Consider the following 46,134-nt stretch of genomic DNA (forward strand, 5'->3'; position numbering starts at 1 on the left):
CTAGACACCCAAACCGCCGGTATTCCAGCCATCAAGGTGCTAGACACCCAAACCGCCGGTATTCCAGCCATCAAGGTGCTAGACACCCAAACCGCCGGTATTCCAGCCATCAAGGTTCTAGACACGCAAACCGCCGGTATTCCAGCCATCAAGGTTCTAGACACGCAAACCGCCGGTATTCCAGCCATCAAAGTGCTTGACACTCAAACAGCTTAAGGAGAATCCTATGTTTACTTCTCTAAAAATTGCACTTGGTTTAGCAAAACCAGCTCGTAAGAAAGTAAAATTACCTGAAGGTTTAAACCACCTCGAAGTGATCCAAGCTAAAGCATGGTGGAAGTAGTCGGTATAGTACTGACGGATGGTTAACCATCAGCCACAAAAAAGGAGCATTAGCTCCTTTTTTGTTGAGTGTCTGACGCAGACTACACAGGCTTAGCCGTCTATTCTATACGCCATGTCGACATACTTTCACATCAGCCAAGCGTTAGTGCCTGCTAAACATAGGTGAGTGGCCCTAGAATACAGCCTATGCATCACCAATACTTTATTTATATTCCATATTGATAAGCAGCAAACTAAATAAAAAAACCACGACGAATACTCGATAAAACTAGTATGAATAACTAAACTACATTATCACTGAACCTAAATAACTCAGTTAATATAATCCCTGCCCATACACCATTACGGCGCTTATTTAACTTGTAAGTGATGATATTAACATCACATTACCCGTGCGATGACAGCTTAATGGCGGCGTCTGATCCCATAATCAAATAACGTTATCATACTTAAGAATGTGTACTATACCGAAAAGAAGTAACGTATCGATTAAAAAACAGGCAAAAGTATGCCTTTAACAAATAAAAAAGTGGCAATAACTTGCCGCTTTTTTATTACAATGCGATAACTAACAAGCTATCTATACAACAAAGAGTTTACTTTGTGTAGAACAGACTTCCATCCCTAGCCATTTTGACTAACGTATCACACGGTGAGAAACGCTCACCGTAGAGTGATTGATAACCTTGTAATGTCGCCACTAAGTTACTTGCACCTAATGTGTCAATGTAACGGAACGGGCCACCTAAGAATGGCGGAAAACCAATACCAAATATCGCACCGATATCACCGTCTCGAGCAGAAGCAATGATCCCTTCTTCAAGACAACGAACGGCCTCATTGAGCATTTGGATCGTACAACGCTCAGCCACATTTTTTGCTTCTTTATCTGAAGCAATTGAAATGTCGAGCACTTTGTAAACTGACTCATCAACTGATTTAGCTTTTTTCGCTTTAGGACCATATTGGTAGAAACCTTTGCCATTCTTGCGACCTTTACGATCGTCGGCGAGTAACTTCTCAAATGCAGCAGGTGCTTTAAAACGTGCGCCTAACTCTTTTTCTAAAATAGGCGAAATTTTGCCGCCAACGTCAATACCCACTTCATCCAGTAACGTCATTGGACCGACAGGAAAGCCAAACTTCACTAACGAGCTGTCTAAATGCTCTATTCGTTGCCCTTCGAGTAATAACTGCGCCGCTTCGTTCATATACAGGGCAAGAATACGGTTAACATAAAAACCAGCACCATCTTGTACCACAATAGGCGTTTTACCTTGCTTACGAGCAAAAGCCACGGTCGTTGCAATGGTTTCAGGTGACGTTGTTTTATGCGCAATAACTTCAACCAACGGCATTTTTTCTACTGGAGAGAAGTAATGTAGACCAATGACATTTTCAGGACGGCTTGCTGCTTCGGCAATTTGTCCAATCGGCAGAGATGAAGTGTTAGATGCGAAAATGGTGTTTTCACCGCACTCACGTTCAACATCTTTCACCATCTGATGTTTCAATGCGAGGTCTTCAAATACTGCTTCAACAACGATATCAGCATCTTTAATGCCTTTATACTCAGTCGTTGTGGTCATTAACGCCATTAACTTGTCGCGGGCCGCAGGCGTCATATGGCGACGCTTAACCCCTTTATCTAATAGCTTGTAAGCATAAGCTAAGGCATTACTCAAACCTTGTTCAGAGATATCTTTCACTCGAGCGGGGATTTTAGCCTTCGTGGTGGTCACAGACGCAATACCGCCGCCCATTAAGCCACCACCTAATACCATCACTTTTTTGACTTTACGAGGTACAGCACCTTCAGCGCCAGTCTCTTTTTTCATCTCAGTAGTAGCAAAAAAGAGTCCTCTCAGTGCGGCTGATTCTTTAGACATCACCAAATTAGCAAAATGAGTCGCTTCAACCTCAAGACCTTTCACCATGCCTTTACTCATACCTTGGCGAACACTGTCTATGATCTTAGTCGGAGCAGGATAATTACCTTGAGTCTTCTTTAACACTTGCTTACGCGCTTGATCAAAAATGAGGTCGCGCGTAAATGATGTTGATTCAAAAAACTGATTAATTTTAGATTGCACCACAGGCTTAATGGCTTTTTTGCCTTTTTTAGCCAGCTCGATTGCGGTTTCTAATAAAATTGAATTAGGTACGACATCATTCACTAAGCCCATTTTTAACGCTTGTTTAGGGCGAATTTGCTTACCGGTTAACATCATATCAAGTGCTGTAGTAATACCGACTAAACGAGGCAAACGCTGGGTGCCACCCGTGCCAGGCAGCAAACCCAGTTGTACTTCGGGCAAACCTAGCATGGTTTTTTTATCATCACTGCATACACGTAAATGACATGCTAGCGCTAACTCTAAGCCACCGCCTAAACAAGCACCATTTATCGCAGCAACAACCGGAATAGATAATCCTTCAAGTTCAGAAAATAGCACATGACCTTGTTGTGATAATGCCTTAGCATCTTGCTCACTCTTACATGCCGCGAGCATGCTAATGTCAGCACCAGCAACAAATGAATCCGCTTTACCAGAGATAATGACTAAACCTGTAATGCTTGGATCAGCTTTAACTTCAGCTAAAATCTCTGTAATTTCAGGCCCAAATTCCGCCCTTAAGGTGTTCATGGTTTCGCCAGGAACATCCATGGTTAAAATCGCAATACCATCATCACGACGAGCTAAATTAAATGTCTTTTCCATGCTCATTACTCCACCTCTAAAATCATTGCTACACCTAAACCACCCGCTGCACAAGCCGTTGTCAAACCAGTACCACCACCACGACGCTTAAGCTCACGACAGACTTGGGTGATCAATCGAGTACCGGTTGCCGCAAAAGGATGGCCATAAGCCAATGAACCACCTAATACGTTAAATTTACTCATGTCGATTTCACCAATGGCACGATCTCGACCTAATTTTTCTTGGGCAAACTTTTTAGAAGCAAACATTTGCATGTTCGCTAATGTCTGCGCTGCAAACGCTTCATGCATTTCAATCAGGGTTAAATCCTCTAATTCCATACCAGCACGTTTTAATGCTAATGGTGTGGCATACGATGGACCCATCAACATATCTTGCCAAACATCAATAGCAGTAAACGCGTAACTCTTAATGTAACCCATTGGCTGATAACCTAAGGCTTTGGCACGACCTTCGCTCATTAAAATAATCGCAGAGGCACCATCCGTTAACGGCGTACTGTTCGCCGCTGTTACCGTACCGTGTTGACGGTCAAAGGCTGGGCGCAATTTGGCATAAGACTCTAATACTGAGTCTTCACGAATATTATTATCGCGATCAATAAATTGTTTGTACGGAGGAATATGAGCGGTCATGACTTCATCGCGCAGATAACCTGAATTCCACGCTTCTGTCGCCAATGTATGCGAGCGGTGCGCTAATGCATCTTGATCAGCGCGGCTAATATGATAAGTTTTAGCCATTTGCTCTGCAGTTTGTCCCATCGATAAACCAGTTGAATACTCAGCAACAGCTGGCGGTACAGGTAAAAGATCTTTCAAACCTAAACGACGTGCAATCGCAAATTTTTCTTTAAACGAACGAGCTTTATTTAGATCGACTAAAGCATGTGCTAATTTTCTTGATACTCCGATCGGTAATACCGAAGACGAATCAGAACCACCGGCTAAACCGATTTCGATATTGCCCGTCATGATTGACTCAGCCACATTAACGGTAGATTGAAAACTAGTCGCACAAGCTCGGGTCACGGAATAGGCATCAGTTGACACATTCATTCCCGTACCGAGTACAATTTCACGAGCAATATTTGGCGCAGCTGTCATTTGCACCACTTTACCAAATACAAGTTGTTCAATTAATTGAGGGTCGATTTCAGAGCGAGACAGCAACTCATTTACCACCATTTTGCCCATATCCAGCGCAGATACGCCATGAAAAGCGGTTGCTTGTTTCGCAAATGGTGTTCTTAAACCGGCAACAATCGCAATGCGTTCACCCCGGGAATTCGTTACCTGTTGTCTATCACTCATGTGCCACCCTCTATTATTGTTAGCTCATCTCGGCTCGGCCGGTAAGTTTCTATTTTGTTAGATAGTCTGGTCAGACCATCAAAGCGTGATCTAAGTCTAACTTTTTATTGCATGGTTTTAAACAGGCGTTTATAACTATCTACTTCATTAATAGTTAAAATGTGTTAATCCTACTAGCCAAAAACCAATAGAATTCATAACATAGGTTGTAATAACCCCAATGCCAACTAAATAAATTGAGTACCGCTATGTCGTTAAGTCGTTTCCACTCACTACGAACCTATTTAGATACTGTAGTGTTAGGCCAACCCGTATTAACTGAAAACTTGCTGATCGCACTTATCGCCAACGGACATTTATTAGTTGAAGGACCGCCAGGTTTAGCTAAAACCCGTGCAGTAAAAGCATTATGCGATGGCGTAGAAGGCGAGTTTCACCGTATTCAGTTCACGCCAGATTTACTGCCAGCTGATTTAACCGGTACCGATATTTATCGTCAGCAAACGGGTACATTTGAATTTGAAGCGGGGCCAATCTTCCATAATCTTATTTTAGCGGATGAAATTAACCGTGCCCCAGCTAAAGTACAATCTGCTTTATTAGAAGCCATGGCCGAAGGTCAAGTTACCGTCGGTAAACACAGCTATCCTTTACCGCCGCTATTTTTAGTCATGGCGACACAAAACCCACTTGAAAACGAAGGCACTTACCCGCTACCAGAGGCACAATTAGATCGTTTTTTAATGCATCTTAATCTTGATTATCCTAGTGCTGAAACAGAATGCGAAATCTTACGCCAATCGCGTAAAGAGGCCAAAACACATCAATTGCCGACCATTGAGCCTGTCGCTCAAGCCGACGTATTTGCCGCCCGGGATCAGGCATTAGAGATTTATTTAGCGGAACCGTTAGAGAAATACATTGTTGAAATTATTATGGCCACTCGCCAACCTGCAAGGTACAGCACTGATTTAGCCAAATGGCTTGAATATGGTGTCAGCCCTCGAGCCACTATTTCATTAGAACGTTGTGCAAGAGCACGTGCTTGGTTGCATGAACGCGACTTTGTCTCGCCAGAAGATATTCAAGCGGTTGCACCCAATGTTTTACGTCATCGTTTATTGCTCAGTTATCAAGCACAAGCGGAAGGTGTCACTGCAGATCATGTGATTGATCACATTCTTAGCCAAGTTGCCGTACCGTAAATATTACAATACGGACACCAACGATTAAACATGATTAGATTATGATGAACCAAACTAATTCATTACCACTTTACAGTGATGGTATGAGCTTAAACGAGCAGGAACTTATTGCTTGTCAAAGCTTATCGCGCGCGATACCCGATCGCTCATCGCGGGCTAAAGCAACATTATCGGGTCACAGAAACAGCCAGATAAAAGGCCGCGGGATGGAGTTTGCCGAAGTACGTCATTACCAAAATGGTGATGATGTTCGTACTATCGACTGGCGAGTAACGGCTCGTACAGGCGTCGCGCACACCAAGCTTTTTGTTGAAGAACGTGAACGCCCTATTCTGTTGTTAATTGATTTGAGCCACAGTGCATATTTTGGCTCCCAGCTACTATTACAATCAGTTCAAGTGGCCCATTTAGCCACAACCTTAGGTTGGAATGCCATTAACCATGGCGATAGACTCGGGGCATTAATTGCTAGTGAAAGTACTCATTTAGAACTCAAACCGCGAAGCCGTCGCCAAGGGATTTTACAGTTAACCTCAGGACTTATTAATGTTCATCAACAGCAATTAAGCCAAATTAATCAATTGTCATCGGATCCAGGTCACATGTTTAAAGCCTGCCAACGGTTGCAACGTATTGCCAAACCGGGATCACTTATTTGGATCATCACCGACGGCCAAAATATTAACCAACAATGTTTAGCGCCCTTAACTGAATTATCGCGTCACTGTGATATCGGCGCGTTTGTGGTCACCGACCCATTAAGACAAGGGACCTTAGCGTTACCCAAACAATTTGCCTTACCTGTTCGTGATGGCCAACAACAACTGACCTTAACACGGCAAAGTTATGAGGCTTGGTTAGCGGATCAACAAGCACAGCAGCAACAATTTCTTGCCTTAATGAATTTGATCAAAGTACAAGCCAAATTTATTGATGCTGCCAAACCTCTCAGTGCACAATTGGATATTTTACGTTAAATGACCACTCAGAATTTACCAACACAACCAATGCCAATCGATACTAAAGCATCCGCTTTAGCGCAATTGCAAGATATTGTGTTACCCGATCCTATTAGCGCTATGCCTATTGCACTAGGATATTGGATAATCGCGGTAGTATTTGTCGCCTTAGCGAGTTGGCTGAGTTACCGTTTTTACAAGCAAAATCAATATCATGAACCGCGAAAAATAGCGCTGGCGCTGCTAGAAAATTATCATATTGACGATGATACCTTTGCTGCACAAGTCAATAGCTTACTCAAACGCACTGCACTAACCTATTTACCACGCGAGCACCTCGCCAAACTCAATGGTCAACCTTGGTTTGATTGGTTAGATACTCGTCTCGCGCCTGGGCAACAACATAAAATCGGTCCATTATTAGTTAAGCGTCATCAAGCGAGTGGCTTAGATCAAACCGAAAATGCACAATTACACCGTTTAGCAAAAGCCTGGCTAAGCAATAAACGTCCTTTTAGTGATGCGACCTTAACATCCAACCATACCCATCAGGAGGCCTAATGTTAGTATTTTACTGGCCATGGTTATTAATCTTACTGCCGTTGCCGTTGTTAATTAAGCGCATCAATTTAACCAATGTCGGCGGACATTTACAATTACCCGGCATCACCACTACGGTTACAAAAACAAACTCAATAAGCCATAAAGGCGGCCGTAAACGTTATTGGTTAATGTGGATATGTCTATTGTTAGCGGTAGCTAGGCCACAATGGCTAGGCGATCCAATTGAATTACCTTCAAAAGGTCGTGATTTAATGATAGCGGTCGATTTATCAGGCAGCATGCAAATTGAAGACATGGTAATAAACAATCAAACAGTGGACCGATTTACCCTGATACAACATGTCCTAAGTGACTTTATCGAACGCCGCAAAGGTGACCGACTCGGACTGATTTTATTTGCTGACCATGCTTATTTACAAGCACCACTGACCCTAGACCGTCGCTCTGTGGCCACATTTCTAGACGATGCACAAATAGGTTTAGTCGGTAAGCAAACCGCTATCGGTGAAGCTATCGCGCTGGCGGTTAAACGCTTTGATAAAGTAGATGAAAGTAACCGTGTACTGATTTTACTCACGGACGGTTCTAATAATGCCGGCAATATTGAACCCGATATTGCCGCCCAAATTGCCGCTAAACGTAATATCACCATTTACACTATTGGTGTTGGCGCAGAAATACTAGAACGGCGAACTATTTTTGGCAAAGAGCGCATTAACCCGTCAATGGACTTAGACGAAGTCCAACTCAAAAAATTAGCCAACATGACCAAAGGTCGTTACTTTAGAGCCCGAAACAGTGAAGAACTAGAAAGCATTTATCAAGAAATAGACAAGTTAGAACCTGTGAGTCGAGATCAATTGAGCTACCGCCCCAAAAGTGAATTATTTTATTGGCCGTTATTAATGTCATTATTAATCAGTTTTTTAATCAGCTTGCAACAGCAATGGCCTGCTCAGTTAGTGCCTAAAAAAAACGCTAACAAAGAGGCGAAAAAGTAATGGTTCATTTTATTCGCCCAGAGTGGCTAATCGGGTTTATTCCGGTGGTGATATTAAGTGCATTATTTTGGCGTAAACATAGCCAGCAATCTGCATGGAAGCAGTATATTGCTCCGCATTTAAGTCAGTTGCTGATCACTCAAACAGTCGATAAAACTCATCAACCTAAATGGCTATTAATTGCCTGTTGGATGATTACAGTGATCGCGCTTGCAGGACCGGCATTGAATAAACAAAGCCTGCCAGTATTTGCTACCGAGCAAGGACGAGTGCTCATTATGGATATGTCCCAGTCCATGTATGCCACTGACTTAAGCCCGAACCGCTTGTCCTATGCTAAATTTAGAGCGACCGATTTACTCAACGAATTAAAAGAGGGCGAAACCGGGCTGATTGCCTATGCAGGTGATGCTTACACTATTAGCCCGTTAACCCGAGACAGTGGCACCATTTTAAATTTACTGCCTACATTATCACCCGATATTATGCCGACCAAAGGCTCTAACTTGGCGGCTGCATTATCACTGGCTGAAAAACTGCTGGCTCAAGGGGGCCATGTTAGTGGTGATATTATTGTCATGACCGATGGCATTTCTGCACCACAATATAATCAAGCCACAAATGCACTCAACGGCCGTTATCGTTTATCGATCATGGCTTTTGGCAGTAAGCAAGGCGCCCCCATTCGTTTACCCGATGGCCAATTACTGCGTGATAATAGTAACAAAGTGGTTGTAGCTAAAACTGATTACGGTTTATTACAACAACTCACCCAACAACATCATGGGATCCTTGTGCCAGCCCAAACAGATGGCAGCGATGTCACAACCCTAACCCACTGGCTGGTGTCAGAAGGTGATGCAACCGAAACTGAACTTGCTGGTGAAACCTGGCAAGATCTGGGACCATATCTAGCATTGTTATTAATCATTCCTATGCTATTGAGCTTTCGCCAAGGATTGCTCACTCTAATATTGAATCCATTACTATTACTTGGCACCTTAATGAGCTTAAGTGCCGTCAATAGCCAACCTGCACAAGCCTCAATCTGGCAAGACTTATGGAAAACCCAAGATCAACAAGCACAATCAGCGTTTGAGCAAGGTGAATTTACCCAAGCCGCTGAAACATTCGAGAACCCACAATGGCAAGCCTCTGCGCAATACAAAGCCGGTAATTATCAACAAGCACTAGCAGGATTTGAGCAAGATAACAGTGCAAACGGATTGTATAATCAAGGTAATGCACTGATGCAGCTTAACAATTATCAAGAAGCGATTAACCGTTATCAGCAAGCCCTAGAGGTACGTTCTCCATTTGCTGAAGCACAGCAAAACCTTGAGCTGGCTAAAAAAAGACGAGAGCAACAAAAACAATCTGATCAGTCAAATCAAGACCCATCAGGCGATGGCCAACAGTCAGATGACTCAAATTCAGACAAATCTAAGCAAAACTCTAATTCGTCATCCTCTGAACAGTCACAATCAAATCAACAAAACGATGAGCAAAATAATCAACAAAGCGATGAGCAGAAACAGAACCCGTCACAAAACGAGACTGGAAGCGATCAAGCAGAACCATCGCAAGGCAAGTCAGAGGAAAGTACAGATCAACCGTCTGATCCTCAGCAGCAACAAAGTGATAAACAAGAAAACAGCGACAATAGCCAAGCAGCTGGTGAGCAAGCTAATTCAGAACCTTCACAGAGTAATAGCCAATCTCAGCAAAGTGATAAAAAACCGAGCGATGACAAATCACTGAGTAACGAAGCCAGCATGCAAGCAGAGTCAGGCCAGGCACAAAATCAGCCTACCGAAAAACAACCATTGAGTGCATCATCTACAGAGGAAAGTACAACAGATAAGCCAGCAAGTGATTCTGCTGAAGTGGTATCGGCTTCGCAAATGAACCAAGATGATTTACCTGCTGACATGCAGCGTGCATTACGTGCCATTAATGAAGACCCACAAGTGTTGATCCGCAACAAAATGCAACTTGAATACCAAAAACGTCGTCAAAATAGCCAACCTACCAAGGATAATGAACAGTGGTAATTAGAACCTTTTTTAGCCTATTGCTATTCATCATTGCAGCCCCCGTCTTTGCACTTAGCCAAGTGCAAGCAACCGTAGACCGTAACCCGGTTGTTGCTGGTGAATACCTAGTACTCGATGTTATTGCCGATGATGATCTCAATGCCGGCGCATTAGATACCTCGGTATTGCTCAATGACTTTATTGTCGGCAGAACCAGTGTTGGCCGTAGCACCAAAATGATTAATTTTGACACCAGCAAAGAAACCCGCTGGCAGATATTATTGTCACCTAAATCATTAGGTAATGTCACCATACCTGCTTTCAATATCACTGGCGTTAGCTCTCAACCCATCACTCTAAAAGTGATACCACAAGGTGCTCAGCCAAGTGAAGTACAAAATGTGTTTATTGATGTTGACACCCCTGCATCCGACGCCTATGTCGGGCAATTAATCACTTATAAAGTAAAATTATATCTTGCAGTAGAATTACAGCGCGGAGTGTTAAGTGCCCCCGTGATTGAAGGGGCGCAAGTCAAGCAAATCGGTGATGACAAAGACGGCAGCGAAATTGTCGAGGGTCGTCGCTTTAGAGTGATTGAGCGCACCTACGGTATTATTGCCGATCTCCCTGGCGAGTTGGTGATTAATGGCGCGAGTTTTTCAGGCGATGTGTTAGTGGAAGCAGCAAGACGTGATGGTATGTTTGGTTTTAACGAAAGTCGTCCAATACAAACTGAAGCACAAAGGCAAGTCATTCAAATCAACCCAACGCCACCAAGCTATCAAGGAAAATGGTTGGTCAGTGATATTGCGGTGTTAAAAGAAACCTGGCCAGATGATATCAGCGAATTTGAAGTGGGCAGCCCGATCACTCGCACTATCAGTTTAATCGCTTCTAATACCGATAACACCAGCTTACCTGATATCGACATTCCGCTTGCTGAGGGATTAAAGGCGTACCCAGAAAAGCCGTTACGACAAACTTTTGTACGTGATAATCAAGTGGTATCTCAATACAGTTTAACCACTGCCATTGTGCCAACAAAACCAGGCACCTATACCTTACCCGAGATACGTGTTCCTTGGTGGAATCCGCATCTTAAAAAACAACAATTTGCCACGCTTCCTGCTCGTACCATTAATGTGATTGGCAGCACTGTTACCCCGACAAATATTCCATCAACAGCTCGTTTTACCGAGAATGAATCCGCAGGTTATTGGCCTTATATAAGCGCAATATTGGCAGTACTTTGGATAATCACCCTCATATTATGGCGTAAAGCCGTGATAGCAAACGTTGCCATTAGTGATGAAACACCCAAACGTAAAAAAATACCTACAACAAATGCGACAACGGGATTAAATGCCATTATTCATGCCTGTGATCGTAATGACAGCAGTGGTGCAATAAAGGCCGTACAACAATATTTTAGTCAGTGCTTAGGTCAACCTATGAGTTTGACCCAAATAAGCAGACTATCAACACAGCTTGCGTTTGCCATTCATAAATTACAAGCTGATAGATACAGTAGCCAACCACAAGCAATGGACAAAAAAACGCTAATGGATGCGATTTTAGCGTATCAGCAACCATCCATTACCTATAAAAAATCGTTAATTGCAGAGCTTAACCCCTAGTATCAAAAGGCTAGGTAGCAGGTGAATTCTGCTATTTAGCTTGCTATTAAGCCATCCCCTTTTTAAGCTGTTACATATTATTAACTCAATAAAGTTAAAAAATGTTTGATTACCTGCGAAAGAAAAAGTCCGAACCCGCGGTCTTATCTGAGATGCTAACAAAACAACGACGATACGATAGCCTTGTCAGGGCCCTTCATACCGACATTTTTCGCTACGCCTTTTGGCTATGTGGTGATAAACATGTCGCCGAAGATATTACTCAAGAAACGTTCTTAAGAGCGTGGCGAGCGTTGGACTCTTTAAATGACGATAAAGCCGCTAAAGCATGGTTAATTACCATTTTAAGACGGGAAAATGCCAGACGTTTTGAGCGTAAACAATTTAACTACAGCGACGTGGAACAAGAATTACTTGAAGATGTTCGCTCAACAAGTCATGAAGAAGATACTGAACAGTATTGGTTACGTCGTCAAATAGGTAAACTCGATATCGAATACCGAGAACCTCTGTTATTGCAGCTGATCGGCGGGTTTAGCGGTGATGAAATTGCCACCATGCTCGAGCTCAATCGAAATACGGTAATGACACGTTTATTTAGAGCCAGAAACCAGTTAAAAGACGCTCTCGAAGCACCTGAGGTAAGAGGTCAATCAAATGGATGATCTACAGTTTCGTCGCCAAGCATATGGTGACCCCAATAATCAGTCCGATGAATTTTTAGCTCATTTAGCTGAAAATAAAGACGATGCTAAATTTGTCAAAGACCTAAAAGCTTTTGACCATAAACTCATCCAAGCACTCAATATTAGCGTGCCTGATGATTTGGCTGATAAATTGATTTTACGACAGCAATTGAGTCAACATCAAAAGAGTAAAAAACACGCTCGTTATATGATGGCAATGGCTGCATCGGTGGCATTTATTGTGGGTGTCAGCTTTAGTTTATTGCGCTTTACGCCCGTAAACTTAGGCGAAAACTCGTTGGCTCATGTTCACCATGAAACCAAAGCATTAATCATGGAACAAGATATTGGTTTTAATGACGTAAACTTTAAACTAGCCAGTTTAGATGGATTACGTGATTCGAAGTTTATCCAACAACCTGGGCGCGTTTTTTACACCTCATATTGTGACTTCCAAGGTGTCAAATCATTGCACTTGGTGATGGCCGACGAGCACGGAAACAAGGTCACCTTGTTCATTGTTCCCATAGAAAGCCGTATTGTGTTAGAAGAAGCTTTTGCTGATAACCAATATAAAGGTAAAAGTTTTCAAACAGCTGATGCCTATATGGTCTTGGTTGGAGAACCCGCTTCGGATCTTGATTTTATCAAAAAAGAAGTTGAAAACACCTTTATTTAAATCATATTGATGACAATCTAAAATCCGCTACTTCATTGAATAGCGGATTTTTTTACACTTGAATAATTCAAGGTGTGAACTATATTTAACTTCTACAAGCATGTTGGCCATAAAAATAATTCATTGGAAGCCATATGGAAATTCAAACACCGATCCTCATTACCTTTATCGGATACTTGGCTTTAATGATGGGCATTGGTTACTGGGCCTACCGTAAAACCGATACAGTCGATGATTACATTCTCGGTGGGCGAAAAATGGGCCCCGCGGTAACCGCTCTGAGTGTGGGTGCATCAGATATGTCAGGTTGGTTATTACTTGGTTTACCCGGTGCCGTATATTTAAGCGGATTAGGCGAAGCATGGATTGGTTTTGGATTAGTGTTTGGCGCTTGGCTTAATTGGCTATTTGTCGCCAAACGTTTGCGTATTTATACCCAAGTTGCCAATAATTCTTTAACGTTACCCGATTTTTTTGAAAACCGTTTTAATGACTCTAATGGGCTATTAAAATCGATCTCAGCGTTAACTATCATCATATTTTTCACCTTCTACGCATCTTCAGGCATGGTGGGCGGCGCGATATTATTTGAACAAGTATTTGGTCTCGATTATACCGTCGCCTTAATAATCGGCTCATTTATTATTGTTTCATATACCTTTGTGGGGGGATTCTTTGCCGTTAGTTGGACAGACTTCTTTCAAGGTTGCTTAATGTTAATAGCATTAATCATCGTGCCAATATCTATCTTTAGTCAACCAGATACACAAGCAGGTCTTGAAAAAATTGATCCAGCCATGTTGTCATTTATTAATGAAAACACCACGGTTATTGGACTTGTCTCTTTACTGGCCTGGGGATTAGGATATTCCGGTCAACCGCATATTTTGTCTCGTTTTATGGCTATCGGCAACCCGAATGATTTAGTGCTTTCCCGACGTATTGCGATGACTTGGATGATATTGTCGCTATTGGGTGCCTTAGCCACAGGTATTGCTGGCAGTCTTTACTTTGCTGCCGATCCACTTGAGAACTCAGAAACGGTATTTATTTATTTAGCACATGTGGCCTTTAATCCTTGGATTGGCGGTTTACTGATTGCGGCTATTTTATCAGCCATCATGAGCACGATTGATTCACAACTATTAGTCTGTTCCAGTGTGATCACAGAAGATTTTTATCTTAAATGGTTGCGTCCCCAGGCCAGCAGCAAAGAATTAATGCTCGTAGGGAGAATTGGCGTTATCGCTATCGCATTAGTGGCTGGAGTGGTTGCATTCAATCCTGAAAGCAGTGTTTTAGGGCTCGTCAGTTATGCATGGGCGGGGTTTGGAGCTGCATTTGGTCCCGTGGTGTTATTATCGCTTTTTTGGCAGAACTATAGTCGTAATGGTGCGATTTCAACCATTTTGGTGGGTGCGATAACGGTAGTGATATGGAAACAAATGACTGGCGGGATTTTTGATTTATATGAAATCGTACCTGGATTTATTTTTGCAATGTTAATTGGCGTCATCGTCAGTAAAGTATCACCACCAACACAAAAAACTATCGCCGACTTTACGGCTTTTCGTGAATCATTAAAATCATAGTACTTTTATGTAGTTCACTGATCTTGATAACTCAGCGTCTCTCCCTCAGAGGTTGAGTTATTCACTACCGTAATGGCGTTAAGTCACCAAACATCCAAAAAAAGATGACGTTACGTCATATTAAGCCGATTATGGTTAATCGTTATTTGTTTGATTCAACATCATTCAGTATAAATAAACGTTAATTGACATCTCCCCGCCTATTAATTGTCGTATTAAAACTGACGATAATTTACCTATACTGTCATGCTATCAAACACCTACTTCACCATTAAAAATAACAATTAACATAACATTAACAACAACTAACATCTGGTCGGAGTTGTCACATTGTTCACATTTACCTAAAATGCCCTAATTTTTAACCGTCAAATATCTGAAATGAATAAACTTTGTACCAAAACGGTAATAATAAATGGGAAATAATAATGAATAAGTTCCACAAAACCCTTATTGCTCTGGCTGTAGGCTTAATTAGTACCCAAGCATCCGCAGCCGGTTTCCAGTTAAATAGCCAATCAGCTACCGGTATCGGTCGTGCTATGGCTGGAGATGCAGTTATTGCTGACAATGCATCAGTCTTATCTCGTAACCCTGCAGCAATGGCTCTTTTTGATGAAACCGCGATATCTTTGGGCATTATTTATGCTGATATCGATGTCTCGGTATCGGATGCTGAAGGAAATTTTAACGGAAAAGATGTTGATTTTGGTAGTGAACATCATGCTGCAGAAGCAAAAGTCATCCCCAATTTTTACTATATCAACCCAATTAACGATAAAATGGCTTTCGGTGTTGCCGTATTCAGTAACTATGGCACCGGCACCGATTTAGGCGACTTGGCAAACAGAACCCCTACTATTAACGGCAATGCTGTACCGCTGCCCCCGCCGGTAGATTTATTGGGTAACACCGAAGTGGTTACCATTAACTTCAACACCAGTATGTCTTATCGTGTGAATGATGAATTTAGTTTTGGTTTTGGTATTGATGCGGTTTATGGCAGCGGAACCCTGACACGTACAAGCGAAAACCCACAGGTTGGTAACTTAGTTGATGTTGATGCTGATGGCTGGGCTTTGGGTGGGATTGTGGGCGTGGTTTATGAAGTTAACCCGGATAACCGCTTTGGTCTAAGCTATCGTATTAGCCCAAAACTGACCGCCAAAGGTGATGTAAACTACGTTTACTCTCAATACAATGAAATAGATATTCCTATCGCTGATATTGCTCAGTTTGCCGGTTTCCACCAGCTAACGGATAAATTTGCCGTGCATTATACTGCTCAATGGACTAATTGGAGTGCATTCGACAAAATCGTGGTTAAAGACGGTTCAAATGGTGTCGACCAAGCAGACTTAAAAGAATATCACTGGAAAGACTCGTGGTTCCTAAGTTTAGGTGCAACCTATAACCTCACTCAAGATTGGACTCTACGGGCTGGTATCGCAACAGATCAAGGCGTAGTTAATCAGCATTCATCTTTATCTATCCCTGATTCTGATCGTACTTGGTATACCGCGGGTGTCAGTTACGATTTAAATCAAAAATCGAGCGTTGATTTAGGCATTGCTTTTGTCCGAGGAGAAGATGTTACTGTATTAGAAAATAGCAATCTTCTTGCGCAAGTGCCTGGCTACAACAGTGAGATTTCAGCACAAACCCGATCTAATGCTGTTTATTACTCAGTACAATATAACTACAGTTTCTAATTAGCAGTACTCAATTATTACTATTTAATCATTTGTCTTTACTGTTTTTTTTCGTCCACTCACCACGGACTAAAGAACAGCAGCACCCTTTTCAACTAAGCCGCCTTCATCTTAAACTGGCGGTTTTTTTATAGCTGTTATATCACTGAGTTCTAATTTATAAAGTTTTATAATATATCGGTTGCGTAACAGGCGAAAGTCCATTAGAATTTTCTTATAGACTTCCGAATAGGCTATCAATATGTCTCGCTTATCCAATTATTTATTCCTTGGTGCCATACTCACCACAATAGTTTTACCCAGCGCAGCCCAAGCCTCTGATGTTGATACATTAAAGCTGGTGTATTCCGAACAATATCAACCGCGATTATACGATGCGAAAATTGAAGCCATTAAAGCTGCAACTGTGTCTGCGCAAACCTCGGGACGGATCATGAATATCCATTTTGATGTTAATGACCTGGTTCCACAAGGCGCGGCTTTATTGGAAATTACCAATAAAGAACAAGGGGCTGGATTAGCAGGGGCTGAAGCTGAACTCGCCAAAGCAGAAGCGTTAAACACTGAAGCTCAAGCACAGTATATTCGTTATAAAGCATTATTCCCCAAAGGGGCGATATCAAAAGGTGCCATGGATGAAGCCACTGCCAAAGCCAAATCCAGCAAACAAGCTATCAGCGCCGCTCAAGCACAATTAGTAAAAGCTAAAGAAGGTTTGAATTACACCGTAGTGAGCGCACCTTTCAGTGGTCGAATGACCCAACGCTTCGTTGAACAAGGTGAAACGATATCCTACGGCCAAGCCTTATTCTCCGGTTATGATAATCAACATCTTAGAGCGGTATTTCAAATTCCCCAACAAGATATTGCTCAGGTGCAACAACAAGATCAAGTTACTATTCAATTATTAAACGGCGATGAAATCACTTCGAATGATATCCAAGTGTATCAATTTTCCGATCCTTTGACACACCAACATCAAGTGAGAGTCAATCTTGATGTCAGTAATATGCAAGATGTCATTGTGGGTCAATGGACCAAAGTAATAGTAAACTTTCCAAGCAGAACGAGTTTGATGATCCCATTGTCGGCCATACACCAAGTCAGTGACTTAACCTCTGTGTATCGCAAAAATGCGGGGGAAATAGTGCTTAACCAAGTACGTATAGGCCGAATAGATCGTCAACATAATACTGCTGAAGTATTATCAGGGCTACTGGAAGGCGATGAAATTGTTATCGATGCTGGACGATATTTAATTATGTCCTCAGCAGCGAAAGGTCAGGAGTAAACCTGATGACAACACCAAATGAATCAATGAAACTCGGCATTTCAGGCTCCATAGCAAAGGCATTTCAACACAGTGCTATTACTCCATTATTGGCTATTTTAGGTTTATTACTAGGCCTTTTTGCAGTGATTATTACCCCCAAAGAAGAAGAGCCGCAAATTGATGTCACTTTTGCAGATGTGTTTATCCCCTACCCAGGAGCTACACCAACGGAAGTTGAAAACCAGGTCACCTTGCCTGCAGAACGGATCATTTCTCAAATAAAAGGCATTGATACCCTTTACTCATTTTCTCAGCCCGATGGCGCGCTCATTATCGCTATTTTTGACGTCGGCGTTCCACGAGATGAAGCCGTGGTTAATTTATACAATCAACTGTATTCAAACAGCGATAAGTTTAACCATGCAGCAGGCATTGGTGAGCCGTTAATCAAACCTAGAGGTATTGATGACGTACCTATAGTAGGGTTGACGCTCTGGTCTCAAGATCCAAACATCACTGCAGAGCAGCTTACCTTGGTCGCATCGGGCCTAGAAACCGAACTAAAACGGATACCGGGTACTCGAGAGATTTATAGCCAAGGTGGCCACGAGATGGTGTTAAATGTGCGTATTGATCCTGTCAAGATGAACAGTTTCGGCGTAACGTTCAACGATATTAGTGCCACATTACAAGATAATAACCAACTGTCTACAGTCGGCTCGATGACGCAGTTTAATCAAGTAATAAAACTGCAAGCGGGGCAGTTTTTACAGACGCCTGATGATGTGAATAATCTGCTGATTAAAGTTAATCAGAGTGATACAACAACGGAGAAAAGTCCATTTCCTCGTGCAGTTTATTTATCTGATGTCGCCGATGTGAGCCTTAAAAGTGATATTCCTAAACAGCATGTTTGGCACGTAACAGATAAGGGTACTTACCCGGCTATAACAATCGCTATTGGTAAACAGGCAGGGCAAAATGCCGTCGACATTGCTGATGCCGTATTAGCCAAAATCGATGCTGTCGATAACGTATTAATTCCCGATAATGTCAATGTCGCTATCTCTCGCAACTACGGTAAAACCGCTGGAGATAAATCTAATACACTTATTTTCAAATTGATCTTTGCCACATCTGCGGTAGTACTACTGGTATTTTTCACCATGGGACTTCGTGAGTCTGCCGTCGTTGGTGTAGCCATTATCATTACTCTCGCCATAACCTTATTTGCATCTTGGGCATGGGGATTCACCCTAAACCGAATTTCATTGTTCGCACTTATATTCTCCATTGGTATCTTGGTCGATGACGCCATCGTGGTGGTAGAGAATATTCATCGGCATATGGCAATGAGTGATAAACCCATAAGCGAGCTCATACCTCATGCCGTTGATGAAGTCGGTGGGCCAACTATATTAGCCACCTTCACCGTTATCGCCGCCCTATTGCCAATGGCATTCGTATCCGGACTAATGGGTCCATACATGAGCCCAATTCCGATTAATGCCAGTATGGGAATGATTATTTCGCTATTAATCGCGTTTATTATGACCCCATGGTTAAGCCGCATATTGTTAAAACCTCATAAAAAGTCACATAGCTCAAACAATAAAGCGACTGACACAGGCGTACCAGTAGAAGAAGACAATCGATTAACACGTCTATTTACGCGAATAATGAGTCCTTTTTTACTCGGCGAACATGCGCCAAAAGCGCGAAAAGGCTTGGCTTTAGGGATCGTATTATTGATTGCCTTCGCTATCGCCTTGCCTGTAATGCAAGCTGTAGTACTAAAAATGCTGCCTTTTGATAATAAGTCTGAGTTTCAGGTGATGGTCGACATGCCTGAAGGCACCCCTGTGGAACAAACTCAAAGAGTATTGCAAGATCTCAGTCAATATCTCAGCAGTGTAGAAGAAGTTGAGCATTTACAGTTGTATGCGGGCACCCATGCACCTATGAATTTTAATGGCTTAGTTCGTCATTATTTTTTACGCAGCAGCCAAGAGCTCGGTGAAATTCAGGTCAATCTAGTGGATAAAAAACATCGAGACCGCGACAGTCATACCATTGCATCATCTGTACGCGAGCCGTTGCAAAAAATTGGCCTACGTTATCAAGCCAATATCAAAATTGTTGAGGTACCACCAGGCCCACCGGTTTGGTCACCTATAGTTGCTGAGGTTTATGCGCCTAACACCGAGTTACGTGAACAAGCAGCCAATGACTTATTGCAACGTTTCAGAGATACCGAATACGTTGTTGATATGGATATTTATTTGCCTGCGCAACAACAAAAGTGGCAAGTGGTCATTGATCGAAATAAAGCCAGCTTAATGGGTGTTTCTTACGCCAGTATTGTGGATACGATCAGCACTGCCGTGGATGGTAAGGACGTCAGTTACTTGCATCAAGCACAGTTAGCTCATCCCACACCGATTAGATTACAGCTTGATGAAGCCGCTAAAGTAGATCTAAAGCAAGTCTTGTTATTACGCCTACCGACTCAATCAGGTGAAACAGTACCACTGACAGAATTAGTTAAGGTGCAACAACAAGTGATTAATGCACCTATTGTTCATAAAAATATGGTGCCTATGATAATGGTTATTGCCGATATGGCAGGGCCAACAGGTAGCCCACTTTATGGCATGTTTGATATGGTCAGTCAAATTAATCAACAAAATGAACAAGGTAACTCAAGTTATCCTATTAAACAAAATCTGGTGAATCAGCCAGATGGATTAACCGACGTTTCCATTTTGTGGGACGGTGAATGGAAAATCACCTATGAAACTTTCCGTGATATGGGCATTGCATACGCCGTCGGTATGATTGCGATTTACTTACTCGTTGTGGGTCAATTTAAATCTTATATCGTGCCGTTAATCATCATGGCGCCAATTCCATTAACCATTATCGGCGTTATGCCTGGACACGCTTTGTTAGGCGCTCAATTTACTGCACCGTCAATGATAGGCATGATTGCATTAGCAGGCATTATTGTTCGAAACTCTATTTTATTGGTTGATTTCATTAATCAACAAACGGCTGCGGGAGTGCCCTTAGAGCGAGCCGTGATCCACTCAGGTGCGGTAAGGGCAAAGCCGATTATGTTGACTGCATTAGCAGCAATAATTGGCGCATTATTCATTATTGATGACCCTATTTTTAACGGTTTAGCCATCAGTTTAATTTTTGGAATTTTTATCTCAACCATTTTAACGTTAGTGGTGATCCCCGTATTGTATTTTTCGGTGATGAAAAATAAACTCGTTATCACAGCTAAGTAACAAGATTATGTTGTTAACTGGGCAACGCCCAATAAGGAGCTCGATATGTCAGTAGAGAGAAGTATTATGGCCTTTGCAGGCTTCATGGTTTTATTATCCATTGTGTTAACCGCAACCGTCAGTCCACATTTTGTCTGGCTAACCGTGTTTGTAGGCGCTAATCTATTCCAGAGTGCCTTCACAGGCTTTTGTCCTGCGGCAATGGTCATGAAAAAATTTGGGATCAAAACCGCGGCAGAAATAGCCTTAAATAAATAACAAGGAAATTATTGTGTTTAAAAAATCTATGCTCTTGTCTGTTAAAATCATATTGGCGCTATTAGTCATGTTATCGGCAGCAATAATGCCAACTTGGGCAACAGAGCAAGAGCCTAGCGTTGCATGGGAAAAAATAGATCGCGGTGTCACGTTAATTGATGTTCGCACTGTTGAAGAGTTTGCTGCGGGGCATATTGACGGTGCGATTAACATTCCATTTGATCAAATAGTGCCAGAACTTGCAAAACTTAACTTGGCCAAAGATACTGACCTTGTATTATATTGCCATAGCGGTCGCCGTAGTGGTATTGCACAGGAATCATTAGTAAAACAAGGTTACAGCAACACCTATAACGCTGGCGGTTTCGACACTTTGATGTCATCACGATAATCTTAGCAATCAGCTATATCAACCAAGTCTAAAACCACAGGTCTATTACTGTGGTTTTAAGTTCAATAACCTAATGGCTTGCCTTGCCTAACCCCCTAGTATCAATACACTCTTTTTATCAGTATCGTTCCATATTCATCATTCCGCAAAGTATTGTTTACACTTAGTATTAGTTAATTATTTATTAGCATATACAGCTTTATCTATTCACTTTTAAGTTAAGCGGATTATAACATTAACTCGATTATAATTAGATAGATAACGTTCTATTTTAGGGCGGCAATATGATTTTTAATTCAAATATAACAAATAAATATTCATATAGTAGAGTTTAAGCCACTCGTTTACCAACGACACTAGTTAACATCTTGTTTACATGCACCGAAAAAGTGATTACCTTTTATACAGATAGGCAGAATAAGCTTATCAATAAAACATAATTATAAAAGACATTACGTCACCCTCGTAACATGGAAGATAATATGAAAAAGCATAAAAACCCAGCTGTCGTGCTTAGCATGACAGCACTCGCGTTAGCCATTTCAACTCAAGTCAATGCTGCTCCGACCCCCTTGCAACTCTCTGCAACTAACCAACAAATTGAACAACAATCTCCGTTACCAAAACGTTATATTGTTAAGTTTAGAAATGACAACGCAGCACAAACATTCAGCGACAGTTCTGCAGTACAAAATGTGGACGTGCAATCAGAAACAAATAGCATGTCTTATGAGCCTCGCTCAAATGAAGTCTTCAGTCAATTTCGCGCCTTGAACAGCGTAAAAGCGCGAGAAATGAAACGCGTTGGTCGTAGCAATAGTTATTCGGTCAAACTCGACTCGCCTTCGATTAAAGCATTGCGTTTACGCCAAGATGTTGAATATGTTGAAGAGGATTCACCACGTAGACTACTTGCAGAAACAACACCTTGGGGACAAACCTTTGTTGGCGCGACAGTACTCAGTGACAGCCAAGCAGGTAATCGCACTATTTGTATTATCGACTCTGGCTACGATCGTAGCCACAACGATTTAAATGCAAACAACGTTACGGGAACCAATAACTCAGGTACAGGAAACTGGTATCAACCAGGTAACAATAATGCCCATGGAACCCATGTGGCAGGTACTATTGCGGCAATTGCAAATAACGAAGGTGTGGTCGGGGTTATGCCTAACCAAAATGCCAATATTCATGTGGTAAAAGTGTTTAACGAAGCTGGCTGGGGTTACTCATCATCACTCGTGGCCGCTATCGATACGTGTGTTAATTCAGGTGGCGCCAATGTAGTCACAATGAGTTTAGGTGGCAGCGGTTCAACTACTACTGAGCGTAATGCATTGAATAATCATTATAATAATGGGGTATTATTAATTGCAGCAGCAGGCAACGCAGGAGACAGTAGTTACAGCTATCCAGCATCTTACGACGGTGTGATGTCGGTGGCAGCGGTTGATAGCAATCTGGATCATGCCGCGTTTTCACAATATACAGATCAAGTTGAAATATCCGGCCCCGGTGAAGCGATTCTTTCAACCGTAACGGTTGGTGAAGGACGTTTGGCCGATATCACCATTGGTGCTCAGTCGTATTTTAGTAATGGCGTAGTGCCGCATAACCGTCTGACACCATCTGGAAGCAGTTACACTGCTGCACCTATTAACGCAAGTGCAACGGCCACACTGGCAGAATGTACCGTGAGTGGTACTAGTGTTAACTGCGGTAATATGAGTAACAAAATCTGTTTAGTCGAGCGAGTCGGCAATCAAGGCTCAAGCTATCCAGAAATAAACTCAACCAAAGCCTGTAAAGATGCTGGGGCAGCTGGGATCATTGTTTACAGTAATAGTGCGTTACCTGGCTTACAAAATCCATTTTTGGTTGATGCAAATAGTGACATTACAGTGCCTTCAGTTTCTATCGATCGGACAACAGGGCTTGCTCTTAAAGCCAAGTTGGGGCAATCAACCACGGTGAGCAACCAAGGGAACCGAGATTATGCATATTATAATGGTACTTCAATGGCAACGCCGCATGTTTCAGGTGTCGCCACATTAGTGTGGAGTTATCATCCAGAATGTAGCGCTAGCCAAGTGCGTGCTGCACTCAATGCAACCGCAGATGACTTAAGCGTTGCGGGTCGTGATAACCAAACAGGTTACGGGATGATTAATGCCGTTGCAGCAAAAGCTTATCTAGACGAATCATGTAATGGTCCAACCGATCCGGGAACCGGATCTGGAGACAGTGTACTTGAAAAAGGCGCTGTTAAAACCGGTTTAGCTGGTGCAAAAAGTGATGAACTATATTTCTCGTTAGATGTGCCAACAGGTGCAAAAGACTTAAGCTTTACCATGAGTGGTGGTACAGGCGATGCTGACTTGTATGTGCAGTATGGCGCATCACCTACCAGCAGCAGTTATGACTGTCGTCCTTGGAAAAGTGGTAATGCAGAGTCTTGCCCAATTGCGACGCCTCAATCTGGTACTTATTATGTGATGGTACAAGGTTACAGTGCATTTAGCGGTGTCAGTTTAGTCGCTAATTACACTGCTGGTAATACGAGTGGTGGTAACACTGGAGGTCCAGCAAGCTACACTAATACGGGTAATTATACTATTCCAGATAATAATACTACTGGCATAGTCAGCCCTATAAATGTTAACCGCACTGGCGATTCAGGAACGGTATCGGTGTCTATCGGGATTATTCATACTTATATCGGCGATTTAAAAATCCAGTTAGTTAGCCCTACAGGTCAAACGGTTGTTATTCATAACAACACAGGTGGCGGAACCGATAACCTAACCCAGACTTACACAGCTAATATGGCAGGTGTTGAATCAAGTGGTATATGGACATTAAAAGCCGTTGATAATGCAAACCAAGACAGCGGATATATCGACACTTGGAGCTTAAGCTTTCAATAATATATTCAATTGAACGCAAAAATAGCCACGTGATGTGGCTATTTTTATTATTTATAGATTAAACATGAGGCTGCGGTGATTGCAACACTGATGGCTGCTGACTATTCGAAATAACTTCAAATATTGAAGCAAATGAATTGGGCGTACTCACATCGACAGCAAGTTTTAATCGCCGAGCAATATCATTAGCAGACAACACACCACAGATAGCATGGTTTACACGGTCTAATACTAAACAATGTTGCTGTCCTGCAGATTTTAATGTTTCTATCACATCGCCAATTCTTGCATAACTTAAATCTTCATAATCAATCGCTTTAAGGTCTTCTTTAGGGATCATAAAATCCGCTACACTTAATTGCTCACGTTGATGCCCGGCTGCAACACGTTTTAATATCTCTTGATTATGTAAAGACTCAAAACTGATTAAACCTATAAATCGATCTGCATTATCGATCACTAATTTAAGACGAACATGAGATTTCTGCATTAAATGTTCAACGTTAACAGCGGATGTATTTGATTCAATAACCAGCGGAGTCACTTTCTTAAAGTCAGTGAACACATTTAGCGCTGAAGATAGTACTGATATATCTTCATGAACATCAGGAGAGGTTAATTCATCAATTTTTTCTACTGGGTATAGGGCTAACTTCTTCACAATAACATCCTTAATCAACAACCATCAAGAAACAAAAAACCATATATATTAATTGGTTATATATTTTCATGATGTCCACTACATGAATTAATTATCTGCCTGTGTTTTTATTAGTACAAGACCCTTTTGATTAAATTTAATTAACTTTTGCTAAATTAAGGTTAAATTCACTTTTTTGTGGTCGTAAATATGATAATGACCACTAGGTGCAATCTCGATCATTTTAAGGTTTCAGGCTCGATTAATACGCTATTGTTTGCATCCGACAACCATATTTGTCCCTCACTAATGCTCACTTGCAATGTCATATTTCGATTAACAAATACATCCATTTGTTTCACTGCATCTTCAGGAAGATTAATCACAGCTAAATTATCGTAACGGGTAAACGCTTGTTGGTTCTGTTGCCACCAAATCGGTACACTTCTGCCACCGTAAGTATAAAGAATGACTTGTTTTGAGCGACCACAGGCTTTTCTGAGCCACTTCTCATCAGCTTGGCCAAACTCAACCCAAAGATCGATTTCACCCGTTAGATTTTTATCCCAAAGTTCTGCTTCATCATCAACACTTAACCCTTTGCTGAACACTAATGACTCAGAGGCATTTAAGGCGAACGCCAATAAACGAACCATCATACGGGTATCCGTTTCAGAGGGATGTTGCGCTAAGGTAAATTGATGATCGGCATAATAATGACGATCCATATCTGCTATCTGCAGTAATACTTTAAAAACGGTAGCTTTAGCGGCCATAAAGGGTTCCAACTAACATAAAAAAACCGAGTCTACTACAAAGTAGACTCGGCATAATAGGACATCGTACTTATCGGGTTAAATAGCGCCAGGGCGTAGATGTTTGGCCATGGGGAAATGCGCACTTAACTGGGCAACTTTTGCAACAGAAGACACTATTAACATACGACTTCCATGTTCATATTGATGGGTAATATCACTTAATAATGGTAGCGTTTCTCTGCTTGCATCACGCCTTAATAACTCATTAAACTCGCTGTCAAGCGGGTTATCACTGAAGACAACGTCTAACGTCTGTAGCAAGGGCATTGCTGCGATAGGCAATAAATGTGCTGGCGTATCCTCAGTTAATAGAATAATGTCACCTTTAACGCTAAAATCTTGAAAAGCGTTATGGAAACGCTGCTCGGTTAACGTATCAAATTTATCTTGGTTAGTGGTAAAAAATCGTTCCCAAAACAAACGTCTATCTTTACCTGCAAGTAATTTATCTTGAACTTCCTCTCGCTTGCTGGCAACAAAATCAAATAAAGGCGTTAACGATGACGGTAACATCGTTTCGAGTCGTGAACGGATAGTTCGAGCAAAAACTGGCGCGGCGCCAGCGGTACTGATGGCAACGACTAACCTGCCTCTATCCACTATTGAAGGCGTAATAAATCTGCAAAACTTAGGATTATCGACTACATTGACCCAAATTTCACGCTCAGTCGCTAATTCTGCGTACTCCATATTCAACTGCTCATCGGCAGTGGCGAGGTAAATGATATCGACGTTGGCAATATCATCACGGCACACTTCACGACGAGACAACTGGATCCGAGCTTGGGTATGATAGTTTTCAATGTCATTAGCGATCACAGGCGCTATTACATGAATATGAGCATCAGTACGAGACAGTAAATCCAATTTACGCGTGGCGACCTCACCAGCGCCAACGACTAAAACCTGTAGACCTTGAGTATCCACAAACAATGGGAAATATTGCATTAATCTACTCAGTCTTCAACAATAGGAAATTGATGTTGGATCCAAGCGCGGTACCCACCAATCATTGAAGCGACTTGTGTATAGCCCATAAGTTGTAGATTATAGGCCGATAACGCTGCACGTTGACCCGCGCCGCAATAAAGCAATAACGGGGTGTTTTTGTCCGGAAAACGATGCTCTATATCGCGTTCAATAATGCCGCGGCTCAAGTGTTTGGCATTGGGTAAATGACCTTGCAGCCACTCGTTATCTTCTCGTACATCAATTAATAGCCATTGATCTTGTTGTTGATATTGTTCAATGGTTAACAAGGTGACATGAGGCATAACAGAATCAACCAAACTGGCGAATGCTGGGGTTGCTTGCATAGGGTTTCCTTAAGTAAAGTAAAGTCACTCATTAGCGACAAATTAGCACTACATACGTCATAAACCTAAAAGTGGTTTACTCACTAGTTTAAGAAAAAAATAATCTTATACAAGCGCTTATTCGTTATGCATTTCACTTTGTTGCGAACTACATTGCCAGCACAATTCAAAACTTCCTTCGTTTATTTCATGGCATTGAACACATTGCCATTGAGGCTGTTCGATATCATGTGCATCCAGTAGCGTTTGTGCCGCGACAAGTTGACTGTCTGCTACCCATAACTCAACCGTCTGCATTTCAATCGGCAAACCTCCTACACCACCAATGAGAGCTTCACCTTTAAGATCAACGTCTATTCCGCTGGTTTCCAGTAGCCCTTTCCATGTGTGAGCCTGTAATAAATTACCACCGGCCAATAATACTTTTCGTTGTTCCATGCGTTATCCACCGTGATTGCTCTTGCTGGCAAATTAATTTCATCCTACTGCCTCAATCAAAATCTGTCGAGTACTGTTTATAAATTGGACATTTATCATAAACAATGATTATCTTAACGCTGTATGAGTCATTCGCACTCAATAACATCATTAATGGGATGCTAGATGACAAAAATAGTCTTAAAAGGTATCTTTCAAATCACTGCTTGGAATGAAACTGCTTATGCAGAACATGATGATAGCAGCAAACAAACCATTGCAGAAATTGCCCAAACTTACTCTGGTGATATCAGTGGTGCTGCACAGAACCGCTGTGTGATGTCGTATCAAAAAGATGGCTCTGCGGTATTTGTAGGGATAGAGCACTTAACCATAAATACCCCCGAGATAGCGGGTACATTAGTATTACAACATGATGGATTATTTTCACAAGGCGTTGCACAAAGCCAATTTAGCGTAATAGCGGACTCGGGGACCCATAACCTGCAACACTATCTTGGCCACGGAGAGTTTACCTCAACCGAAAATGGTCAAGCTGATTACACCATCACCCTATATCATGACTAAGGTAACCATTTCTCGTTTAGATACTGATATCGGCACGTTTAGAACCACGGTCAAGCTCACGCCGTCTGGATTGCTTTTTAGCACCGTTGACATACTAGGCTGTGATGGGTGGGAAGCATTGATAATCGATCCACACACTCAGTGGTACAAAACGTTAGTCGCTGCCTGTGAAGTTCATTTAAGCCAACAAAGAAATAACCTGGTCATAAAAAAATAAACCCCAGCAAAGCCAGGGTTTATTTTTAGTGATTGATATTAATCATGCCTATTAAGGCATCATTGCAGGTTGATCTGCACCTTCTTTTTCAATCTCTACAGGTAACATATGCTCACGATTGATACCCAATTTAACGGCTAAATAACTGGCCACGAAAATCGATGAGTATGTACCAACAAAAATACCTAATAACAATGCCGTCGCAAAGCCATGGATCATTGTGCCGCCTTTTAAGAACAGCGCAATAACGGTAACTAATGTAGTACCTGTGGTTATCACAGTACGACTCATGGTCTGAGTGATTGAGGTATTCACAACCTCTATAGGGCTACCTTTACGCATTTTAAGGAAGTTTTCACGGATACGGTCATACACCACGATAGTATCGTTAAGTGAGTAACCTACAACCGTCAATAAACCTGCCAATACAGTCAAGTCAAACTCAAGCTGTAATACCGAAAACACCCCTAAAGTCACAATAACGTCATGGGCTAACGCCGCAACAGAACCTGCTGCTAAACGCCATTCAAAACGAAATGATACGTAGATAAGAATACAAATAAGCGCAACAATAACCGCTAAGCCACCCTGCTCTGCTAATTGCTTACCCACTTGTGGTCCAACAAACTCAACTCGCTTTTGAATTACAGCAGAATCAATAGTTTGAGCAGCAGCTAATACTGCAGCTACTTGCACATCACTTTTTAAGGTCTCTCTTACCGGTAAACGAACCAATATATCGCGGCTGGAACCAAAGTTCTGTACTACCGCCCCTTCAGCTTCCGCTGAAGTCATCTTCGCGCGTAAAGCACTCAAGTCAACAGGAGCTGAAAACTCCATTTCAACAACAGTACCACCGGTAAAGTCTAATCCCCAGTTAATGCCTTGGACACCCAGCGACACAAATGAGGCTATCACTAAGATCATCGACATCACACTGATAGGCATTGCATGACGAAGGAAGTCGACGGTGTTCTTTACTGAAAATATCTGAAACATATTCAACTTCTCCTTTAGATAGACAATGACTTAACGCGTTTACCACCCCAAACCGCATTCACGATTGAGCGTGTGCCAATAATGGCTGTAAACATCGAAGTCGCGATACCTATCATTAAGGTAACAGCAAAGCCTTTAACCGCACCGGTACCAACAGCAAATAAAATTAACGCTGTCATAAAGGTAGTAATGTTGGCATCTGCAATGGTTGAAAACGCATTACCATAACCTTCATGGATGGCTTGTTGTACACTGCGGCCGTTTAGGAGTTCTTCACGGATACGTTCAAAAATAAGCACGTTGCCGTCTACTGCCATCCCCACCGTTAATACCATGCCAGCAATACCAGGTAAGGTTAACACCGCACCAGGGATCATCGACATCACACCAACAACCATGATTAAGTTAGCCATCAATGCCAAGTTGGCAATAAAGCCAAACGCACGGTAGTAAATCATCATGAATATAAGCACAACAACCATGCCCCAAACCATTGCTTGAACACCGTTTTGGATATTTTCAGCGCCTAAGCTTGGACCAATCGTTCTTTCTTCTACGATAGTGATAGGAGCAATAAGCGCTCCGGCACGTAACAGTAACGCTAAGCTCTGTGATTCAGAGTGCTCAAGACCCGTAATCACAAAATTACGACCTAAACGAGCCTGGATAGTGGCAACCGAAATGACCTCTTCAATCCTAGTCATTTTCACTGTGCCATCAGGATTACGTGTACCACTATCTTTATATTCGATAAACAATGTAGCCATTGGCTTACCGATATTGTCTTTGGTAACGTTCGAGAAAATCGAGCCGCCTTCGGCGTCAAGATTAATCGCAACCTGTGGACGGCTGTATTGGTCAAAAGTCGGTTGCGCGCCGGTGATATGATCGCCAGTGAGCATGACTTCTTTCTTCAATACGGCAATCCCGCCTTCACGACGTTTGTACACTTCTGCACCGGCAGGTACACGACCATTTGCCGCGGCACTTACATCCGCCTTGTCATCAACCATACGAAATTCAATTGATGCTGTAGCACCTAAAATTTCTTTTGCACGAGCAGTGTCTTGTACACCTGGCAGTTCAACAATAATGCGCTCTGCGCCTTGACGTTGTACGACAGGCTCAGCGACACCAAGCTCGTTGACACGGTTACGAAGGATGGTCATGTTTTGCTTCAGTGCTTCTTCCTTAATTTGCGTAAGGTAGGTATCACTCATGGTAGCAAGAAGCATAAACTCATCGCCGCTACTCGCATCGGTATAGGTCATGTCATTGCTGCGGATTTTTAAAAAATCCTCAGCTTCGACAACCGTTTCAGCATCACGAAACTTAATCGCAATCCCTTTCGGGGTTTTACGAATACCGGCGTAGCGAATTTTCTCTTCACGAAGCTGACTGCGAAAATCAGCTATTTTAGCCGCTTCCATTTTGCGGACCGCCTCGCCCATGTCCACTTCCATTAAGAAATGAACACCACCGCGCAAGTCTAAACCTAGCTTCATTGGCGACCCACCAACAGCTTCAAGCCATGCTGGGGTTGCCGGTGCTAAGTTTAACGCAACGGTATATTTCTGACCAAGTAGTTCAGCGATAGCCTCTTTCGCCACCAACTGCTGCTCAGGATTTTGTACGCGAACTAATAACTGACCATTTTCAAGCTCGGCGCGCTTTACGGCAATATCCTGACTCTCTAATAGATCAACGACAGTCGTTTGTGTCGATACAGTGACTTCAGCGCCGCGAGTCGCGACGATCTGTACTGCATGATCTTCACCAAACAAATTTGGAATTGCATAAAAACTACCAACGGCGATGATAAGCATCACCATGATGTTTTTCCACATTGGGTATTTATTTAACACACCATAGCCCTCTTGGCTTATAACGACTGAATAGAACCTTTAGGCAATACCGCTGCGATGTAATCCTTTTTAATCGTGATTTGGTTATTATCATTAATAGCTAATAACACATAATCACTTTCATCAGCGATTTTGGTCACTTTACCGAGAATGCCACCACTGGTTAACACTTCATCACCTTTTGAAATCGACGCCATTAGGTTTTTGTGTTCTTTAACACGCTTTGACTGTGGACGGAAAATCATAAAGTAAAAAATTAATCCAAACATGACGAGCATGAAAATTAATTGCATGGTTTCGCCACCGGCTATTCCACTTATTGGACTTGCATATGCATTTGAAATAAACATAGTTCTCTCTTCTTATTAGCTAAAATTAATCGATTAACTCAGGTACTTCACGACCTAGACTGGTGTAGAACTCCTTAACAAAGGCGTCTAATGTACCTGTCTCAATTGCGCCGCGCAAACCTTCCATCAAAATTTGATAATAACGTAAATTGTGAATGGTGTTTAAACGCGCACCTAAAATTTCATTACAACGATCTAAATGGTACAAATAAGCACGTGAATAGTTTTTACAAGTGTAACAATCGCACTTAGTGTCTAATGTTGCTGTATCATCACGATGGCGTGCATTGCGAATTTTAATCACACCTTCACTGGTAAATAAATGGCCATTACGGGCATTACGCGTTGGCATCACACAGTCAAACATATCGACGCCACGACGAACACCTTCCACTAAGTCTTCAGGTTTACCTACACCCATTAGATAACGTGGTTTGTCAGCTGGAATTTGCGGGCAAACATGCTCTAAAATACGGTGCATATCAGCTTTAGGCTCGCCCACAGCCAAGCCACCAACGGCATAGCCATCAAAACCTATGTCTAAAAGACCCTTTACACTCTCATCACGTAAATCTTCGAATACCCCACCTTGAATAATGCCAAACAAAGAGTTTGGATTTTCTAAGCGGTCAAATTCATCACGCGAGCGTTTTGCCCAACGCAGTGACATTTGCATCGACTTACGCGCTTCGTCATGTGTTGCAGGATATGGGGTACATTCATCAAAAATCATTACCACGTCAGAACCTAAAGAATTCTGAATTTGCATTGATTTTTCTGGATCTAAAAAAATCTTTTCACCATTAATTGGTGAGCGGAAATGGACACCTTCTTCAGTGATTTTACGGATGTCGCCCAAACTAAACACTTGGAATCCACCTGAGTCCGTTAGAATAGGACGCTGCCAATTCATAAAGTCGTGCAAGTCACCGTGCTTACGCATGATCTCTTCACCAGGACGTAACCATAAATGGAAGGTGTTACCCAATAAAATATCGGCACCGGTAGCACGCACTTCTTCAGGCGTCATACCTTTTACCGTACCGTAAGTTCCCACTGGCATAAATGCAGGCGTTTCAACAGTGCCACGATCAAAAATAAGACGTCCGCGACGAGCACGACCATCTGTTGTATCTAATTCAAATTTCATAAATCACCTTGCCAGATAAACAGTCTGACTCGTTTAGTTTCTATAGTAATGAGGGCGAATTTTACTGCTTCAAGGTTACTGACACATTAAATCAAAAAAACGCCCACTACTGTGGGCGAGTATTTTAAATCAAATTCGTTGCTTAGGGGGCTTTTTTCGTCACAAACATTGCATCACCGTAGCTAAAAAAGCGATATTTTTGCGTAATCGCATGCTGATAGGCGTTCATCACTTCATCAAAACCGGCAAAAGCGCTTAATAGCATGATTAATGTCGACTCAGGCAAATGAAAATTGGTCACCATGGCATCGACTATTTTAAATTGAAAGCCAGGGTAAATAAAAATATCGGTATCACCACTGAAGGCTTTTAGTGGACCATCGCCACTGGCACGAGCTGCACTTTCAAGTGAACGAACAGACGTCGTGCCAACGGCAACGACGCGATAGCCGTTGGCTTTAGTTTGCGCAATGAGGTCAACGACATCTTGAGGAACGTTTGCCCATTCTGAATGCATCTTGTGCTCCAGAATATTATCGACCCGTACTGGTTGAAAGGTACCCGCGCCAACATGTAATGTCACAAAAGCAATATTGACGCCTTTAGCTTTTAGTTCAGCCAGCATAGCGTCGTCAAAGTGTAAACCTGCGGTCGGTGCTGCAACAGCGCCTGGTGTTTGGTTATATACCGTTTGATAACGCTCTTTATCAGCATCTTCATCTGGACGATCAATATAAGGCGGCAGAGGCATATGACCGACGTCTTCAAGCACTTCTAATACGGTTTTATCAGAAAGTAACTCAAGTTCAAATAAGGCATCGTGACGCGCCAACATTTTCATCTGGTATCCGCCGTCTAAATCGATAAGGGTATCAACTTTAGGGGATTTAGAGCTGCGAACATGGGCTAAAATACGTTTATCGTCCAGCATACGTTCAACGAGGATCTCAAGCTTACCGCCAGTGGACTTTTGGCCAAATAAACGCGCTGGTATGACTCGAGTGTTATTAAACACCATCAAGTCACCAGGATTGATCATATTGAGTAAATCAGTAAATTTTTTGTCAACAAGCTCACCGTTTTCGCCACTTAGCGTGAGTAAACGCGAGGCATTGCGTTGTGCTGTCGGATAGCGAGCAATCAGCTCATCTGGTAGGTCGAATGAAAAATCTGCAACACGCATAGTATTATCTCAACAGTAAAAACGGCCGCTAGTCTATGGCGAGCAAAGGTTAAGATCAAGTTTACTGATTATGTTGTCGGCTTTTGCTCTATGATCTCAGTGTCGAGATCATCGCTAGTAATCGGATTAGGCTTAGGCTTAGGCTTAGCAGCGTAAAAGATTTCATTCGATTTATATGAATGCACTTCATAACGCATGTCGATGTATACTTTATTTCTTTTGGTCGCTGTAGACCTGCCCAATAATTTTTTAAACCAATCTTTCATCATCCTTGATCCCTATAATTAATCCTATACCCTTTAAAAGCACTGACCTCTAGCCGTCACAACGAGAGATGCTCAATACTCAATGACATTTTTCGATAAAGCGTTATCATTAGGTCTACACACTCGCCACTTCGTAACGCTTTGTTACAATCGGTTAGTATCATACTGTAAAATAATAAAATTAGAAGTACAATTTATGAACTTTTTAGCTCACTTACATTTAGCCGACATCAGCAACACTCACCTAGTCGCTAATTTGTCGGGCGATTTCGCAAAAGGTAATATACAGCAACATCCAAAACATCTGCAACAAGGGATATGGCTTCACCGTCAGATAGACCAAGTTACTGACAGCCATGAAATTATTATCGACTTACTCAAGTTATTCCCTAAAACCTCACGCCGCGTTGCACCGATACTGGTTGATTTAGTCTTTGATCATTACTTAGCGTTTTATTGGGAAGAGTATCATCACCAGCCATTGGATGAATTTTGCCAAAAAGCATACCATCAACTTAGCACGACACCTGAATTACCCCCGACATTACAGGCAATTGCGCCACAAATTATTGAGCAAGATTGGTTAAGTAGTTACCAAACAAGGCAAGGATTAGATCAAGCGATTAAAGGTGTGAGTCGTCGCTTATCAAAACCGGAACTGTTTGATCATGCCATTAACGATATTGATAAGATTTATATTGATATTGAAATTGCATTTAGAACCTTTTATCCGCAATTAATGGCCTATAGCAAAGTTTATAGTCGTAAAACTCCAGCTGAATATTTACCTTAACACCGAGCAATAATGGAGTTAATTAAGTATGACATCATGGTTAACTAACCTAAAATCCACACTCACATCCGGGCGGTTTTGGCTAACTAGCCTTCGCGATATAATACTCATCGCAGTGGTATTGTTCACGCTTGCCAGTTATTTACAACGAGATATGCGAACAGGTATCGCCACGCCAATTCAAGCCCACACGATAGCCAATAAACCCATATCATTGTTTACCTCAACCTCTGCTAACACGCAAATAAATATCAGACCGATGAATACCAACAATAAACCCACCTTGATCTATTTTTGGGGTACTTGGTGTCCGGTATGCAAAGTGACCTCTCCTATGGTCAACTCGGTTAATCTTAATCAAGATTATCAGGTTATTTCCATTGCGGTAGCTTCAGGATCTGATGTTGAAATTAGTCGCTTTATGCAACAACATCATTATGATTTTGAAGTGATCAATCAACAATACCAACCTCAGGCTGCGTTATTAAGCCAACAATGGGGTGCAATGGCTTTACCCGCTATTTATATCATTGATACCAACAATAATATCCGTTTTGTTACCTCAGGCGTGACCAGCGGTTGGGGAATGTCATTGCGCTTGTGGTTAGCGACTTGGTCACCCGCCTTTAGTTAAACGCCTCTGTTCAACTGGACAATTGATTTTTTGTTATGAGTAAAACTTTGTTAGTATTCGCGGCGGTAGTATTGGCGACGTTAATTTTTCGTAATACGAATACCTGAATCTGACTCAATTAAAGAGAATAACTCATAATGCACATCTTTACTTATCAACCTCCTTCGATCCCATGGTTGGACATACGCTATAAAGACCGTGACATTATCGTCATCAATAAACCTTCAGGCCTATTATCAAATCCAGGACGTTCACCTGACACACACGATACGGCAATCACTCGCTTGCAACAAAGCTATCCTGAAGCCATTCTGATCCATCGCTTAGATTGTGACACTTCTGGGATCATGATTTTTGCTCGAACTAAAAAAGCAGAATCGCATTTAAAAATTCAATTTCAAAATCGCCAAGCTAAAAAAGTGTATATTGCCGAAGTCATGGGCTACGTCAATGAACAACAAGGCAAAGTAAACGTCTCCATTGGGCCTAATCCTGATTCGCCACCATTCCAAATGCTCACCGACTCTGGCAAAGCTGCGTTGACCTACTTCCAAGTGCTTGAACATAGGCCACAGTCAACCTTGATGGAACTGAAACCGCACACTGGTCGCACTCACCAACTTAGGGTTCATATGCTGTCGCTTGGTCATGCCATTTTAGGGGATGAGTTTTATGGCGATACGGAGACAATTAATGCCAGTAAGCGCTTAAATTTACATGCGCAATTGCTAACGATTACCCACCCTTACAGCCAAGTCGAGATGACTTTCTTTAGTCAGCATCCATTTTAATTCGCAGCTAATTAAATGAAAAAAATGCCGACTCAATCGCGTCGGCATTTCTTCAATCAATATATCTTTACAATATTAGCCGGCTTGAGAGGCCTCTTTTGCTTCAGCAGCTTCACACGCTGCAGCAGTAAAGATCACATCAGTAGAACTATTTAATGCGGTTTCTGCAGAATCTTGGATCACACCAATGATAAATCCGACAGCCACAACTTGCATCGCAACATCATTAGAAATACCAAACAAGCTACACGCCAGTGGGATTAATAATAGCGAACCACCCGCAACACCTGAAGCACCGCAAGCTGAAACAGAAGCCATCAAACTCAATAACAATGCCGTCATAAAATCAACTTCGATACCTAAAGTATGAGCTGCAGCTAAGGTTAATACCGTAATGGTGATAGCAGCGCCGCCCATATTGATGGTGGCACCTAATGGAATCGATACCGAATAAGTGTCTTTATGCAGTTTTAGCTCTTCACACAAGGCCATATTGACCGGGATATTGGCAGCACTTGAACGAGTAAAAAATGCCGTAACACCACTACCGCGTAAACACTTAAACACTAAGGGATAAGGGTTACGTTTGATTTTGGCATAAACGATAATTGGGTTAACAACCAAGGCAATAAATAACATAGAGCCCACGAGTACCATGAGTAACTGGCCGTAACCTGCTAGTGCTTCAAAACCTGTTTCGGCAAACGTAGCAGCCACTAAGCCAAAAATACCTATCGGCGCTAGACGGATCACAAAGCGGACAATATTTGATACAGCGTCACTGACATCTGAAAGCATTTGCTTGGTGCTGTCACTGGCATGATGCATGGTTATCCCTAAGCCTGCTCCCCATACTAAAATACCAATATAATTACCCGTTACTAATGCGTTAACCGGATTATCGACAATTTTAAATAATAAGGTATTAATAACTTCGCCAATCCCTTGAGGAGGATTAGAGCCTTCAATGCCTGCGGTTAGCAGTAAGGTGGTTGGAAACGCAAAACTGAATAATACCGCCGTTAATGCCGCAGCAAAGGTACCCAGAAGATATAACATAATAATCGGGCGCATATTGGTTTGACTATTTTTCTTTTGATTGGCAATCGATGATGCAACCAGAACAAAAACCAGAATCGGCGCAATGGCTTTCAGTGCACCCACAAAGAGTGAGCCCAGAAAAGCCACACTATTGGCACCCGTTGTTGAAATACTTGCCAGAATCACGCCCAAAATGATCCCGCTGATAATTTGTAGCACGAGGCTACCGCTAGCGATACGAGCTAACAGAGATTTTTTTTGATTCATTGTTTAACCTATGATTATTATATTTATGGCTTTTTATGATCAAGATTTTGCTTATCTTTAAAAAGGAAACATCACAATACTGGTAACATCCACGTTAACCACCTTACAACATATAGTGATATAACACGTATGCTACGATACTCATGACATTATCGATAATAACAATGCTATTACTGAAAACACCCTGCTCATTTTACTTATTGATGTGCAATTAACTCACACTCAATAAATACACTTCAATCAATTCGTTTTCAGGGATAGCACTCCCTCATTAACGTTAAGCATTACCTTGTGAACATCGTGTATACTGACACTGTAAAAGCCTTATAGCTGTATATCAGGATGGTGTGTAATAAGTCTAGTCTTGATGCCAAATGAGTAAAAAAATTCAACCATCGTTCGCAAAGTAAACGTTAATTTAATGGTTACACTTTTTTTGATGCAAAATTGTTATCAATGTTAAAAGCCATGAAATACTAACAGAGAAACAACTATTAAATATTAAGCAGACTGTAATGCATGAGCGCCTCTAAGCATCGCTTCAATTAACTCTTGAGCATCAAACTTAGTTAATGCTTCATTGGCTCCGACCTGTTTAGCTTGGCTGACACTAATTTCGCTGGATAATGATGTATGTAAAATAATGTACGCGTGTTCAATTTCGGGATTATTTTTAACCTCAAAGGCTAATTCATAACCATCAAGACCAGGCATTTCAATATCACTCACCAGTAAATCAATTGGTTTTCGGTCTGTAGCGGCTTGTTGCATAATATCTAGTGCGTCCCGACCATCTGCCGTCACTTGATAGGCAATGTTAATCGAGTCTAGTGCATCAGACAGCTGTTTACGGGCCACTTTTGAGTCATCCACCAGTAAAATGTGTAATGGTGTTAATTTTTCACGTTGAACATCGGTTAATATGGCTCGATTACGAAGAGGATCATCAGGAAAGATTTTTGATAGTAACAATTCGACATCCAGTAATTGAACTAACTGATCATCAAAACGAGTTACACCGGTTAGAAAGGCATTTTTACCTAAGTTGCTGGAAGGCGCCTCGATATTACGCCAGTTACACTCAATAATTTTATCGATTGAACGCACAAGAAAACCTATCACCATTCGCTGACAATCAGTAATAATGATGTGGCAATCTTTACGCTCTTGTTCGGTCACAGGTTTATAACCAATGGCAGCAGCCATATCGATAACCGGAATAGTCATCCCCCGAATAGTGGCTGCACCCATTATGGAAGAGTGAGAGTGCAGAATTTTATTTAAAGGAGTAAACGGCACAAGTTCACGAATTTTTAAAGTACCTAAAGCAAACAGTTGTGTTTGATTTAACTTAAAAAGTAATAGACCCTGCGATTGATTCGCTTTGCTCGTTTTCGGACTCATCACTACCCCTTCATCTGAAGACTGAAATCAGCCTCACTATAACATTTATCGTCAGAATATAGACTAACTTTAGCCAGCTATTTTATCTGCAAATATCATTACAAATCACAAAATTAGCAATTCATCCGATGATCAGTTCCGCTATTACTAGATGATATTCGATTTACACTCAATCAAACCCCACTGTTGGTAAAAGAGATATCGCTTACTCGCAATGTAAAACAGGCTTGTAGTATTTAATGCTCTTTTCTCGGCAAACAGCCAGTGTAACGGGCATAGTCGATAATAGTTGAAATGTTCCGCCGCCTACAATGTAAATCATCACGGCCACTGTAATAAGCTTAACTGCCGATGAATATCGGATAGAGGGCTGAATATAACATTCGGGAATGTGGAGATGTTCGGTAAAAACAACAAAGGGAGTCAATTGATTTAATCAGTTACAGATCCAATCAATTGTCTCCCTAATAATATGAGATCTAAAACAATGAGGCTAAAACTCAAATAAATCAGTTCGAAGCGGCTTGCAGTTCGTAAAGCACGTCATAAACAAATTGATCCCAGCCTTCAGCATCAAACGCTAACCCGCAGGCATTTCTGACTTGGCTAACAGCATGCAAAGGGGCGGCACCGTTTTCCATCAAATAATAAGCCATCACCATTTGAGTACGATTAATTCCCGAACTGCAGTGCAATAATATTGCCTTTTGCTCACTTTCACATTCACGAATGAATGCTAATACCTGAGGTAATACCTCAGCACAAATGGCTAAATCTTGTGGTTTAGGTGGCATATTATCAGGTAAATTAAACACTTTATGACGCAAGCCTAATTCTGCCATAGCATCGACATCACAACCTTCACCATTATTTAATGATGCGATAGCAGCAAAACCAGCTTGCTTTAATTCAGCTAAGTCCCATGCATCTTTGTTTGGACCACTACGGCCTGCGACTTGCTTATCAACTAACCAAAAAATATCTTTCATATTACCTACTACTAATCAGATTTCTTAGCCCAAATACCAATATTAACGGAGGCTACTTTTTTGCGCTTTTTTTTACCACTACCTTCTGGCTTAGCCATTGGTTTAGGTTGTTCGAGTACGGTTTCAGGCACAACATCATCAGCCTCAAATCCGTTAACTTGTTCACGTTCAAGGCGAATTTTGTTTTTCTTCTCGATTACACAGAAGTGATGATACTCGTCATGAGACAATAAGGTCAACGCTAAACCAATTTCTCCCGCACGTCCACTGCGACCAATTCGATGCATATAATCTGCTGGGCTGCGCGGTAAGTCAAAATTAATTACCACAGGTAATTTTTCAATATCGAGACCACGGGCAGCAATGTCTGTCGCAATGAGTACTTGAATCTCACCCGCTTTAAAACCGTCTAATACCCGACTTCGCGCGCCTTGGGCTTTATCACCATGAAAGACTTCTGCAGTGATACCACGTTTAGCTAATTTTTCAGCTAAATGATTACAACTATTTTTGGCACTAACAAAGATCAATACTTGGCGCCATTGATGTTGTTGTAGCAAGTGTGCAAGTAATGCCGTCTTTTTTTCACGGTTAACCGTCATTACACGCTGCACTAAGGTACTCGTCTCAGCGCTTTGTAATTGTATCTCAAGTGGGTCCACTAACAACGCTTGCGTTAATTGACGAACTTCATCAGGAAAAGTCGCTGAAAACAATAACGTTTGTTTTTGCTTAGGGAGGAAGTTGAGTACTTGAGTCAATTCTTCAGTAAAACCAAGACTTAGCATACGGTCAGCTTCATCAAGCACCAACGTTGACACTTGAGACAACCTGAGTGCATTAGAAGAGACTAAATCGAGTAAACGGCCTGGGGTTGCCACTACCACATCCGCGCCGCCACGCAATGCTAACATTTGAGTGTTGACCGATACGCCACCAAATGCAGCAACCACTTTAATGTCACCATTTAAATGAACCGCATAGGATTTAAAGCTGTCAGCAACTTGCTTGGCTAATTCCCGTGTGGGTACCAAGACTAATGCACTCACAAAATTACCTTTAGCAGATGATGTTGCCCGACGATTCATTAATTGATGTAAAATCGGCAGAGCAAAAGCCGCTGTTTTACCTGAGCCTGTATTCGCACCCGCCAGTAAGTCTTTACCGGTTAGCGTACTGGGAATGGTTTCAGCTTGGATTGGTGTAGGCTGAATATAATTAAGCTCAGCTAATCTTGCCAACAATGGGGTATGCAGGCCAAATTCAGCAAAAGTCGTGACTAAAGAAGCTTGGGTCATGTATCAAATGCGCTCAAAAAAAGGTTATCAATCGGTCATTTTAACGTACTTTGGCGCAGCAGTCAGATAAATCAGTTAATTTCGTCAATCCCTTCTAGGTCGAGTAGCCATTGCTTCATGTCGAGCCCATAAGCATAACCTGTGAGCTTACCACCTTTGCCTATCACCCGATGACATGGGACGATAATGGCAATTGGATTAGCACCATTTGCAGCCCCCACAGCTCTAACGGCTTTAGGTCGCCCAATAGTATTAGCGATATCACTGTAACTGCAACGCTGACCGAATGTTAATTGACTCAATGCTTGCCAAACCTCTTGTTGAAACACTGTCCCTTTCGGCGCTAAGGTCACATCAAATTGTTGCCTTTGCTTAGCGAAATACTCAGCTAACTGGAACACAGTTTCATCAATGTGTCGCTGAGCCTGTAACAGTAAAGTTTGAGCATGCACTATGCCACTTTGCTGCAATGTAACTTGAGTTTGAATTTCTACTGTTGAACTTATTTGAACGAGATCCTCAACCTGTAAATGCGTTAACCCATGCTCAGAGGCTTTAAGCGAGAGTAAACCAACAGGACTTGTCACTAAAGCGTGACGCTTAGGTAAGGCAAATTGGGGCATAATATTATCCTTTTTTTGCAATAACAGGATCGTTATCCCAAAGCTGAAATGTTAAGTAACTGCCCCACGGTGATGCTTGTTTTGCGATCTCAGCGGCAATATTTAGGTATGATTTAGGTGTTTCAATGGCTTTACCCAATTGCTCATGTAACGCATGCAGGCGATTTTTAATGACTAAGTCAGAGCTCAAAAAAACATCAGGATCGCTCAAGCCTCGCATGTTAACGTAAGCAACTGTCCACGGGCCAATACCTTTTACCGCAAGCCAATCATCAGGCATAGAATCTGGGTGTTGATGCACAAATTCCCCCAAGGCATTTAAGGCTAATTTTCGCGCACCAGGCATGTTAAGTTCATCTAATGATGCCTTAGCGATTGCTTCTGCTGTCGGGAATAATCGCCAAGTTTTACCATCAATTACCAGTGAGGTACCATAATGCTCGACCAGCAAATTTAATAATTTAGTCGCTTGCAGGACACTCACTTGTTGCCCTAAAACGGCTCGACAAGCAGCTTCAAACACACTACCCGCGGCAGGAATACGCAAACCACTATCAATTTTGGCTCCTAATTCGATGATGGGTAATAATGCCTGCTGGATTATATCCATGTCGGCATTTAAATCGAACATGCGACGAAGTTGCAACACTATATTGTGTAAAAACTTAATATCATTGGCATCAACTAAGTAAATACTCACATCAAGTTGGGGTTTATCTTTATGAGCTGAAATGTAAAAAAAACCCTCCACGCCATCAAATGAAAACGTTCGACCATAACGGCCAGAAATATCATCAATTACTTCCATATTGTCGACTTGGCGAAAGGCATAAAAAGCCAACATCTTCGCCCAATTGAGGGGTGGTCTGTAGGCTAATGCTAATGTTATTGGTTTAATATAAGTACTCACGTGGTTATCTTTGTGAGGGTGAATAACATTCGTTGAGGATCGACTTTTCTGGCGTAAATCACTTGGGGTTAATCGTAATTCTTGTTTAAATATTTCATTAAACCGCCTGATGCTATTAAAACCCGCAGCCATGGCAACTTCAGTCATCGATAATGGTGTTTGGTGCAATAACTGTTTGGCAAACATCAACTGTTGGTACAACGCAAAGCGTTTAGGGGATGTACCCAATCCTTGGCTAAAGAGTTTATTCAAATACCGACTGCTAATACCTAGTTTCTCTGCCAGCTTGACCACAGTTCCTGGATTGTCGCCTTTTAAAAAGCCTTGCTCAATCAACTTTATTGCCCGCATTAACGTTGTTTGAGTCCCTAACCACGCAAATGAGCTTGGTGCACTATCTGGTCGACATCGAAGGCAAGGCCTCAGTCCAGCATTAGCTGCTTTTACAGCAGAATCAAAGTAACGCACATTTTTCTCATAAGGCGCAGGCGCGGGACAAATTGATCGACAATAGATACCTGTAGTTAGCACCCCTGTAAAAAATTGACCATCAAAGCGAGCGTCACGACTTAATCTAGCCTGCCGGCAAATCTGTGCTGCAACATTACAATCGCTGTGGATCTGTACCATTAGTCTCGCTAGCCTCTTTACGTTAATCAGGTTCAATCGAAAACTGAACCATTTTCCCTGCACTGCGTACTTAAGTGATTACTTTACCGAAACACAACCACCACGACTAGCGGAAAACGGAACTCAATCGTTTCGTATCATGTAACAATTTAACCGATTACATTTGGCCATTTTACGTTATCCTAGTCAGCAGAACTATCACCATGAAGTTAGAGCATTAGATGTTTAAATTTTTTGAATCATTGACCCAAGCATTACCACAAGAAGAACCGAGTCAGCCACCCAATACCTTATATGCATTTTGCCGCCATTATACCCGCGGATTTGGTAGGCCATTAATTATCATGTCGGTGCTTACGGCGGTGCTGGCGATGTTGGAGGTATCACTGTTTGGCTTTATGGGCAAATTAGTCGATTGGTTAGTGACCAAAAACCCGCAAACTTTGTGGCAAGATGAAAGCACGACGTTAATTACCATGTCGGTGGTTGTCTTAGTGGTCATTCCTGTGATTGTTTGGCTACATTCGTCTATCGTGCACCAGACGCTTTTGGGTAACTTCCCCATGGCCATTCGCTGGCAAGCGCATCGTTATTTACTCAAACAGAGTATTTCTTTCTATCAAGATGACTTTGCTGGACGAATAGCCACAAAGGTCATGCAAACCTCGCTTGCGGTACGTGAAACGGTAATGAAATTGCTGGACGTACTGATGTATATTTTAGTGTATTTCACGTCTATGCTCGTGATGATTGCCGCTGCTGATGTGCGCTTAGTGTTACCCATGCTCCTATGGTTGGCTGCTTATATCTTGATTCAATGGAAATTAGTGCCAAAGCTAAAAGCAATATCCACAGAACAAGCCGATGCTCGTTCAACGATGACAGGGCGTATTGTTGACAGTTATACCAACATTTCAACCGTAAAACTGTTCTCACATACCACCCAAGAAGCCGACTATGCCCAAGATAGTATGACGCGTTTCTTAAAAACCGTTTATGGCCAAATGCGTTTGGTGACGATAATTAATGTTTTGGTACAAATCATCAATTACCTTTTAGCATTTACCATCACCGCAGTGTCTATTTGGTTATGGGCTGACAGTGCGATTACGGTTGGCGCCATTGCCATAGCCGTGAGTTTAGCGTTGCGTTTAAATGGCATGTCACAATGGATCATGTGGGAAATCAGCTCACTTTTTGAAAATATTGGCACGGCGACCGATGGTATGAACACGCTATCTAAACCCATTGCTATCCAAGATAAACCCGACGCCAAAGACATTATTGTTAATCAAGGTAAAATAGACTTTAATCAAGTTTGTTTTCATTATGGCGAGAAAACGGGCGTTATTGAGCAGCTAAACCTGAACATTAAAGCGGGGGAAAAAGTCGGTCTGGTTGGACGTTCAGGCGCAGGAAAGTCGACCTTAGTGAACTTACTAATGCGTTTCCATGATGTGGAGAAAGGTGAAATACTCATTGATGATCAACCAATAACGGATATTCGCCAAGATTCATTACGCGCCAATATTGGTATGGTGACTCAGGATACGTCGTTATTGCACCGTTCAATTCGTGAAAATATCTTGTACGGCGATCCCCATGCAAGTGATGAACAATTAATGGCGGCAATCACTCAAGCACAAGCGGCAGAGTTTATTGAAAATTTAACTGACCCATTTGGTAATAAAGGTCTTGACGCTCAAGTTGGCGAACGTGGAGTCAAACTCTCAGGTGGTCAACGTCAACGAATTGCCATTGCACGTGTATTATTAAAAAACGCGCCAATTTTATTGCTTGATGAGGCAACCTCAGCACTCGATTCTGAAGTTGAAGCAGCGATTCAAGAATCCTTTTATGAATTAATGGAAGGCAAAACCGTGATAGCAATAGCGCATCGACTCTCAACGATTGCGGCTATGGATAGACTCATCGTATTGGATCAAGGCTGTGTTGTTGAACAAGGAACCCATCAAGAGCTCATTAATGCCAGTGGCATCTATGCGCAACTCTGGGCCCATCAAACTGGAGGGTTTTTAGGGTTAGATTAATTAAGTACTTAAATTATTAAAATAAAACTAATAAGAGCCACTCAACTTTGAGTGGTTTTTTATTGCGGTTTGCCGAGATAACCCAATCCAACAAAAACATCTACATTAGAGACTTAGCAATTAACAAAAATAATTGATGTACAAAAAAATGGTAAAGCTTAGGGGGTTTGATAGATGCAGCGAGATAATTTGATGAGATTAACAGTAAAGCTATATGGTGGTCGCTACTGGGCTCGAACCAGTGACCCCCTCCTTGTAAGGGAGGTGCTCTCCCAGCTGAGCTAAGCG

At 42.0% G+C, this 46,134-nt stretch carries 39 protein-coding genes and 1 pseudogene; 21 read left to right on the forward strand and 19 right to left on the reverse strand.

All coding sequences use genetic code 11. From position 1 onward, the window contains the following. Positions 1 to 216: pseudogene (locus tag AAEY93_RS16185) on the forward strand (hypothetical protein); the annotation flags it as partial. Positions 217 to 941: 725 nt separating this feature from the next. On the opposite strand, the gene fadJ reads toward AAEY93_RS16185, so the two are convergent. Both fadJ and fadI read right to left on the reverse strand, forming a co-directional pair. After that, positions 942 to 3,068 carry a fatty acid oxidation complex subunit alpha FadJ gene (gene fadJ / locus AAEY93_RS16190; RefSeq protein ID WP_351078329.1) on the reverse strand — a complete coding sequence of 709 codons (2,127 nt, stop codon included), beginning with the start codon at positions 3,066 to 3,068 and terminating at the stop codon, positions 942 to 944. Between the two features lie 5 nt (positions 3,069 to 3,073). Further along, a complete protein-coding gene (gene fadI, locus AAEY93_RS16195) occupies positions 3,074 to 4,384 on the reverse strand; it encodes an acetyl-CoA C-acyltransferase FadI (RefSeq protein WP_124013625.1) in 1,311 nt (436 codons plus the stop codon). A gap of 248 nt (positions 4,385 to 4,632) precedes the next feature. Here fadI and AAEY93_RS16200 point away from each other — a divergent pair, with 248 nt between their 5' ends. The 15 genes from AAEY93_RS16200 (at position 4,633) to AAEY93_RS16270 (ending at position 24,606) form a co-directional block, all read left to right on the forward strand. After that, entirely contained in the window at positions 4,633 to 5,589 is a 957-nt protein-coding gene (locus AAEY93_RS16200; RefSeq protein WP_124013626.1) for an AAA family ATPase, read from the forward strand. Between the two features lie 41 nt (positions 5,590 to 5,630). Beyond that, a complete protein-coding gene (locus tag AAEY93_RS16205; RefSeq protein WP_124013627.1) occupies positions 5,631 to 6,566 on the forward strand; it encodes a DUF58 domain-containing protein in 936 nt (311 codons plus the stop codon). Continuing rightward, a complete protein-coding gene (locus AAEY93_RS16210; RefSeq protein ID WP_351078334.1) occupies positions 6,567 to 7,109 on the forward strand; it encodes a DUF4381 domain-containing protein in 543 nt (180 codons plus the stop codon). It abuts the gene before it with no gap. Further along, positions 7,109 to 8,113, forward strand: a complete 1,005-nt coding sequence (locus tag AAEY93_RS16215; RefSeq protein ID WP_351078336.1) for a vWA domain-containing protein — start codon at positions 7,109 to 7,111, stop codon at positions 8,111 to 8,113. The genes AAEY93_RS16210 and AAEY93_RS16215 overlap by 1 nt, the downstream gene beginning before the upstream one ends. Next, positions 8,113 to 10,167, forward strand: coding sequence for a VWA domain-containing protein (locus tag AAEY93_RS16220; protein WP_351078339.1), 2,055 nt, complete (start codon positions 8,113 to 8,115; stop codon positions 10,165 to 10,167). The genes AAEY93_RS16215 and AAEY93_RS16220 overlap by 1 nt, the downstream gene beginning before the upstream one ends. Continuing rightward, the gene (locus AAEY93_RS16225) at positions 10,161 to 11,789 is read left to right on the forward strand and encodes a BatD family protein (protein ID WP_351078342.1); all 1,629 of its coding nucleotides are present in this window, start codon (positions 10,161 to 10,163) and stop codon (positions 11,787 to 11,789) included. The genes AAEY93_RS16220 and AAEY93_RS16225 overlap by 7 nt, the downstream gene beginning before the upstream one ends. A 101-nt stretch (positions 11,790 to 11,890) precedes the next feature. Beyond that, a complete protein-coding gene (locus AAEY93_RS16230) occupies positions 11,891 to 12,454 on the forward strand; it encodes a sigma-70 family RNA polymerase sigma factor (protein WP_101030234.1) in 564 nt (187 codons plus the stop codon). Beyond that, positions 12,447 to 13,154, forward strand: a complete 708-nt coding sequence (locus tag AAEY93_RS16235) for a DUF3379 domain-containing protein (protein WP_124013632.1) — start codon at positions 12,447 to 12,449, stop codon at positions 13,152 to 13,154. The genes AAEY93_RS16230 and AAEY93_RS16235 overlap by 8 nt, the downstream gene beginning before the upstream one ends. Positions 13,155 to 13,288: 134 nt before the next feature. Further along, positions 13,289 to 14,746, forward strand: a complete 1,458-nt coding sequence (putP, locus tag AAEY93_RS16240; RefSeq protein ID WP_124013633.1) for a sodium/proline symporter PutP — start codon at positions 13,289 to 13,291, stop codon at positions 14,744 to 14,746. A gap of 428 nt (positions 14,747 to 15,174) precedes the next feature. After that, positions 15,175 to 16,458, forward strand: coding sequence for an OmpP1/FadL family transporter (locus AAEY93_RS16245; protein WP_351078345.1), 1,284 nt, complete (start codon positions 15,175 to 15,177; stop codon positions 16,456 to 16,458). 241 nt (positions 16,459 to 16,699) lie between these two features. Next, entirely contained in the window at positions 16,700 to 17,749 is a 1,050-nt protein-coding gene (locus tag AAEY93_RS16250; RefSeq protein WP_351078348.1) for an efflux RND transporter periplasmic adaptor subunit, read from the forward strand. A 5-nt stretch (positions 17,750 to 17,754) separates the two neighbouring features. Next, entirely contained in the window at positions 17,755 to 21,027 is a 3,273-nt protein-coding gene (locus AAEY93_RS16255) for an efflux RND transporter permease subunit (protein ID WP_124013636.1), read from the forward strand. A gap of 45 nt (positions 21,028 to 21,072) precedes the next feature. After that, positions 21,073 to 21,285 (forward strand): YgaP family membrane protein, encoded by a 213-nt coding sequence (locus AAEY93_RS16260; protein ID WP_124013637.1) that lies wholly within the window; start codon positions 21,073 to 21,075, stop codon positions 21,283 to 21,285. 13 nt (positions 21,286 to 21,298) lie between these two features. Further along, positions 21,299 to 21,676 (forward strand): rhodanese-like domain-containing protein, encoded by a 378-nt coding sequence (locus AAEY93_RS16265; protein ID WP_124013638.1) that lies wholly within the window; start codon positions 21,299 to 21,301, stop codon positions 21,674 to 21,676. Positions 21,677 to 22,158: 482 nt separating this feature from the next. Continuing rightward, the gene (locus AAEY93_RS16270) at positions 22,159 to 24,606 is read left to right on the forward strand and encodes a S8 family serine peptidase (protein WP_351078353.1); all 2,448 of its coding nucleotides are present in this window, start codon (positions 22,159 to 22,161) and stop codon (positions 24,604 to 24,606) included. Positions 24,607 to 24,664: 58 nt separating this feature from the next. On the opposite strand, the gene AAEY93_RS16275 is transcribed toward AAEY93_RS16270, so the two are convergent. The 5 genes from AAEY93_RS16275 to AAEY93_RS16295 all read right to left on the reverse strand — a co-directional run bounded on the left by AAEY93_RS16275 (position 24,665) and on the right by AAEY93_RS16295 (position 27,818). After that, on the reverse strand, positions 24,665 to 25,267 hold the full coding sequence (locus AAEY93_RS16275) for a CBS domain-containing protein (protein ID WP_101030225.1): 603 nt from the start codon (positions 25,265 to 25,267) through the stop codon (positions 24,665 to 24,667). Between the two features lie 218 nt (positions 25,268 to 25,485). After that, complete coding sequence (locus AAEY93_RS16280) at positions 25,486 to 26,022, reverse strand: YaeQ family protein (protein WP_101030224.1); 537 nt, start codon at positions 26,020 to 26,022, stop codon at positions 25,486 to 25,488. A 78-nt stretch (positions 26,023 to 26,100) separates the two neighbouring features. Next, complete coding sequence (locus AAEY93_RS16285) at positions 26,101 to 27,012, reverse strand: precorrin-2 dehydrogenase/sirohydrochlorin ferrochelatase family protein (protein ID WP_351078358.1); 912 nt, start codon at positions 27,010 to 27,012, stop codon at positions 26,101 to 26,103. 8 nt (positions 27,013 to 27,020) lie between these two features. After that, the gene (locus AAEY93_RS16290) at positions 27,021 to 27,380 is read right to left on the reverse strand and encodes a rhodanese-like domain-containing protein (protein WP_101030222.1); all 360 of its coding nucleotides are present in this window, start codon (positions 27,378 to 27,380) and stop codon (positions 27,021 to 27,023) included. A gap of 117 nt (positions 27,381 to 27,497) precedes the next feature. Next, complete coding sequence (locus tag AAEY93_RS16295) at positions 27,498 to 27,818, reverse strand: putative signal transducing protein (protein WP_101030221.1); 321 nt, start codon at positions 27,816 to 27,818, stop codon at positions 27,498 to 27,500. A gap of 165 nt (positions 27,819 to 27,983) precedes the next feature. Between AAEY93_RS16295 and AAEY93_RS16300 the strand changes: the two genes are divergently transcribed. Further along, positions 27,984 to 28,385 (forward strand): DUF3224 domain-containing protein, encoded by a 402-nt coding sequence (locus AAEY93_RS16300; protein ID WP_124013641.1) that lies wholly within the window; start codon positions 27,984 to 27,986, stop codon positions 28,383 to 28,385. Positions 28,386 to 28,653: 268 nt separating this feature from the next. On the opposite strand, the gene secF is transcribed toward AAEY93_RS16300, so the two are convergent. The 6 genes from secF to AAEY93_RS16330 form a co-directional block, all read right to left on the reverse strand. Next, complete coding sequence (gene secF / locus AAEY93_RS16305; RefSeq protein ID WP_124013642.1) at positions 28,654 to 29,601, reverse strand: protein translocase subunit SecF; 948 nt, start codon at positions 29,599 to 29,601, stop codon at positions 28,654 to 28,656. Between the two features lie 14 nt (positions 29,602 to 29,615). Then, positions 29,616 to 31,466 (reverse strand): protein translocase subunit SecD, encoded by a 1,851-nt coding sequence (secD, locus tag AAEY93_RS16310; RefSeq protein WP_124013643.1) that lies wholly within the window; start codon positions 31,464 to 31,466, stop codon positions 29,616 to 29,618. A gap of 17 nt (positions 31,467 to 31,483) precedes the next feature. Further along, positions 31,484 to 31,816 (reverse strand): preprotein translocase subunit YajC, encoded by a 333-nt coding sequence (yajC, locus tag AAEY93_RS16315; RefSeq protein ID WP_101030216.1) that lies wholly within the window; start codon positions 31,814 to 31,816, stop codon positions 31,484 to 31,486. A gap of 25 nt (positions 31,817 to 31,841) precedes the next feature. Further along, positions 31,842 to 32,966: a tRNA guanosine(34) transglycosylase Tgt gene (tgt, locus tag AAEY93_RS16320; RefSeq protein WP_124013644.1), complete on the reverse strand. Its 1,125-nt coding sequence runs from the start codon at positions 32,964 to 32,966 to the stop codon at positions 31,842 to 31,844. Positions 32,967 to 33,108: 142 nt separating this feature from the next. After that, positions 33,109 to 34,149: a tRNA preQ1(34) S-adenosylmethionine ribosyltransferase-isomerase QueA gene (queA, locus tag AAEY93_RS16325; protein WP_101030214.1), complete on the reverse strand. Its 1,041-nt coding sequence runs from the start codon at positions 34,147 to 34,149 to the stop codon at positions 33,109 to 33,111. A 68-nt stretch (positions 34,150 to 34,217) separates the two neighbouring features. Further along, positions 34,218 to 34,418: a hypothetical protein gene (locus AAEY93_RS16330; RefSeq protein ID WP_351078366.1), complete on the reverse strand. Its 201-nt coding sequence runs from the start codon at positions 34,416 to 34,418 to the stop codon at positions 34,218 to 34,220. Positions 34,419 to 34,611: 193 nt separating this feature from the next. Between AAEY93_RS16330 and AAEY93_RS16335 the strand changes: the two genes are divergently transcribed. The 3 genes from AAEY93_RS16335 (at position 34,612) to AAEY93_RS16345 (ending at position 36,633) form a co-directional block, all read left to right on the forward strand. Next, on the forward strand, positions 34,612 to 35,208 hold the full coding sequence (locus AAEY93_RS16335) for an acyl carrier protein phosphodiesterase (protein ID WP_101030212.1): 597 nt from the start codon (positions 34,612 to 34,614) through the stop codon (positions 35,206 to 35,208). Between the two features lie 28 nt (positions 35,209 to 35,236). After that, on the forward strand, positions 35,237 to 35,842 hold the full coding sequence (locus AAEY93_RS16340; RefSeq protein ID WP_101030211.1) for a protein disulfide oxidoreductase: 606 nt from the start codon (positions 35,237 to 35,239) through the stop codon (positions 35,840 to 35,842). 137 nt (positions 35,843 to 35,979) lie between these two features. Continuing rightward, positions 35,980 to 36,633 carry an RluA family pseudouridine synthase gene (locus AAEY93_RS16345; RefSeq protein WP_124013647.1) on the forward strand — a complete coding sequence of 218 codons (654 nt, stop codon included), beginning with the start codon at positions 35,980 to 35,982 and terminating at the stop codon, positions 36,631 to 36,633. A gap of 75 nt (positions 36,634 to 36,708) precedes the next feature. Here AAEY93_RS16345 and sstT read toward each other — a convergent pair whose 3' ends face one another. From sstT to AAEY93_RS16375, 6 genes are all read right to left on the reverse strand, one after another. Then, positions 36,709 to 37,941: a serine/threonine transporter SstT gene (gene sstT / locus AAEY93_RS16350; RefSeq protein WP_124013648.1), complete on the reverse strand. Its 1,233-nt coding sequence runs from the start codon at positions 37,939 to 37,941 to the stop codon at positions 36,709 to 36,711. Between the two features lie 501 nt (positions 37,942 to 38,442). Then, complete coding sequence (locus tag AAEY93_RS16355; RefSeq protein ID WP_351078372.1) at positions 38,443 to 39,345, reverse strand: chemotaxis protein; 903 nt, start codon at positions 39,343 to 39,345, stop codon at positions 38,443 to 38,445. 509 nt (positions 39,346 to 39,854) lie between these two features. Beyond that, positions 39,855 to 40,334 (reverse strand): dual specificity protein phosphatase family protein, encoded by a 480-nt coding sequence (locus AAEY93_RS16360; protein WP_124013649.1) that lies wholly within the window; start codon positions 40,332 to 40,334, stop codon positions 39,855 to 39,857. A gap of 11 nt (positions 40,335 to 40,345) precedes the next feature. Further along, positions 40,346 to 41,632: a DEAD/DEAH box helicase gene (locus AAEY93_RS16365; RefSeq protein ID WP_124013650.1), complete on the reverse strand. Its 1,287-nt coding sequence runs from the start codon at positions 41,630 to 41,632 to the stop codon at positions 40,346 to 40,348. A 71-nt stretch (positions 41,633 to 41,703) separates the two neighbouring features. Further along, entirely contained in the window at positions 41,704 to 42,255 is a 552-nt protein-coding gene (locus AAEY93_RS16370) for a methylated-DNA--[protein]-cysteine S-methyltransferase (protein WP_124013651.1), read from the reverse strand. Between the two features lie 4 nt (positions 42,256 to 42,259). Further along, a complete protein-coding gene (locus AAEY93_RS16375) occupies positions 42,260 to 43,795 on the reverse strand; it encodes an AlkA N-terminal domain-containing protein (RefSeq protein WP_124013652.1) in 1,536 nt (511 codons plus the stop codon). Positions 43,796 to 44,016: 221 nt separating this feature from the next. Here AAEY93_RS16375 and AAEY93_RS16380 point away from each other — a divergent pair, with 221 nt between their 5' ends. Continuing rightward, the gene (locus tag AAEY93_RS16380; RefSeq protein ID WP_351078377.1) at positions 44,017 to 45,846 is read left to right on the forward strand and encodes an ABC transporter ATP-binding protein; all 1,830 of its coding nucleotides are present in this window, start codon (positions 44,017 to 44,019) and stop codon (positions 45,844 to 45,846) included. Positions 45,847 to 46,134: the final 288 nt, after the last annotated feature.

Source organism: Shewanella sp. CAL98-MNA-CIBAN-0140 (assembly GCF_040309905.1).
Classification (GTDB): Bacteria; Pseudomonadota; Gammaproteobacteria; order Enterobacterales; family Shewanellaceae; genus Shewanella; species Shewanella psychromarinicola.

Coding starts and splice junctions, on each gene's coding strand:
- AAEY93_RS16295 (WP_101030221.1), bottom strand. CDS start 27,818: ATGGAACAACGAAAAGTATTATTGGCCGGTGGTAATTTATTACAGGCT.
- AAEY93_RS16300 (WP_124013641.1), top strand. CDS start 27,984: ATGACAAAAATAGTCTTAAAAGGTATCTTTCAAATCACTGCTTGGAAT.
- sstT (WP_124013648.1), bottom strand. CDS start 37,941: ATGAATCAAAAAAAATCTCTGTTAGCTCGTATCGCTAGCGGTAGCCTC.
- AAEY93_RS16270 (WP_351078353.1), top strand. CDS start 22,159: ATGAAAAAGCATAAAAACCCAGCTGTCGTGCTTAGCATGACAGCACTC.
- queA (WP_101030214.1), bottom strand. CDS start 34,149: ATGCGTGTTGCAGATTTTTCATTCGACCTACCAGATGAGCTGATTGCT.
- AAEY93_RS16360 (WP_124013649.1), bottom strand. CDS start 40,334: ATGAAAGATATTTTTTGGTTAGTTGATAAGCAAGTCGCAGGCCGTAGT.
- AAEY93_RS16365 (WP_124013650.1), bottom strand. CDS start 41,632: ATGACCCAAGCTTCTTTAGTCACGACTTTTGCTGAATTTGGCCTGCAT.
- AAEY93_RS16255 (WP_124013636.1), top strand. CDS start 17,755: ATGACAACACCAAATGAATCAATGAAACTCGGCATTTCAGGCTCCATA.
- AAEY93_RS16250 (WP_351078348.1), top strand. CDS start 16,700: ATGTCTCGCTTATCCAATTATTTATTCCTTGGTGCCATACTCACCACA.
- putP (WP_124013633.1), top strand. CDS start 13,289: ATGGAAATTCAAACACCGATCCTCATTACCTTTATCGGATACTTGGCT.
- AAEY93_RS16235 (WP_124013632.1), top strand. CDS start 12,447: ATGGATGATCTACAGTTTCGTCGCCAAGCATATGGTGACCCCAATAAT.
- AAEY93_RS16220 (WP_351078339.1), top strand. CDS start 8,113: ATGGTTCATTTTATTCGCCCAGAGTGGCTAATCGGGTTTATTCCGGTG.
- AAEY93_RS16200 (WP_124013626.1), top strand. CDS start 4,633: ATGTCGTTAAGTCGTTTCCACTCACTACGAACCTATTTAGATACTGTA.
- fadJ (WP_351078329.1), bottom strand. CDS start 3,068: ATGGAAAAGACATTTAATTTAGCTCGTCGTGATGATGGTATTGCGATT.
- tgt (WP_124013644.1), bottom strand. CDS start 32,966: ATGAAATTTGAATTAGATACAACAGATGGTCGTGCTCGTCGCGGACGT.
- AAEY93_RS16260 (WP_124013637.1), top strand. CDS start 21,073: ATGTCAGTAGAGAGAAGTATTATGGCCTTTGCAGGCTTCATGGTTTTA.
- AAEY93_RS16355 (WP_351078372.1), bottom strand. CDS start 39,345: ATGAGTCCGAAAACGAGCAAAGCGAATCAATCGCAGGGTCTATTACTT.
- secF (WP_124013642.1), bottom strand. CDS start 29,601: ATGTTTCAGATATTTTCAGTAAAGAACACCGTCGACTTCCTTCGTCAT.
- AAEY93_RS16330 (WP_351078366.1), bottom strand. CDS start 34,418: ATGATGAAAGATTGGTTTAAAAAATTATTGGGCAGGTCTACAGCGACC.
- AAEY93_RS16215 (WP_351078336.1), top strand. CDS start 7,109: ATGTTAGTATTTTACTGGCCATGGTTATTAATCTTACTGCCGTTGCCG.
- AAEY93_RS16340 (WP_101030211.1), top strand. CDS start 35,237: ATGACATCATGGTTAACTAACCTAAAATCCACACTCACATCCGGGCGG.
- AAEY93_RS16380 (WP_351078377.1), top strand. CDS start 44,017: ATGTTTAAATTTTTTGAATCATTGACCCAAGCATTACCACAAGAAGAA.
- fadI (WP_124013625.1), bottom strand. CDS start 4,384: ATGAGTGATAGACAACAGGTAACGAATTCCCGGGGTGAACGCATTGCG.
- AAEY93_RS16245 (WP_351078345.1), top strand. CDS start 15,175: ATGAATAAGTTCCACAAAACCCTTATTGCTCTGGCTGTAGGCTTAATT.
- AAEY93_RS16280 (WP_101030224.1), bottom strand. CDS start 26,022: ATGGCCGCTAAAGCTACCGTTTTTAAAGTATTACTGCAGATAGCAGAT.
- yajC (WP_101030216.1), bottom strand. CDS start 31,816: ATGTTTATTTCAAATGCATATGCAAGTCCAATAAGTGGAATAGCCGGT.
- AAEY93_RS16285 (WP_351078358.1), bottom strand. CDS start 27,012: ATGCAATATTTCCCATTGTTTGTGGATACTCAAGGTCTACAGGTTTTA.
- AAEY93_RS16345 (WP_124013647.1), top strand. CDS start 35,980: ATGCACATCTTTACTTATCAACCTCCTTCGATCCCATGGTTGGACATA.
- AAEY93_RS16230 (WP_101030234.1), top strand. CDS start 11,891: ATGTTTGATTACCTGCGAAAGAAAAAGTCCGAACCCGCGGTCTTATCT.
- AAEY93_RS16370 (WP_124013651.1), bottom strand. CDS start 42,255: ATGCCCCAATTTGCCTTACCTAAGCGTCACGCTTTAGTGACAAGTCCT.
- AAEY93_RS16210 (WP_351078334.1), top strand. CDS start 6,567: ATGACCACTCAGAATTTACCAACACAACCAATGCCAATCGATACTAAA.
- AAEY93_RS16375 (WP_124013652.1), bottom strand. CDS start 43,795: ATGGTACAGATCCACAGCGATTGTAATGTTGCAGCACAGATTTGCCGG.
- AAEY93_RS16335 (WP_101030212.1), top strand. CDS start 34,612: ATGAACTTTTTAGCTCACTTACATTTAGCCGACATCAGCAACACTCAC.
- AAEY93_RS16290 (WP_101030222.1), bottom strand. CDS start 27,380: ATGCAAGCAACCCCAGCATTCGCCAGTTTGGTTGATTCTGTTATGCCT.
- AAEY93_RS16205 (WP_124013627.1), top strand. CDS start 5,631: ATGATGAACCAAACTAATTCATTACCACTTTACAGTGATGGTATGAGC.